49 protein-coding genes and 2 pseudogenes (2 of these 51 only partly in view) are annotated in these 57,671 nt (G+C 68.1%); 35 read left to right on the top strand and 16 right to left on the bottom strand.

Going from position 1 to position 57,671, the window contains the following annotated elements:
• The 3 genes in view from EV140_RS07785 to EV140_RS07775 are tightly spaced (each overlapping or abutting the next) and all read left to right on the top strand, a layout consistent with a single transcriptional unit that may run on beyond the window.
• Positions 1-1,054, top strand: partial view of a sugar ABC transporter substrate-binding protein gene (locus EV140_RS07785; RefSeq protein ID WP_241971365.1) — the 3' portion only. It extends 194 nt beyond the left edge of the window; only the last 1,054 of its 1,248 coding nucleotides appear in the window; its start codon lies beyond the left edge, outside the window; it ends in the stop codon at positions 1,052-1,054.
• Positions 1,054-2,154 (top strand): carbohydrate ABC transporter permease, encoded by a 1,101-nt coding sequence (locus EV140_RS07780; protein ID WP_130282709.1) that lies wholly within the window; start codon positions 1,054-1,056, stop codon positions 2,152-2,154. The genes EV140_RS07785 and EV140_RS07780 overlap by 1 nt, the downstream gene beginning before the upstream one ends.
• Positions 2,151-3,068 (top strand): carbohydrate ABC transporter permease, encoded by a 918-nt coding sequence (locus tag EV140_RS07775; protein ID WP_130282707.1) that lies wholly within the window; start codon positions 2,151-2,153, stop codon positions 3,066-3,068. The genes EV140_RS07780 and EV140_RS07775 overlap by 4 nt, the downstream gene beginning before the upstream one ends.
• A 205-nt stretch (positions 3,069-3,273) precedes the next feature.
• Here EV140_RS07775 and EV140_RS07770 read toward each other — a convergent pair whose 3' ends face one another.
• A complete protein-coding gene (locus EV140_RS07770) occupies positions 3,274-4,104 on the bottom strand; it encodes an ABC transporter permease (protein WP_130282705.1) in 831 nt (276 codons plus the stop codon).
• Complete coding sequence (locus EV140_RS07765; RefSeq protein WP_130282703.1) at positions 4,101-5,084, bottom strand: ATP-binding cassette domain-containing protein; 984 nt, start codon at positions 5,082-5,084, stop codon at positions 4,101-4,103. The genes EV140_RS07770 and EV140_RS07765 overlap by 4 nt, the downstream gene beginning before the upstream one ends.
• Before the next feature lie 242 nt (positions 5,085-5,326).
• Here EV140_RS07765 and EV140_RS07760 point away from each other — a divergent pair, with 242 nt between their 5' ends.
• The 3 genes from EV140_RS07760 (at position 5,327) to EV140_RS07750 (ending at position 8,369) form a co-directional block, all read left to right on the top strand.
• Positions 5,327-6,544, top strand: coding sequence for an acyl-CoA dehydrogenase family protein (locus EV140_RS07760; RefSeq protein ID WP_130282701.1), 1,218 nt, complete (start codon positions 5,327-5,329; stop codon positions 6,542-6,544).
• Complete coding sequence (locus EV140_RS07755; RefSeq protein WP_241971364.1) at positions 6,541-7,428, top strand: alpha/beta fold hydrolase; 888 nt, start codon at positions 6,541-6,543, stop codon at positions 7,426-7,428. The genes EV140_RS07760 and EV140_RS07755 overlap by 4 nt, the downstream gene beginning before the upstream one ends.
• Positions 7,429-7,505: 77 nt before the next feature.
• Complete coding sequence (locus EV140_RS07750) at positions 7,506-8,369, top strand: hypothetical protein (RefSeq protein WP_130282699.1); 864 nt, start codon at positions 7,506-7,508, stop codon at positions 8,367-8,369.
• Here the strand turns inward: EV140_RS07750 and EV140_RS07745 are convergent.
• The 5 genes from EV140_RS07745 to EV140_RS07725 form a co-directional block, all read right to left on the bottom strand.
• Positions 8,350-9,330 (bottom strand): serine hydrolase domain-containing protein, encoded by a 981-nt coding sequence (locus EV140_RS07745; protein WP_130282697.1) that lies wholly within the window; start codon positions 9,328-9,330, stop codon positions 8,350-8,352. The genes EV140_RS07750 and EV140_RS07745 overlap by 20 nt on opposite strands.
• A gap of 51 nt (positions 9,331-9,381) precedes the next feature.
• Positions 9,382-10,500 (bottom strand): Fic family protein, encoded by a 1,119-nt coding sequence (locus EV140_RS07740; protein WP_130282695.1) that lies wholly within the window; start codon positions 10,498-10,500, stop codon positions 9,382-9,384.
• A 91-nt stretch (positions 10,501-10,591) separates the two neighbouring features.
• Positions 10,592-11,602 carry an isopenicillin N synthase family dioxygenase gene (locus tag EV140_RS07735; RefSeq protein ID WP_130282693.1) on the bottom strand — a complete coding sequence of 337 codons (1,011 nt, stop codon included), beginning with the start codon at positions 11,600-11,602 and terminating at the stop codon, positions 10,592-10,594.
• A gap of 278 nt (positions 11,603-11,880) precedes the next feature.
• Complete coding sequence (locus EV140_RS07730) at positions 11,881-13,113, bottom strand: alpha-hydroxy acid oxidase (protein ID WP_130282691.1); 1,233 nt, start codon at positions 13,111-13,113, stop codon at positions 11,881-11,883.
• Complete coding sequence (locus EV140_RS07725; RefSeq protein WP_130282689.1) at positions 13,106-13,825, bottom strand: GntR family transcriptional regulator; 720 nt, start codon at positions 13,823-13,825, stop codon at positions 13,106-13,108. Before EV140_RS07725 ends, EV140_RS07730 begins: the two co-directional genes overlap by 8 nt.
• Positions 13,826-13,955: 130 nt before the next feature.
• On the opposite strand from EV140_RS07725, the gene EV140_RS07720 reads away from it, so the two are divergent.
• Positions 13,956-14,834, top strand: a complete 879-nt coding sequence (locus EV140_RS07720; RefSeq protein ID WP_130282687.1) for an aldo/keto reductase — start codon at positions 13,956-13,958, stop codon at positions 14,832-14,834.
• Between the two features lie 3 nt (positions 14,835-14,837).
• Here the strand turns inward: EV140_RS07720 and EV140_RS07715 are convergent, their stop codons facing one another.
• Positions 14,838-15,854 (bottom strand): LacI family DNA-binding transcriptional regulator, encoded by a 1,017-nt coding sequence (locus tag EV140_RS07715; protein ID WP_130282685.1) that lies wholly within the window; start codon positions 15,852-15,854, stop codon positions 14,838-14,840.
• Between the two features lie 116 nt (positions 15,855-15,970).
• On the opposite strand from EV140_RS07715, the gene EV140_RS07710 reads away from it, so the two are divergent.
• From EV140_RS07710 to EV140_RS07620, 19 genes are all read left to right on the top strand, one after another.
• Positions 15,971-17,491 (top strand): sugar ABC transporter ATP-binding protein, encoded by a 1,521-nt coding sequence (locus tag EV140_RS07710; protein WP_130282683.1) that lies wholly within the window; start codon positions 15,971-15,973, stop codon positions 17,489-17,491.
• Positions 17,488-18,534: an ABC transporter permease gene (locus tag EV140_RS07705; protein WP_130282681.1), complete on the top strand. Its 1,047-nt coding sequence runs from the start codon at positions 17,488-17,490 to the stop codon at positions 18,532-18,534. Before EV140_RS07710 ends, EV140_RS07705 begins: the two co-directional genes overlap by 4 nt.
• Positions 18,527-19,573 carry an ABC transporter permease gene (locus EV140_RS07700; RefSeq protein ID WP_130282679.1) on the top strand — a complete coding sequence of 349 codons (1,047 nt, stop codon included), beginning with the start codon at positions 18,527-18,529 and terminating at the stop codon, positions 19,571-19,573. The genes EV140_RS07705 and EV140_RS07700 overlap by 8 nt, the downstream gene beginning before the upstream one ends.
• Before the next feature lie 65 nt (positions 19,574-19,638).
• Entirely contained in the window at positions 19,639-20,706 is a 1,068-nt protein-coding gene (gene rhaS / locus EV140_RS07695) for a rhamnose ABC transporter substrate-binding protein (RefSeq protein ID WP_130282677.1), read from the top strand.
• Positions 20,707-20,782: 76 nt separating this feature from the next.
• Positions 20,783-21,949, top strand: a complete 1,167-nt coding sequence (rhaI, locus tag EV140_RS07690; protein ID WP_130282675.1) for an L-rhamnose isomerase — start codon at positions 20,783-20,785, stop codon at positions 21,947-21,949.
• A gap of 2 nt (positions 21,950-21,951) precedes the next feature.
• Positions 21,952-22,293, top strand: coding sequence for an L-rhamnose mutarotase (locus EV140_RS07685; RefSeq protein ID WP_130282673.1), 342 nt, complete (start codon positions 21,952-21,954; stop codon positions 22,291-22,293).
• Positions 22,290-24,323 carry a bifunctional aldolase/short-chain dehydrogenase gene (locus EV140_RS07680; protein WP_130282671.1) on the top strand — a complete coding sequence of 678 codons (2,034 nt, stop codon included), beginning with the start codon at positions 22,290-22,292 and terminating at the stop codon, positions 24,321-24,323. Before EV140_RS07685 ends, EV140_RS07680 begins: the two co-directional genes overlap by 4 nt.
• A 16-nt stretch (positions 24,324-24,339) precedes the next feature.
• A complete protein-coding gene (locus tag EV140_RS07675; protein ID WP_130282669.1) occupies positions 24,340-25,755 on the top strand; it encodes a rhamnulokinase in 1,416 nt (471 codons plus the stop codon).
• Between the two features lie 109 nt (positions 25,756-25,864).
• Entirely contained in the window at positions 25,865-27,250 is a 1,386-nt protein-coding gene (locus tag EV140_RS07670; RefSeq protein WP_130282667.1) for a Gfo/Idh/MocA family protein, read from the top strand.
• Positions 27,247-28,176 (top strand): NAD-dependent epimerase/dehydratase family protein, encoded by a 930-nt coding sequence (locus EV140_RS07665; RefSeq protein ID WP_130282665.1) that lies wholly within the window; start codon positions 27,247-27,249, stop codon positions 28,174-28,176. The genes EV140_RS07670 and EV140_RS07665 overlap by 4 nt, the downstream gene beginning before the upstream one ends.
• Positions 28,173-29,087 carry a 5-dehydro-4-deoxyglucarate dehydratase gene (locus EV140_RS07660; RefSeq protein ID WP_130282663.1) on the top strand — a complete coding sequence of 305 codons (915 nt, stop codon included), beginning with the start codon at positions 28,173-28,175 and terminating at the stop codon, positions 29,085-29,087. The genes EV140_RS07665 and EV140_RS07660 overlap by 4 nt, the downstream gene beginning before the upstream one ends.
• Positions 29,088-29,095: 8 nt before the next feature.
• Positions 29,096-30,193 carry a mandelate racemase/muconate lactonizing enzyme family protein gene (locus EV140_RS07655; protein WP_130282661.1) on the top strand — a complete coding sequence of 366 codons (1,098 nt, stop codon included), beginning with the start codon at positions 29,096-29,098 and terminating at the stop codon, positions 30,191-30,193.
• A complete protein-coding gene (locus tag EV140_RS07650) occupies positions 30,190-31,635 on the top strand; it encodes an aldehyde dehydrogenase (NADP(+)) (RefSeq protein ID WP_130282659.1) in 1,446 nt (481 codons plus the stop codon). The genes EV140_RS07655 and EV140_RS07650 overlap by 4 nt, the downstream gene beginning before the upstream one ends.
• Positions 31,636-31,688: 53 nt before the next feature.
• Entirely contained in the window at positions 31,689-32,639 is a 951-nt protein-coding gene (locus EV140_RS07645; RefSeq protein ID WP_130282657.1) for a 1-phosphofructokinase family hexose kinase, read from the top strand.
• 187 nt (positions 32,640-32,826) lie between these two features.
• Positions 32,827-34,158: an ABC transporter substrate-binding protein gene (locus EV140_RS07640; RefSeq protein WP_130282655.1), complete on the top strand. Its 1,332-nt coding sequence runs from the start codon at positions 32,827-32,829 to the stop codon at positions 34,156-34,158.
• 5 nt (positions 34,159-34,163) lie between these two features.
• Positions 34,164-35,147: a carbohydrate ABC transporter permease gene (locus EV140_RS07635; protein WP_130282653.1), complete on the top strand. Its 984-nt coding sequence runs from the start codon at positions 34,164-34,166 to the stop codon at positions 35,145-35,147.
• A 4-nt stretch (positions 35,148-35,151) separates the two neighbouring features.
• Complete coding sequence (locus tag EV140_RS07630) at positions 35,152-36,066, top strand: carbohydrate ABC transporter permease (protein WP_130282651.1); 915 nt, start codon at positions 35,152-35,154, stop codon at positions 36,064-36,066.
• On the top strand, positions 36,063-38,438 hold the full coding sequence (locus EV140_RS07625; protein WP_130282649.1) for a beta-xylosidase/alpha-l-arabinosidase: 2,376 nt from the start codon (positions 36,063-36,065) through the stop codon (positions 38,436-38,438). Before EV140_RS07630 ends, EV140_RS07625 begins: the two co-directional genes overlap by 4 nt.
• Entirely contained in the window at positions 38,435-39,691 is a 1,257-nt protein-coding gene (locus tag EV140_RS07620; protein ID WP_130282647.1) for an endo-1,4-beta-xylanase, read from the top strand. The genes EV140_RS07625 and EV140_RS07620 overlap by 4 nt, the downstream gene beginning before the upstream one ends.
• A gap of 19 nt (positions 39,692-39,710) precedes the next feature.
• Here the strand turns inward: EV140_RS07620 and EV140_RS07615 are convergent, their stop codons facing one another.
• The 3 genes from EV140_RS07615 to EV140_RS07605 are packed head-to-tail and all read right to left on the bottom strand — an operon-like array spanning position 39,711 to position 42,983.
• Positions 39,711-40,685 (bottom strand): prenyltransferase/squalene oxidase repeat-containing protein, encoded by a 975-nt coding sequence (locus tag EV140_RS07615; protein WP_096420344.1) that lies wholly within the window; start codon positions 40,683-40,685, stop codon positions 39,711-39,713.
• Between the two features lie 22 nt (positions 40,686-40,707).
• A complete protein-coding gene (locus EV140_RS07610; protein ID WP_130282645.1) occupies positions 40,708-41,745 on the bottom strand; it encodes a LacI family DNA-binding transcriptional regulator in 1,038 nt (345 codons plus the stop codon).
• Positions 41,746-41,768: 23 nt separating this feature from the next.
• Complete coding sequence (locus EV140_RS07605) at positions 41,769-42,983, bottom strand: ROK family transcriptional regulator (RefSeq protein WP_241971363.1); 1,215 nt, start codon at positions 42,981-42,983, stop codon at positions 41,769-41,771.
• A 109-nt stretch (positions 42,984-43,092) separates the two neighbouring features.
• Here EV140_RS07605 and xylA point away from each other — a divergent pair, with 109 nt between their 5' ends.
• A complete protein-coding gene (gene xylA, locus EV140_RS07600) occupies positions 43,093-44,283 on the top strand; it encodes a xylose isomerase (protein WP_130282643.1) in 1,191 nt (396 codons plus the stop codon).
• Positions 44,284-44,426: 143 nt separating this feature from the next.
• Positions 44,427-45,917: a xylulokinase gene (locus EV140_RS07595; protein WP_130282641.1), complete on the top strand. Its 1,491-nt coding sequence runs from the start codon at positions 44,427-44,429 to the stop codon at positions 45,915-45,917.
• 180 nt (positions 45,918-46,097) lie between these two features.
• Here the strand turns inward: EV140_RS07595 and EV140_RS13620 are convergent.
• Positions 46,098-46,613: pseudogene (locus EV140_RS13620) on the bottom strand (GntR family transcriptional regulator); the annotation flags it as partial.
• A gap of 254 nt (positions 46,614-46,867) precedes the next feature.
• On the opposite strand from EV140_RS13620, the pseudogene EV140_RS07580 reads away from it, so the two are divergent.
• A pseudogene (locus tag EV140_RS07580) lies at positions 46,868-47,677 on the top strand (aldo/keto reductase); the annotation flags it as partial.
• A 39-nt stretch (positions 47,678-47,716) separates the two neighbouring features.
• Here the strand turns inward: EV140_RS07580 and EV140_RS13335 are convergent.
• Positions 47,717-47,842: a substrate-binding domain-containing protein gene (locus EV140_RS13335; RefSeq protein ID WP_198674385.1), complete on the bottom strand. Its 126-nt coding sequence runs from the start codon at positions 47,840-47,842 to the stop codon at positions 47,717-47,719.
• Positions 47,843-47,857: 15 nt separating this feature from the next.
• Between EV140_RS13335 and EV140_RS07575 the strand changes: the two genes are divergently transcribed.
• Entirely contained in the window at positions 47,858-48,187 is a 330-nt protein-coding gene (locus tag EV140_RS07575; RefSeq protein WP_157985630.1) for an FGGY-family carbohydrate kinase, read from the top strand.
• Between the two features lie 30 nt (positions 48,188-48,217).
• On the opposite strand, the gene EV140_RS13550 is transcribed toward EV140_RS07575, so the two are convergent.
• Positions 48,218-48,340 (bottom strand): hypothetical protein, encoded by a 123-nt coding sequence (locus tag EV140_RS13550; RefSeq protein ID WP_277871097.1) that lies wholly within the window; start codon positions 48,338-48,340, stop codon positions 48,218-48,220.
• Positions 48,341-48,803: 463 nt separating this feature from the next.
• Here EV140_RS13550 and EV140_RS07570 point away from each other — a divergent pair, with 463 nt between their 5' ends.
• The 5 genes from EV140_RS07570 (at position 48,804) to EV140_RS07550 (ending at position 55,984) form a co-directional block, all read left to right on the top strand.
• Positions 48,804-50,276: an FGGY-family carbohydrate kinase gene (locus EV140_RS07570; RefSeq protein WP_130282635.1), complete on the top strand. Its 1,473-nt coding sequence runs from the start codon at positions 48,804-48,806 to the stop codon at positions 50,274-50,276.
• Between the two features lie 26 nt (positions 50,277-50,302).
• The gene (locus tag EV140_RS07565) at positions 50,303-51,940 is read left to right on the top strand and encodes a fucose isomerase (protein WP_130282633.1); all 1,638 of its coding nucleotides are present in this window, start codon (positions 50,303-50,305) and stop codon (positions 51,938-51,940) included.
• A gap of 354 nt (positions 51,941-52,294) precedes the next feature.
• Positions 52,295-53,812, top strand: a complete 1,518-nt coding sequence (locus EV140_RS07560; protein ID WP_130282631.1) for a sugar ABC transporter ATP-binding protein — start codon at positions 52,295-52,297, stop codon at positions 53,810-53,812.
• A complete protein-coding gene (locus EV140_RS07555) occupies positions 53,809-54,828 on the top strand; it encodes an ABC transporter permease (RefSeq protein ID WP_130282629.1) in 1,020 nt (339 codons plus the stop codon). Before EV140_RS07560 ends, EV140_RS07555 begins: the two co-directional genes overlap by 4 nt.
• 151 nt (positions 54,829-54,979) lie before the next feature.
• Entirely contained in the window at positions 54,980-55,984 is a 1,005-nt protein-coding gene (locus EV140_RS07550; RefSeq protein ID WP_130282627.1) for an ABC transporter substrate-binding protein, read from the top strand.
• Between the two features lie 67 nt (positions 55,985-56,051).
• On the opposite strand, the gene EV140_RS07545 is transcribed toward EV140_RS07550, so the two are convergent.
• Positions 56,052-57,008: a phosphotriesterase family protein gene (locus EV140_RS07545; RefSeq protein ID WP_130282625.1), complete on the bottom strand. Its 957-nt coding sequence runs from the start codon at positions 57,006-57,008 to the stop codon at positions 56,052-56,054.
• A gap of 33 nt (positions 57,009-57,041) precedes the next feature.
• A protein-coding gene (locus EV140_RS07540) for a saccharopine dehydrogenase NADP-binding domain-containing protein (RefSeq protein ID WP_130282623.1) crosses the window boundary here: on the bottom strand, positions 57,042-57,671 show its 3' portion. 282 nt of this gene lie beyond the right edge of the window; only the last 630 of its 912 coding nucleotides appear in the window; its start codon lies off the right edge, out of view; it ends in the stop codon at positions 57,042-57,044.

Below are 57,671 nucleotides of genomic sequence, written 5' to 3'. Positions count from 1 at the left end.
ATTCACGGAGGCGACCGGCACCGAGGTCGAGATCGTCGTCGCGAACGACCTCATCCAGCAGCTGGGCCAGGGCTTCGCCGGCAACAACCCGCCGGACCTCTTCTACTTGCCCTGGGACCAGTTCGAGACGTACGCCAGCCAGGGCTTCCTCGAGCCGTACGCGGGCGACCTCGCCAACGCGGGCGACTTCCTGCCCGCGCTCGTCGAACAGTTCAGCTACAACGACGAGTTCTACTGCGCGCCGAAGGACTTCTCGACCCTCGGACTGCAGATCAACACGGAGGCGTGGGAGGCCGCCGGCCTCACCGACGGCGACGTGCCGACGACGTGGGACGAGCTCGCCACGGTCGCTGAGGCGCTGACCGACGGCGACCAGGTTGGTCTGTCGATGGGTCGTGAGTACGCCCGAGTCGGCGTGTTTATGAACCAGGCCGGCGGCCAGCTGGTCGACGGCGACACCGTCACCGCCGACACCGCCGAGAACGCGGCCGGACTCGAATACCTGCAGGGCCTCATCGCTGACGGCTCGCTCGTGTTCCCGCCCGACCTCGAGGCCGGCTGGGGCGGCGAAGCGTTCGGTCTCGGCCGCGCCGCGATGGTCGTCGAGGGCCCGTGGATCAACGGCGCCATGGCGAACGACTTCCCCGACCGCGAGTTCATCTCGGTCGAACTGCCGGCAGGCCCCGGTGGCCCGTCGACCTACTCGTTCGCGACCTGCTGGGGTATGCCGATCGACAGCAACACCCGCGACTCGGCCACGGCCTTCGTCGAGTTCGTGACGACGCCCGAGGAGCAGCTGCTCGCCGCCGAGGCGTTCGGCGTCATCCCCTCGACCACGGCCGGTGCCGACACCTACGCAAGCCAGTTCCCCGAGAACGCGGCCTTCGTCGCCGGTGTCGACTACGCCGTCAGCCCCGTCGCCTTCGCAGGAGCGGCCGCCGCGGTGAGCGAGTTCAACACCGAGCTCGAGAACATCGCGAACGCCGACCCGTCGGCACTGTTGGCCGGTCTGCAGACCAACCTGCAGTCGGCTCTGGACAGCGCCCGAGGCTGATGTCCACCACCCGCGCCAGCGCGCGCCCTCGTCGCGGCGGAGGAATCCGCCGCGGCGAGGCCCGCGCGGGCTACCTCTTCGTCACCCCCGCGGTGGTCATTGCCGCGGTGTTCCTCCTGATCCCGATCGCGCTCGCGTTCTGGGTGAGCCTCAGCGACTGGAACGGTTTCCAGTCGCCCCTGAACCCGCGCGTGAACTTCGTCGGAGCCGACAACTACGCAGCCATCACCACCGAGGACGGCCTCGCCCAGCGCAACTTTGGCCGCGCCGTGCGCAACAACCTCTACTACGTGCTGCTCGTCGTGCCACTGCAGACCGCGCTGTCACTCTTCCTCGCCGTGCAGGTCAACCGGGCGGTTCTGCGTGGCCGCGGGTTCTTCCGCACCGCCTTCTACTTCCCGTCGGTGACCAGCTCGGTCGCGATCGTCATCGTCTTCCAGTTCCTGTTCCTCGGCACCGGCGCCGTGAACCAGGTGCTGCGCGCCTTCGGGGTGCAGGGCCCGAACTGGCTGAACGACTCCCGCGGCGTGCTGCACATCGTTTACGGCGCGTTCGGCGCCGACGCGGCGCCCTCCGCGCTCGCCGACGGCGGGATGCTCGGAATCAGCTGGTGGGAATGGCTCGCCGGCCCGTCGGTCGCCATGACCGTGCTCATCATCCTGGCGATCTTCACCACCTCCGGCACTTTCATGCTCTTGTTCCTCGCAGCGTTGCAGAACATCGGCTCAGAGATCGACGAGGCCGCCCTGATGGACGGTGCCAAGCCTCTGCGCAAGTTTTTCTCCATCACCCTGCCGATGTTGCGACCGACGCTGTTCACCGTGCTCACGCTCGGGCTGATCGGGTCGTGGCAGGTCTTCGACCAGATCTACGTGCTGGGTGGTGGGGCGAGCATCCTGACGCCCGCGTACCTGTCATACGAGACGTCGTTCAACGAATTCCGGTGGGGGCAGGGAGCGGCGATCGCGTTCATCCTGTTCGTCTTCATCATCGTGCTGACGCTCCTGCAACGGTGGATTCTCCGCGAGCGCTCACCGAAGAAGCGAGGCTTCGCGCAGCGGGCCGCCGCACGCAACCTCAGCGAGGGAGGAGTCCGATGAGCGCCCCCGCGCCCGAGGTGCCGAACGCACCGAAGCAGTCGCGCACCGTGTCGGCGAAGCCGCCGAAGCGCCGCAAGCGCATCGGCGCGAAGGCCCGCAGCAGCATGCTGCTCGGCTACCTGATCTTGATCGGCCTGGCGCTGATCTACATCTACCCGTTCCTGATTTCGATCTCGGGCTCGCTGAAGACGGATGCGGAGGCAACGCAGGATGCGCTCGGCCTGATTCCACAGACCATCACCTTCGCGGCCTACGAGCGCCTCTTCACGCGCGAGCCCTTCGCGCTGTGGGCGGGCAACTCGATGCTGGTCGCCGTGTGCGTGACGATCGGCCGCGTGCTGTTCGACTCGATGGCCGGATACGCGCTGTCGAGGCTGCGGTTCCGCGGACGCACGGTGATCTTCGCCGCGTTCATCGCCGTGCTGTCGGTGCCGGGCGTGGTGCTGCTGATCCCGCGCTTCCTGATCCTCAGCGAGCTGGGGCTGTACGACACGTACGGCGGCATGATCATCCCGCTGCTATCGACGGCCGCGGGCGTGTTCATCATGAAGCAGTTCTTCGACTCGATCCCCGAATCGATTGAGGAGGCCGCGAAGATCGACGGTGCTGGCACGTTCCGGCGCTTCTGGTCGGTCGTCTTGCCCATGGCGACGCCCGCGCTCGTGACGATCTTCATCCTGAGCTTCCAGGGCTCGTGGAACGAGCTCGGCCACTTCATCGTGGCGCGGCAGAGCCCCGAGCTGAACACGCTGACCGTCGGTGTCGCGCAACTCGTGTCGGGGCAGCTGGGTGCGGGCAACCAGTTCCCGCTGCAGTTGGCGGCGGCCGTGCTGATGAGCATCCCCGTCGTGGTGCTGTTCTTCATCTTCCAGCGCCGCATCATGAACACGACGGCGGGGGCCGAGAAGGGGTGACGCAGGATGCGGGGCCGCGCGCGTGGCGCGGCCCCGCCGCGATGCCTGCCTGCCCTCGCACAGCACGGTCGCGAAGGCAGGATGTCGCCTCAGCCCGGTGCGCCAATCGTTTGTCGGCGTTTCGCTCTTGCTGGTCGGCGTGTCGCGGGATGGACCGGGGTGACGCGACACACGCTGGGGCTCCTTCGAGCGGGGGTGCTTTGCCCTACCGGCTGAGGGTCTGGAAGCGCTTGATCGACAGCGGCACGAAGATCAGCAGCATGACGGCGATGCCGATGATGACGGTCGCTATCGGGTTCTGCGCGGTCCACGCGTCGCCGGGCGGCGTGCCGGGCGGCACGTTGCCGAACAGCTCGCGGGCAGACTGCACGAGCGCTGAGACGGGGTTCCACTCGGCGAAGACGCGCAGGGGCGTCGGCAGGTTCTCGCTGGGCACGAACGCGTTCGAGATGAACGTCAGCGGAAACAGCACGAGGAACGACACGTTGTTGATGATCTCGGGGCTGCGCACCGCGAGGCCGAGGAACGCCATGACCCACGAGAACGCGTAGGCGAACAACAAGAGCAGGGCGACGCCGGCGACGAACTCGAGCGGCGACGAGTTAACCCGCCAGCCGACGAGGAACCCGGTGCCCATCATGACGAGCATCGACAGACTGTTGATGACAAGGTCGCCGTTCGTGCGGCCGACCAGCACGGCGGCCCCGCTCATCGGCAGGGTGCGGAACCGGTCGATGATGCCGTCTTTCAGGTCTTGCGCCATCGCCGAGCCCGAGTAGGTCGAGCCGAACACCACCGTCTGCGCGAAGATGCCTGCCATGAGGAACGACTCGTAGCCGTCGCCCGGAATGTCGATCGCGGCACCGAACACGTAGGTGAACAGCAGCACGAACATGATCGGCTGGATGAGGCTGAACAGCAGGATCTCGGGCACCCGGATGATCTTCATCAGGTTGCGCCAGGTGGTCACCCACCCGTCGGAGAGGAACCGCGAAATGGCGCTGCCGGCAAGGGGTTGCAGGGTCGCGGACGTCATGCCGCGGTTCCTTCTGCCTCGTCGGCCTGCTCGGCCGTGTGTCCGGTGAGTTGGAGGAAGACGTCGTCCAGGGTGGGGCGGCGCATTCCGGCGTCGTGCAGGGCGATGCCCTGCTCGGCGGCGGCCCCGACGATCGCGCTCAGCGCGACGGGGCCGTTGTCGACGGGTACGACGAAGGTGCGACCGCCTCCGCCTTCGACGGGGTCTCCCGATCCGAAACGGGACATGATGTCGGTGAGGGCGCGAGCATCCGATTCGGTGACGAGCGTGACGGCGACGCGCTGACCGCCGACCGACGCCTTGAGCTCGTCGGCGGTGCCCTTGGCGATGACGCGGCCGTTGTCGATCACCGAGATGGCGTCGGCGAGGCGGTCGGCCTCTTCGAGGTACTGGGTGGTGAGCAGCACGGTCGTGCCGCCGCTGACGAGGGATTCGATGATGTCCCACAGAGCGAGGCGGCTGCGCGGGTCGAGGCCCGTGGTCGGCTCGTCGAGGAACAGCACGGGCGGGTTGATGACGAGGGCCCCGGCGAGGTCGATGCGCCGCCGCATGCCGCCCGAGAAGCCCTTCACCGGTCGGTTGGCGGCGTCGACCAGGTCGAAGAGCTCGATGAGCTCGGTCGCTCGCTGCCTGGCCACCTTCGACCCCAGGTGGTAGAGCTTGCCGACCATCATGAGGTTCTCGAAGCCGGTCAGGTTCTCGTCGACGGCCGCGTACTGCCCGCTCGCGCCGATCATGCGGCGCACGCGGTCGGGGTCGCGCATGACGTCGACGCCGTCGATCACGGCGGTTCCGCTGTCGGGTCGGATGAGGGTGGTGAGCACCTTGACGGTGGTGGTCTTGCCGGCGCCGTTCGGGCCGAGCAACGCGGTGACGGTTCCCTGCGCGACGTCGAGGTCAAGACCGTCGAGGGCGCGCACGACGGGGGCACCCTTCGGAGTGTAGGTCTTGACGAGGTCGCGGGCCTCGATGAATGCCATGAGCGCGACAGTACTCCTCAGGTACGACGCCGCGGTTATGCGTTCGCTGACAGCGGGCGGGCATCGGTGCGTACGCGGTGACGCACGGCTTGGCCAGGGAGATGCGCGTTGTGGTTGCCTCCCCGCGCATGAGACAGCCACAACACGCAACTCGCCGCGCGCACGACCGCGCCCACCCCGATGGGGGGGCGACGCGCGGGATGCTCGGGGCGCCGCCAGGCGCGCCGGGTAGCGTTACCGGCATGGCTGGCACCCAGGCCCCGGATGCTCGCGGCGGCGACCGCGCGCTCGACGCGACCCGCGATGCGGGCCTGCTCGCGCGCATCCGCGAGAGGGCGCCGCAGTACGACCGCGACAACGCATTCTTCACGGACGACCTCGCCGAGTTGCGCGCCCACGGCTACCTGAGGCCCCGCAGCCTGACCGCGGCGATGCGCGACCAGCGGCTGCTGGCCGCGCACGCTCCCGCGACGGCGCTCGGCCTGACTATGCACCTCGTCTGGATGGGCGTCGCCCGCGACCTCGCCGCCGCCGGCGACGACTCGCTCGCGTGGGTGCTCGATGACGCGGCCGCCGGCGAGGTGTTCGCCTTCGCGATCAGCGAGCGCGGCAACGACCGGGTAATGAGCGACTCGCTGACCCGGGCAGAGCGGGTCGACGCTGCGCACGGAGGGCCCGGCTGGGCCCTCACCGGCACGAAGATTTTCACCACCCTCTCGCCCGCGTGGACTCGCCTCGGCACCCTCGCCCGCCACGACCCCGACCCGGCGCGCGGCGAGAGCGGCGACCCGGTGATCGTGCACGGCTTCATCCTGCGCGACGACCCGCAGGGCGATGCGACCGCGACACCCCCCGGCGTCACCGTCACCCCCGACTGGGACACGCTCGGCATGCGCGCCACCCAGTCGCACACGACGCACCTCGATCAGGCGATCATCCGCGATGAGCGCGTGGCGCGCATCCTGCCCGCGGGGTCGCCCGGCGACCAGTACACGCTGGCGATCTTCGCCAACTTCTTGACCCTCATCGGCGCGGTCTATGCGGGCATCGCCGACCGCGCGCTCGAGCTCGCCGTCGAGTCGGCGCAGGCCCGCACGAGCATGAAGCTCGGCGGGGCGCCGTACGCGCACGACCCCGACATTCGCCGGCGCATCGCGGATGCGGCGATCGCCCTCGACGCGCTCGCCCCCCAACTCGAGGCGGTCACCGCCGACCGCGACGCCGGGGTCGATCGTGGGCTGCGGTGGTTCCGCGAGCTGACGGGGCTGAAGCAGCGCTGCGTGCAGACCGCGCGCGAGGTCGTCGATCAGTGCATGCACGCCGTCGGGGGAGCGGGCTACCGCAGCGTGGCCGAGCTGAGCCGCCTGCAACGCGACGTGCTCGCCGGCATCTACCACCCGAGCGACCCCGAGAGCGTGCAGGCAACCGTCGCCGCCGACCTGCTGGGTCCGCTGCCGTGACTCGGGTGCGCGAGCGCGACATCACGCTTATCGACGGGCGCACGCTTCACGTCTACGAATCCGGCAAGCGATCGTCGAGGTTCCCGATCATCTGGCACCACGGCACACCGAACACGGGGCCGCCGCCCGAGCCGCTGATGCGCGCGGCGAAGAAGGCGGGGCTTCGCTGGGTGGCGTTCGACCGCCCCGGCTACGGCGGGTCGAGCCGGCACGAGGGGCGCACGGTGGGGTCGATCGCCTCCGACGTCGAGCAGCTGGCCGACGCGCTCGGCCTTGAGCGCTTCGCCGTCTTCGGTCACTCGGGCGGCGGCCCCCACGCCCTCGCCTGCGCCGCGTCCATGCCGGGCCGGGTCGCGGCGGTCGCGATCAGTGGCGGGCTGGCACCGCTCGCCCTCGCCGACGGTGACGCCGGTCTCGACCGCGAGCGCTGGTTCGACGGCATGGGGCCGGTGGGCTCGGCTTCGTTGGGCGCAGCGCTCGACGGAGCCGACGCCAAGCGCGCCCACGAAGACGCCGCCGACGACGGCATCGACTTCACCGGCCGTGACTGGGCGGCGCTCGCCGGTGCGTGGGGCTGGCTCGGCACGGTCGCGGCGGCCGGCGTGGCCGGCGGGCTCGACGGGCTCATCGACGACGACCTCGCTTACGTAACGCCCTGGGGCGTCGATCTCTCGCGCATCACGGCCCCTACGCTGCTCGCCCACGGCGTGAACGACCGCGTCGTGCCCATCGCGCATGCGCGCTGGCTCGTCGACGCCCTGCCGAACGCGACACTGTGGGAGGTAGCTGGCGAGGGGCACATCTCGGCGCTCGCCGATGACGACCGCGGCGCCGCAGCGGCGGTGCGCTGGCTCGCCGACGCGGTCGAGGCCGACGACGCCTGAGTCTCTGCTGTTCGTGCCCTCGCCGCACGCTGGCAGTTCGGTGAGCGACGAGCCCGCACCCCCTACCCTCGGGGGCTATGGCCTCGCCGACGACCACCACCGCTGCCGCCCCGCCCTCAACGCCGACGCGCACCGACCCCGCGCTCACCCGCCATCGAGCGTGGCGCTACGTCGTACTCATCCTCGCCCTCGGGCAGCCGGTGTCGTCGCTGCTGTTCGACGTGCTCTCCGACGAGATGATGGAGTCCGGGGCGGAGTTCTCGCCGCTGATCCCGCCGGGGCCGTGGTTCGCGATCTGGGGCCTCATCATTGTGGCGAGCATCGCGTGGGCGATCGCGCTGGTGCGTCCGTCGACGATTCGGCCGGCCACGAGCATCCGCGACCGCCTCGCCGCCCCGCTGGCCGTCGTGTTCGCCGGTTTCGCGCTGTGGCTCGCGACCGCCGCGTTTGGTCAAGACAACCCGCTCGGCCTCGTCGTCTTCGTCGTCTACCTCGTGGCGTTCGTCGTCGCGTGGCGGCGAGTGGTCGCCGCCCGCGACGAGATCGCGAGCTGGAACGTCGTCGAGCGCGGCCTGCTGTACCTCACGATGGGCGTGTATTCCGGCTGGGTGTCGATGGCATTCTTCGTGCAGATCGGCACGGTCGTGCAGGGCGCGGGCGCCCCGTACGACACCGAGTGGGGCATCACCTGGCAGGCGCTGGTTCTCGCCGCGGCCGCTGGCCTCGCCGTGCTCTTCGCCGTGGTGTCGCGCGGCTCGATCGTCTACGCGCTCACGGTCACGTACGCACTGATTGGCGTGGGCATCAGCACGGCGGATGCTGGGCTCACCCTGCTCTGGATTCTCGCGATCGTCGCCGTCAGCGTTCTGTGGGCCTCGACGCTCATCATCCGCGTCGTCGATGCGCGCCGCCGAATGGGGCTCAGCCGAACGCGGTCGTGACGACGTTGCGCAGCTGATCGAAGTCGACCCCGACATCGGGGCGCCACGACCAGAAGCGATTCGACAGCAACACGACAGCGACGCCGGCGGCGGGCGAGACCCAGAACTGCGTCGACGTCCAGCCCTCGTGCCCGTACCAGCTGTGGTCGATGAGGCCCGGGCGCTTCGGCAGGGTGAACGCGAGGCCGAAGTCTTCGTGCACCTTGATGGGGTCGGGGTCGATGACGTAGAGCCCGCGCGTGCGCGGTCGGCGCATCGCCTCGATCGTGGCCGGCCGCACCACCGCGCCGTCGCCACGCAGTAGCGACTGACCGATCGCGAGCAGGTCGAGCACGGTCGCGACCGCCCCGGCTGCTGGGTGCTTCAGCGTCATCAGGCTTTCGTGGTCGTGCTGCACCACGTCAGCATCGTGCACGGGCCGGGCGCCCTCGTCGTCGAACGACAGCGTCGTCGCGCCGGCGTCGCGCGCGAGCCGCTCGATCTGCGCGGTGAAGGGCTCGTCGGTGACGGCCTCGACCATCGCGGCGATGCCGTCCCACGCGATGTTGTTGTAGCGGCGGGCGGTGCCGGGCACGAACTCGAGGCCCGCGCGCATCAGCGCCTCGCGCAACGACGACGGGTTGCCGAGCACGACGTCGCTGAGCCCGGAGGTGTGGCTGAGCAGCTGTCCGAGCGTGACCTGGGGCGTCGCCACGCCCGGCACGAGCGAGCCGAGCGTCTGGTCGACCGTCAGCAGCCCCCGCTCGACGGCGCGCATCGCGGCAAGCCCGCTGAGCGGCTTCGTCACCGAATACAGGCAGTACCGCGAATCGGGATGCGCGTCACCAGCCAAATCCGAGCCCGCCGCCGCAACGTCGACGACCCCGTCGGCGGTCGCGATGCCGATGACCGCGGTCGGAAGCTGGCCGGTGGAAACGCGGGCGCGCATCCATTCGATGGCGGGCGTGGCGAGGTCAGACACGGGAGCTCCTTCGAAGCCGGTGGATGTAGTTCCAGCCTAAATACCGGCGCGCTAGAAGAGAGTCGCGTCCTGAGGTGCGGGGGGCACGTCGTCCCGTGTCAGAAGCTCGAAGAGCCGATGATTGATGAAAATCCGGTGTTTCCCGAGCTTCACGCTGATGAGAACCTGCGCGTCCACCAAGATCTGTAGCCACTTCGTTGCCGTTGGGCGTGAGACATTGCATCGGGTCACGACATCCTGGATTCGACAGTAGGGCTGTTCGAATAGGACATCGAGAAGGTCCGCGTTCGCACCCGAAGACAGTGCGCCGCGCATCGTCTCTTGCGTAGCCGCCTGCAGCGTCCGGATTCCATCAATCTTGTGGATCGTGGACTCCGCCATTTCTCGGATGCCTCGCAGAAAGAAGACTACCCAGTCTTCCCATAGAGCCGAGGCCGTCACCTCCTTGAGGAGCCGGTAGTACTCGTCCTTTTCGCGAATGATGTACCGAGAGAGGTAAAGGATCGGCGAGGACAGCAGGCCTCGATCGATGAGTTGCAGAATGGCAATAACACGACCTGTGCGCCCGTTCCCATCGGCGAACGGGTGGATCGCCTCGAACTGATAGTGGCTAAGGGCAATGTTGACGAGCGGGTCAAGAACGCGCTCACTACTGGCGAACCTTTCCCAGTCACTGAGCTTGTCAAGAATTGTGAGCCGCCCGTCAGGCGGCGTGTACACCGCGGTCCGGGTGGATGGATTCCCGATGAAGGTTCCAGGCAGAGATCGAATCGCCATCTCCTTGCCCTGGATTATCGAGCAGACCTGCGTCACGGTGGCGATGGACAGGCCTCGGGCACGAACCAGATCAACGCCGCCGGTCAGCGCTTCCCGATAGCGCAACGTTTCCTTTGTCTCGGGCCGCGTGGCAAGGCCCTCGTGAGCTGCCGCCGCGAACAGCTCGTCCGCGGTCGTAACGATGTTCTCGATCTCCGAGCTGGCCTGCGCCTCGAGGAGAGGCAGGGCGTTGAGAAGGACAGCGGGGTTCGGGATCCGCTGGGCCGCCTGATTCAGGGCGGCAAGCGCGGCGCGGGCTTCAATCGTGCTCTTGAGAACCCGTTTCGTCTCGACATCCAGTGGCGGGGGGAGTGGAGCAAGGGCGTTGTACGGAACGTTTGGATCCCACGTCATGTGCAAAAACTACACGACGACCGAGGGGTCATGTAAAAAAAAGAGCAGATTCTTTACACGAAACGAGAACGTGTAAATCTCGTTGACGTACCTACTTCGCGGCGAGGTGCGGGTGGTGGGCTTCGACCACGTTCGGGTGCGCCCGCACGCGGCTCTTCAGCCAGTTGCGGCCGAACACGGCGTGGATGGGGTTCTTCGGGTCGAGCGTGACGCCGCGCGCCTCGGCGGCGAGCTCGGCGGGCAGCTCGATGTGGGGGATCTCGGCGTCGAGCGCCGGTCCGTGGAAGTAGGGGATCGAGATGCGCTCGTCGCCCTCGGCCGGCGAGATGACGCGGTGCAGGGTGGCCTTGAGGTAGCCGTCCGTGGCGACCTCGAGCAGCTCGCCGATGTTGACGACGAACGCGCCCTCGACGGGCGGGGCGTCAATCCACTCGCCATCCTTCTCAACCTGCAGGCCGCCCTTGCCCTCTTCGACGTAGAGGAGGGTGAGCACGCCGAGGTCTTTGTGCGCGCCGACGCCCTGCTCGGGGGTCGGGCCCGACTTGCCGGGGTAGCGCACGATCTTCATGTTGGGGCTGGGGCGCTCGCCGAAGGCGGCGTCGAAGTGGTCGGCCGGGGCGCCGAGAGCTTCCGCCCAGGCGCTGAGCAGGCGCGCGCCGATGCCGTTGAGCCGGTCGATCCAGGCGAGGGAGGCGGTCTTCAGCTCGGGCAGTGCGTCAGGCCAGAGGTTCGGGCCGTCGAGCACCCAGTAGTCCTCGACTCCCTCGCCCGCCGGAACCGCCTCGCGCTCGGCGCCGATGTCGATCTGCTCGCGCCAGTCTTGCTTGCCGAGGGTGAGCTCGCCGCCGACGCGGGTGTAGCCCCGGAAGTGCGGGCTGAGCGTGTTCTCGATCGCGAGCTTCTCGACCTCCGGCAGCGCGAAGAAGCGCTTCGACAGCTCGATCATCTCGGCGAACTGCGCGTCGGTGACGCCGTGGCCGACGAGGTAGAAGAAGCCCACCTCGTGGGTGGCGCGGCGCAGTTCGTCGCGGAAGCGCTGCTGGTCGGCGGCGTCGCCGTCGAGCAGCGACATGTCAACGATGGGGAGGCTGGCGGAGGTCATGAGTTCAATCCTTATGCATGAAGTTGGGGGTTGTCGACGCGGGCACAGCCGCGGGTGCGCAGAGCGCGCGAGAGAGAGCTAACGAGGAGGAAGCGTTAGCGACAACAACAACGACAGAGTCGGATGCTCATGATGCGATCACCGTATCCGTGCCGTTTTCGGGCCGGCCACGTTTGTTACGCCGTATGACGGGATGCCCGGGACGGCCCCGCCGCGGCGACCACCACAGCGCCGCGACGGGGCCTCGTGAACCGGGCACGAGCATCCCGGTGGTGTGATCAGCGGAGCGGCACCAGCCGCTGCAGCTGGGTGACGTGGTCGGGCGTGAGCTCCTCGAGCGAGGTCACCCCCAGCAGCTTCATGGTGCGGACGATCTCACCGCGCAGGATCTCGATGGCCCGGTCGACACCCGCTCGGCCACCGGCCATGAGCCCGTAGAGGTAGGCGCGACCGATCAACGTGAAGCGCGCCCCAAGCGCAACCGACGCGACGATGTCGGCGCCCGACATGATGCCCGTGTCGATGTGCACCTCGGTGTGGTGTCCGACCTGGCGGGCGACTTCGGGCAACAGGTGGAAGGGAATCGGGGCGCGGTCGAGCTGGCGGCCGCCGTGGTTCGACAGCGTGATGCCGTCAACGCCGAGATCGGTGAGCTTCTTCGCATCGTCGAGGGTCTGCACGCCCTTGACGACGAGCTTGCCGGGCCACTGCTCCTTGATCCAGGCGAGGTCGTCGTACGTGACGGTGGGGTCGAACATGAAGTCGAGCAGCTCGGCGACTGTCCCATCCCAGCTCGACAGGCTCGCGAAGTCGAGCGGCTCGGTCGTCAGGAAGTCCCACCACCACCAGGGGCGGGGGATCGCGTTGACGATCGTGCCGACCGTGAGGGCCGGCGGAATCGAGAAGCCGTTGCGCTTGTCGCGCAGCCGCGCGCCGGCGACGGGAACGTCGACCGTGACGAGCAGGGTGTCGAAGCCCGCGGCGGCCGCGCGGTCGACGAGCTGCATCGACTTCTCGCGGTCCTTCCACATGTAGAGCTGGAACCAGTTGCGGCCGTCGGGCGCCGCGTCGCGCACGCCTTCGATGCTCGTGGTGCCCATCGTCGACAGCGAGAACGGGATGCCCGCGGCGGCGGCGGCGGACGCCCCCGCGACCTCGCCCTCGGTCTGCATCATGCGGGTGAAGCCCGTCGGGGCGATGCCGAACGGCAGCTCGGCGCGCTTGCCGAGTACGTCCCACCCCGTGTCGACGGTGGAGACATCACGCAGGATCGCCGGGTTGAATTGGATGTCACGGAACGCCTCGCGCGCCCGCGCCAGTGACAGCTCGGCTTCGGCGGCACCCTCCGTGTAGTCGAAGGGGGCCTTCGGGGTGCGGCGCTGCGCGATCGCGCGCAGGTCGGCGATGGTGAGCGCAGCATCCAGTCGGCGCTTCTTGGCGTTCAGCGTCGGGGTTTTGAACTTCATGAGCGGCGCGAGCTCGCTCGGCCGGGGGAAGCGGCGCTTAACCATGGGTCGATCCTTCGGTGGGGTGAGTCGTGGCGGAATGGGTCGCGTCGTAGTGCGCGAGGAGGCGGTCGCGGGCGCCCTCGATGTGGGCGCGGGTGAGGGAAGCGGCGCGCTCGGCGTCACCGGCGGCAACCGCATCGAGGATGCTCTGGTGCTGGTCGACGACGTCGGCGAGCGCAAGCAGGCGGTGCGATTGCACCTGGCCCGTGCACAGTTCGATCTCGCCCATCAGCAGCGCGTGCAGGCGGGCGAGTCGGGGCGAGGGCTGTGCTTCGACGAGCGCGCGGTGGAAGGCGATGTCGGCGCGCGCCAGCGGCGCCGACGGGGCGGTGCGGGAGTCGAGCGCGTCGGTGAGGGTGCGCTGGGCGGCGAGGGCAGCAGCCGGAACCGGCGTCGTGCCGGCCGCGACAGCGCCGGCGAGCCCCGCGAGCGCTGCGACCTCGAGGGTCGCGCGGTTGGCGTAGAGGTCGACGATGTCGGCGCGGTCGAGTTCGGGCACCCGGGCCGACTTGTGGGCGGTGCGGCGCAGCAGGCCTTCGGCGACGAGGCGCTCTAGCGCCGCCTTCGCGGTGGGGCGGGCCACACCGAAACGGTCGGCAATTGCCTGCTCGGTGACGGGCGAGCCGGGGGCGTCGCGGCCATCGACGATGCTCTCGCGGAGCGCGTCATAGACCGCGTCGGGCAGCCGCGTCACGGCGAGGGCGTCGATGCTCATGGAGTGACGCTAGCAGATTGTTATACAAGTACACATTAGCGGTCGCAGGTGGCCCCGGATGCGCGTGGCAACGCCATATGCGCACGCATGAATACGTGCGCCTCAACACCATTACCCCTAGGCTCGCCCCATGGATGCCGTGACGCAGGTCCTCGGCGAGCGCGGCGTAGTGCTGGGCGTCGCCTCCCTCGTTCTGAAAGAGGGGATGACCGCCGAGCGCGCCGAAGACGTCGTGCGTGCGGGCGTCGCGGCCGGTGCAGTCGCGATCGACACCGCGCGGGCCTACGCAACCGTCGATGATGAAGCGGTCGGGGAGCGGTTGGCGAAGGTCGCCCGCGACGCACGACCGGGCCTTCCGATCATTACGAAGGCCGGGCACTTCCGCATCGCCACCTCTGCATGGGATGCCGACGGCAGCGCCGAACGGTTGCGTCACGACGCGGAAGTCAGTCGCGACGTCTTCGGCGCCCCGCCGTCGTTGCTGCTGCTGCATCGCGCCGACCGCGTGCGCGACATCGAGGAGTCGGTGCGTACCCTCGCCGAGCTGCGTGACGAGGGCGTCGTGGAGACGATCGGCCTGTCGAACGCCACGGTCGAGATGCTCGACCAGGTGAGGGGCGTCACCCACATCAATGCCGTCGAGAACCGGCTGGGCCTCGGCGTCGACGCGTTCACCGAGTATCGGTACTGCTTCGAGAACGGGATCGCCTTCCTCGCGTATGCGCCATTCGGAGGCCCGCAGGCTGCACCGCTCGCCACGCGCGTGCCGCGTGTCGCCGCTCTGTCAATGGCGCGCGGAGTGTCGGTGCACCGCCTGACGCTCGCCGCGATGATCGACGCGCTTCCCGGCTGCTGGCCCGTCGTTGGCCCCACCCGGGTTGAGAGCGCCGCCGATGCGGCGGCCGCCGGCCGCGACGAGGTCGACGATGAGCTGCGCAGCGCATTCGCTGAAGACATGCGCAGCCGCGATGTGCCGCTGCCCGGGCCCAGCGGGGTCGGGGCCGAGTAGCCGTCACGCAGTCGTGCTCGCTCGCACGACCAGCTCTGGCTGAAACACCACCGAGCGCCCCGGCGTCGCGTCGTTGAGCGCCTCGTCGAGCAAGATCTCGACGGCAGTGCTGCCAATGAGTCCGGCGGGCTGCCGGACGGAGGTGAGGGGCACGACAGCGCCGCTGGCGAACTCGATGTCGTCGTAGCCGACGAGGGCGATGTCGTCGGGAACGCGGATCGAGCCCAGCATGACGAGTGCCTGCAGGACGCCGATGGCCATGAGGTCGTTCGCGGCAAAAATGGCGTCGGGGCGCTGCGCTACCGGCCGGGCGGCAAGTTCATCTCCCAATCGGCGGCCCTCGATGATGCTCAGGGAGTCCCCGAGCAGAACCTCGATTTCCGCGTCGGGAACAGAAGACGCGGCCTCCTGCAGCCCGGTGAGGCGGTCGTGCACCTGCCGAATGTCGATCGGCCCGCCAACGAATGCGATCCTCCGGCGGCCAGTATCGAGCAAGTGGCGACCCGCCAACACTCCGCCTGCAACATCGTCAACCGCAACCGAGCTGAAACCTGCGCTTGCGGTGCTTCGGTCGACGAGAACGGCGGGAGTCCCTCGTTCACGCAGTCGAACCAGACGATCGTCCACGTCGCCGAAGGGGCTGATGAGCACCCCGGCCATTCGTTGCTCCTCGAAAAGGTCAAGGTATGCCGATTCGCGCTCGACCTTCTCGTCGCTGTTGCCGAGGATGATCGAATACCCCGCCTCGCGGGCCCGATCTTCCGCCCCGAGAGCGAGCGAACTGAAGAACGGATTTCTGACGTCCAGGACGATCAGTCCGAGCGCTCGTGACTTCCCTGCACGAAGTTGGCGCGCGGCGTCATTCCTGATGAATCCGAGCTCACTAATGGCATGTTGTACGCGGGCCACGGTCGCAGGCGCGACCTTCTCGGGTCGGTTGAGCACGTTTGACACCGTGCCCACCGACACCCGTGCGCGCCCCGCGACATCTTTGACGCTCACCGCGCGCGAGGTTGCCATGGCCTCAGTGTACGGGCCGGTGATCAAAATGTGATTCGTTTCACTTGCACTCCTCAGACGTACGTGCGTATTCTTTGGTCACGCATTAAATCGTTTCATCGAAAGCGAGATCGTCAATGACGACGCCCGAACGGGATCACCCGAGCATGCTCGAGCTGCGCAACGTGTCGAAGACATTTGGCTCGGTTGTAGCCCTCAGCGACGGCAATCTTGTACTCGAGTCGGGCTCCATTCACGCTCTCGTCGGCGAGAACGGGGCGGGCAAATCCACGCTCGTCAAGATCATCGCCGGCCTCTACCGTCGCGATCAGGGCGATTACCTCCTCCGTGGCGAATCCGTGGACTTCACCTCCACCGCGCAGGCGAAGAACGCGGGCATCGCCGTCATCTATCAGGAGCCGACGCTCTTTCCTGACCTTTCTGTCGCCGAGAACATCTACATGGGGCGACAGCCGACGAACCGATTCGGCCGTATTGATCGAAAGGCGATGCGTGCTGAGGCGCGCGCAATCTTTGAGCGCCTCGGGGTGCGGATCGATCCCGATCGTGTGACCGAGGGCCTCTCAATCGCTGACCAGCAGCTCATCGAAATCGCGAAGGCGATCTCGCTGGATGCGCGAGTGCTCATCATGGACGAGCCAACTGCCGCGCTCTCGGGCAACGAAGTTGCGCGTCTTTTCGCTGTTGCGCGAAGTCTTCGTGATGAGGGTCGCGCGATCATGTTTATCTCGCACCGCTTCGACGAAGTGTTCGAGTTGTGCGACACCATCACAGTCATGCGTGATGGCGCGTACATCGCCACGACCCCCGCTCACGAGACCACCATCGAAGAGATGGTCCGCATGATGGTTGGGCGCGACGTCGCGACGCTCTTCCCGAAGGTCGACGCATCAATCGGTGACGTCGTTCTGCACGTTGATGGCCTCAATCGCGCTGGAGTCTTCCACGACATTTCCTTCTCTGTGCGAGCAGGTGAAATCGTCGGACTTGCCGGGCTGGTGGGTGCGGGCCGGAGCGAAGTGGCTCGAGCTGTTTTCGGCGTCGACTCCTATGACAGCGGCAGCGTCACGCTCCTGGGTAGGGCTTTGCCGGCTGGCCGGCCCGCTGAAGCCGTGCGCAGAGGCCTGGCCTTTGTTCCGGAGGATCGTCGTAAACAGGGACTCGTGCTCGACTCTGGCGTAGCACGGAATCTCACGCTCGCCGTTCGGGACTCGCTTCGGCGTTTTGGCCTGATTCGCACTCGTGATGAGAACCGACTCACGGGAATCTGGGCGACTCGACTCGAGGTCAAGGCATCCGCGATGGACACCGTCGTGGGAACCCTCTCTGGTGGAAACCAGCAGAAGGTAGTGCTCGGCAAGTGGCTGTCGACGGAACCTAAAGTGCTGATCATCGACGAGCCAACGCGTGGCATCGATGTGGGAACGAAAGCCGAGGTGCATCGGCTTCTTTCTGACCTCGCGGGGCAAGGTCTCGCCGTCCTCATGATCTCGTCGGAGCTGCCCGAAGTACTGGGAATGGCAGACCGGGTGCTCGTAATGCGCGAGGGCCGGATTACCGCGGAAATCGATCGCGTAGATGCCACACCCGAGAACGTCATGTTCGCAGCTACACAGCAGAAGGAGGGCGCCCGATGACCGTGCCCACGACTGCCGCGGGAAGCGTTGCTGCTCGTCGCACTGTCATGTCGAAGGTCGGCGCCCGGTTGCTGTCACGGGAAGCGGGCGTCGCTGCAACACTCATTCTTGTCGTGGTCTTCACCACGCTCCAGAACCCTAATTTCGTTTTCTCTCCGGACGGATATCGCGACCTCCTCCTGACCCCGTCGATCCTCATGCTTGTTGCGGTTGGTCAGGCGTTTGTCATCATCACGAGAAACGTTGACCTTTCCGTTGGCTCAATCGTCGGTATTACCGCGTACCTCACCGGACGCCTCTTCATCGACATCCCGGGCATTCCAGTCCTCGCCGTATTCCTCGCTGGCGCGATTGTCGGTGGCGCGCTTGGCCTCATCAATGGCGCCCTTGTCGCCGTCGCCCGCGTGCCCGCCCTCGTCATCACCTTGGGAACGCTTTACATCTACCGTGGCCTGAACGTGGCGTGGGTCGGCAGCGACCGCATTAACGCCTCCGACTTGCCTCGTGAATTCCGCAGTCTCGGCACAGACCAGATTCTGTCGATACCCGTGCTCACGATTGTCGCCGTTCTCGTCCTCATCGCGGCAGCCTGGTACCTCCGAAACACTCGAGGTGGTCGGGAGTTCTACGCGATTGGTTCTGATCCCGACGCTGCAGACCTCTACGGACTGAAGGTGAATCGCCGAATCATTACGGCGTTTGTTATGTCCGGCGCGCTGTCCGGCCTTGCTGGGGTGATGTTCGCCGCACGCTACGGGACGGTGAGTTCCCAAGCGGGGACGGGCTGGGAGCTACAGGCGATCGGCGCCGCTGTCATTGGCGGCGTCGCAATCTCTGGCGGCGTCGGCACGGTCTGGGGCGCCGCGATTGGCGCGTTCCTCCTGCTCACTATCAACCGTGCGTTGCCCGTGATCGGCATTCAGGACTTCTGGCAACGTGCCGTCGTCGGAGCGCTGATCATCGGCGCCATCGTTCTCGATCGTGTGCTCGCCGTTCGGCAGGCCCGCAAGTTGCGCGAAATGAGGGATACCGACAATGACTGACCTCTTCACGGCTTCCGCTCCCGCCCGCGAAATGGTCGCGCACGCTCGACCCCCCTGGCGGCGCGCGGTGTTGACGCGGGAGGGCGCCGTCATCGGGATGCTCGCCCTCGTCATCGTCGTCGCTCTCACGACGGTGCCCAATTTCGACAGCCCGCTTACGGTCACGTTCTTGCTCCGGGATGTCGCGCCCATCCTGCTCATCGCTCTCCCCATGACGCTGATCATCATTACGGAGGAGATTGACCTCTCCGTCGCCAGTGTCGTTGCACTCTCCAGCGTGACGGTCGGGATTCTGACGCGAGACGGAGCACCTTTTGAGCTCGCCATGATCGCAGGGGTTCTCGTCGGAGCGATTGCCGGCGTGATCAACGGATTCCTCGTCACCGTCGTGGGGTTGCCCTCTCTCGCTGTGACTATTGGATCCCTCGCGATGTTCCGCGGAATTTCAGTTGGCTTGCTCGGCACGCAGGCGGTCACCGACTTCCCCGAGGAATGGACCTCGCTCGCGCGGGCCAACATTCCGGGCACACCCATCCCCATGATCATGATCGCCTTTGCCCTTCTCGCGATCATCTTCGGTGTGGTGCTGCACGCAACGCCTTTCGGCCGAAGCCTCTACGCGATCGGCTTGAACAAAGAAGCGGCGCACTTCTCGGGGATCAACGTCGGACGAACGAAATTCATCCTCTTCGTCGCGAGCGGCACGGTCTCTGGCTTCGCGGGCGTGTACTTCACCCTGCTGTACGGAAACGCCCGGGGCGAAAACGCCACGGGCATGGAGCTCGCCGTGATTGCCGCGGTGTTGCTGGGCGGCGTCTCCATCTTTGGCGGACGGGGTGCCCTGCACGGTGTGATCGCTGGAGTTCTGCTCATCGGCACTATCGGCAGCGCGCTCCGCCTTGCGGGTGTGACCGCCGACATCATCAACGTCATCACAGGAGTTGTTCTCGTCCTCTCCGTGGTGAGCGCAAGCTTCCTCGCCTGGTTCCATCGCACCCGCGCGACAGCCAGAGCGAGAGGAGGGAAACAGGACGGATGAGGCAGCGGTCACCCCGATCGCGCCAGTCCTGCAATCACGCACCACTCGACGGAAAGGAAACAACGATGTTTAGTCGACACACTGGTCGGCGCGGGCGTCTCTTCGGAGCCGCGGCGCTGACGATGGCTGCTGGCCTCGTGCTCGCTGGCTGTGCCGGAGGCGAGACGGAAACCCCCGGCGACAATGGCGCTGCCCCCGCCCCTGACAACGGAGGCGACAGCAACTTCTCCATTACATTCCTGCCCAAGAACCTCGGCAACCCCTACTTCGACACCTCCAACGCCGGTGGCGCAGAGGCCATCGCGGAGTTCGGCGGCAGCTTCCAGGAGGTTGGCCCGACCGAAGCCAGCCCCACGTCTCAGGTATCGTTCATCCAGACTGCCGCCCAGCAGGGCGTCGACGCGCTCGTCGTGTCGGCCAACGACCCCGCGGCGATCTGTGATGCGCTCGACGAGGCGCGTAGCGTCGACGTCAAGGTCGTCACCTTCGACTCTGACACGAACGCCGAGTGCCGCGACCTATTCATCAACCAGGCCGAGGCCGAGGGCATCGCCCGCGTCCAGGTTGAAATGATCGCTGACCAAATCGGTGGCGAGGGCCAGATCGCGATCTTGTCGGCCGCGGCCAACGCGACGAACCAGAACGCATGGATCGAGCTCATGCAGGAGGAGCTCGCCGCGAACTGGCCCGACATCGAACTTGTCGATGTCGTTTACGGTGACGACGATGACCAGACGTCGTTTGACCGCACCGCAGCCCTTCTGCAGACCTACCCTGAGCTGAAGGGCATCGTCTCGCCGACCACCGTGGGTATCGCTGCGGCTGCGCGTTACATCCAGACCTCGCAGTTCCAGGGTCAGGTGGCGGTTACCGGTCTCGGAACACCGAACCAGATGCGCGAGTACGTCGAAGACGGCACCGTTGGCGCGTTCGCGCTGTGGAACCCGGCTGACCTGGGCTACCTCGCCGCCTACGCCGCGAAGGCACTTGTCGAGGGCACCATCACGGGCGCTGAAGGCGACACCTTCGACGCTGGCCGACTCGGCAGTTACACCGTCGGCGCGAACGGCACGGTGCTGCTTGGCGACCCGTTCGTATTCAACGCTGACAACATCGCCGACTTCAACTTCTAGTCGGCAGTGGGGCCCGGGTTCACAGCCCGGGCCCCACACGCCACCCCAACGTTTTCTGCTGCCAGGAGCCATGACAATGACGACCTTTGCCGACATCGCCCCCGCCCTCGAGCGCCAGGCCATCGAGCTGCCCAGCTGGGCGTTCGGCAACTCCGGCACCCGCTTCCGCGTTTTCGGTACGCCTGGTACACCTCGAGACCCCTTCGAGAAGGTCGCTGACGCCGCCCAGGTGCACAAGCACACCGGCCTCGCACCCAGCGTCGCCCTGCACATTCCGTGGGACAGGGTCGACGACTACTCAGCCCTGCGCACCCACGCCGAGGAGCACGGCGTCGCGCTCGGCACGATCAACTCCAACACCTTCCAGGACGAGGAGTACAAGTTCGGTTCGCTCGCCGCGACCGACCCGAAGGCCCGCCAGCGGGCGATCGACCACCACTTCGACTGCATCGACGTCATGCACGCGACCGGCTCGCGCGACCTGAAGATCTGGCTGGCCGACGGCACGAACTATGCCGGGCAAGACGACATGCGTCGCCGCCAGGACAACCTGGCCGAGAGCCTCGCGACGATCTACGAGCGCATCGGCGCGAACCAGCGGCTCGTGCTCGAGTACAAGTTCTTCGAGCCCGCGTTCTACCACACGGACGTTCCCGACTGGGGAACCGCGTACGCCCAGGTGGCGGCCCTCGGCGACCGCGCCGTCGTCTGCCTCGACACGGGGCACCACGCGCCCGGAACCAACATCGAGTTCATCGTTATGCAGCTGCTGCGCCTCGGAAAGCTCGGCTCGTTCGACTTCAACTCGCGCAACTACGCCGACGACGACCTCATCGTTGGGGCGGCCGACCCGTTCCAGCTGTTCCGCATCATGGTCGAGGTCGTGCGCGGCGGTGGCTACGACGAGGGCACCGACGTGGCGTTCATGCTCGATCAGTGCCACAACATCGAAGAGAAGATTCCCGGGCAGATCCGCAGTGTGCTGAACGTGCAAGAGATGACCGCGCGCGCTCTGCTCATCGACCACGACGCGCTCGACGCGGCCCAGCGCGCCAACGACGTTCTCGGCGCGAACGGCATTCTCATGGACGCCTTTTACACGGATGTTCGGGCCGACCTGGCAGCGTGGCGCGAGTCACGGGGGCTGCCGGCCGACCCGATGGCCGCGTTCGCCGCGAGCGGCTATCGCGAGCGCATCGTCTCCGAGCGCGTCGGGGGAACCCAGGCCGGCTGGGGCGCCTGAGTATGCGCGTCGGCTTCCGCCTGCAGGTGCGCCCCGAACTGCTCGACGAGTATCGCCGGGTGCACTCACCGGTGCGCCGCGAGATGCTCGAAACGATCGCCGCAAGCGGTCGGCGCAACTACACCCTGTTCCTCGACGAGTCGGACGGCACGCTGTTCGGCTACTACGAGGTCGACGACGATGACGCCGCGCAGAGCTACCTCGCCGACAGCCCCGTCGCCGCCCGCTGGGAGGCCGAGATGGGCCGCTTCTTCGTCACGCTCGATGGCCGCGCCGACCAGGCCGCCCGTCGCCTCACCGATGTCTTCAACCTCGCCGACCAACTGGAGGCCACCGCACCATGACCGCCAAACACGACCTCATCGCCCGCTCGAACCGCCTCGGCGCTGAGCCGCACATCACCAACTACGCCGGGGGCAACACATCGGCGAAGGACACCGAGACTGACCCCGTGACGGGTGAACCCGTCGAGCTGCTGTGGGTCAAAGGCTCGGGCGGCGACCTCGGCACGCTGACCGAGCAGGGTCTCGCGGTGCTGCGGCTCGACCGCATGCGCGCGCTGGTCGATGTCTACCCCGGCATCGAGCGCGAAGACGAGATGGTCGCGGCCTTCGACTTCTGCTTACACGGCAAGGGCGGGGCCGCCCCGAGCATCGACACGGCCATGCACGGCCTGGTCGACGCCCCCCACGTCGACCACCTGCACCCCGACGCCGGCATCGCGATCGCGACGGCCGCCGACGGCGAGCAGCTCACCGCGCGCGTTTTCGGCGAGAAGGTCGTCTGGGTGCCGTGGCGCCGCCCCGGTTTCCAGCTCGGACTCGACATCGCCGAGATCAAGGCACAGAACCCCCAGGCGATCGGCTGCATCCTCGGCGGCCACGGCATCACCGCGTGGGGCGACACCTCTGACGAGTGCGAGGCGAACTCGCGCTGGATCATCGACACCGCCCAGGCCTACATCGACGAGCACGGTGCCGCCGAGCCGTTCGGCGCCGTACGGCCCGGTTTCGAGGCGATTGGTGACCAGGATGCGCGCCGCGAGAAGGCGGCGGCGCTCGCCCCGAGCATCCGTGGCATCGCCAGCCACGACAAGCCCATGGTCGGCCACTTCAGCGACGACCCGCGCGTGCTCGACTTCCTCGCCAGGGACAAGGCGCCGGCGCTCGCCGAGCTCGGCACCAGCTGCCCCGACCACTTCCTGCGCACCAAGGTCAAGCCGATGCTGCTCGACCTGCCCGCCGACGCGAGCGTCGAGGACGCGATCGCGCGCCTGCACGAGCTGCACGAGGTGTACCGCGCCGACTACACGGCCTACTACAACGCCCACGCGACTCCCGAGTCGCCAGCCATCCGCGGTGCCGATCCGCTCATTGTGCTCGTGCCCGGCGTCGGCATGTTCAGCTTCGGCGCGAACAAGCAGACCGCTCGTGTCGCCGGAGAGTTCTATCTGAATGCGATCAACGTCATGCGTGGTGCCGAGGCGCTGAGCACGTACACGCCGATCAGTGACGCTGAGAAGTTCCGCATCGAATACTGGGCGCTGGAAGAGGCGAAGCTGCAGCGCATGCCAAAGCCGAAGAGCCACGCCACGCGGGTGGCCTTCGTGACCGGCGCGGCGAGCGGCATCGGCAAGGCGATCGCCACCCGGCTCGCCGCCGAGGGCGCCTGCGTCGTCATCGCCGACCTCGACCTCGAGAAGGCCCAGGCGGCCGCCGCCGAGCTCGGCTCGACGGACGTCGCGATCGGCGTGCAGGCGAACGTGACGGATGCGGCGCAGATCGACACGGCGCTTCGCGAGGCGGTGCTCGCCTTCGGCGGCGTCGACATCGTCGTGAACAATGCCGGGCTGTCGCTGTCGAAGCCGCTGCTCGAGACCACCGAGGGTGACTGGGACCTGCAGCACGACGTCATGGCAAAGGGGTCGTTCCTGGTGTCGAAAGCGGCCGCGCGCATCCTCATTGACCAGGGCATGGGCGGCGACGTGATCTACATCTCGAGCAAGAACTCGGTGTTCGCCGGGCCCAACAACATCGCCTACTCGGCGACGAAGGCCGACCAGGCGCACCAAGTACGACTGCTCGCCGTCGAGCTCGGCGAGCACGGCGTCAAGGTCAACGGCATCAACCCCGACGGGGTTGTGCGCGGCTCGGGCATCTTCGCCTCCGGCTGGGGGGCCAACCGTGCCGCGACGTACGGCGTCGACGAGCAAGACCTCGGCACGTTCTACGCGCAGCGCACGATCTTGAAGCGTGAGGTGTTGCCCGACCACGTGGCAAACGCCGTCGCCGTCTTGACCGGCCCAGACCTGACGCACACCACCGGGCTGCACGTGCCCGTCGATGCGGGGGTCGCCGCCGCTTTCCTGCGGTAGCGGGGCGAGCATCCCGATGGTCGACAAATTTCACGTCGCCGCCGTCGACCTGGGCGCCACCAGCGGGCGGGTTATGGTGGCCACGATCGGGCCCGAGCGGCTCGATATGACGGAGGTCGCGCGGTTTCCGAACGGGCCGGTGCGCGCGGGGGACGCGCTGCACTGGGACATCGAGGCACTGCGCGGCCACGTCATGGCGGGCCTTCGGGCGGCGCTCGCCGAGCATCCCGATATCGCGAGCATCGGCATCGACTCGTGGGCCGTCGACTACGGGCTCGTCGCGGGCGGCGAGCTGCTGAGGGCGCCGTTCCACTACCGCGATGAGCGGTGCGCCGGCGGGGTCGAAGCGGTACACGCCACGGTGGCGCCCGCCGAGTTGTATGCCGCGACCGGGCTGCAGCACCTGCCGTTCAACACCGTGTTTCAGCTCGCCGCCGAGGGCGAAAGCCTTGCCGACGCCGAGCAGCTGCTGCTGATTCCCGATCTGTTCGCGTGGTGGCTTACCGGCCGCGCGGTTGCCGAACGCACCAACGCGTCGACGACGGCGCTGCTCGACCCGCGCACCGGTCAGTGGCACGAGGGCCTCATCGAGCAGCTCGGATTCCCGCGGTCGCTCTTCCCGCCGCTCGTCGCCCCGGGCGACGAGATCGGCACGCTGACATCGGATGCGCGGGGCGAGCTCGCCACGACGGCTACGGTACGCGTCACCGCCGTCGGCTCGCACGACACGGCATCCGCCGTTCTCGCCGTGCCGATGACGAGGCCTGACGCCGCCTACGTCAGTTGTGGTACCTGGGGCCTGGTGGGCCTCGAACTCGACGAGCCGGTCATGACGGAGGCGGCGCGCGAGGCGAACTTCACGAACGAGGGCGGCGTCGACGGCACCGTGCGCTTCCTGCACAACGTGACCGGGCTGTGGCTGCTGTCCGAGTCGATTCGCTCGTGGGAGGCCGAGGGCGGCCCCGTCGATCTGTCGACGCTGCTCGCGCACGCGGCGCGCGTCAGCGAACCGGTGCCGGTCTTCGACGCCAACGACCCGCGGCTCGCGGCGCCGGGCGACATGCCCCGCCGCATCGCCGGCGTGATCGCCGAGTCGGGCGACGACGTGCCCGTGACCCGCGCCGCCTTCGCGCGCTCCATTCTCGAGAGCCTGGCGGCGGCGTTCGCCGAGGCCGTGCACACGGCCGCTCGGCTCGCCGGCCGCGACGTCGGCGTGATTCACGTCGTCGGCGGCGGAGCGCTCAACGCGTTGCTGTGTCAGCTGACCGCCGACCGTGCCGGAATGCCGGTGCTCGCCGGGCCGGTCGAGGCAACGGCCCTCGGCAACGTGCTCGTGCAGGCGCGCTCTCTCGGGCTGGCGGGTTCTCGTGCCGAGCTGCGCGAACTCGTCGCGCGCTCCCATCCTCCGCAGCGATACGAGCCGCGGCGCTGATTGAGAGGTAGCAGGGTGAGGGGCACTACTTGCTAGACTGGGGAAGCGTTTTCCCATTCGTGTGCGCCGCCTGATGCGCCACTCCGCCACCCACCTGCAATGAGGCAGCATGACCGATCACTCAACCGCCCGTCCCCGCTACGCGCTCGTCGGCACCGGCTCACGGGCGCAGATGTACATCAGCGCTCTCGCCGGACTGCACTCCGACCGAGGCGAGCTCGTCGCTTGGGCCGATACGAACTCGGGGCGTCTCGACGTGGCGTTCGACCGGTCGATGTCCCCGCACGGCGCAGTTGAGCCGCACCGCTTCGATCCGGCCGCGCTCGCCGACGCCGTCGCGGAACACAGCATCGATCGGGTGATCATCACCACGCCGGACGTCACCCACGCTGACTACATCTGCACGGCGCTCGAGGCCGGCGCCGACGTGATCGTCGAGAAGCCGCTGACCATCGACGAGGCGGGACTCGCCGCGATCTCCTCCGCCGTGGAGCGAACCGGCCGCGAGGTTGTGGTGACCTTCAACTACCGCTACGCCCCCCGCAACGGGGAGTTGCGTCGGCTGATCGCCTCCGGAGAGATCGGCGATGTCACCAGCGTGCACTTCGAGTGGGTGCTCGACACGGCCCACGGCGCCGACTACTTCCGCCGCTGGCACCGTCAGAAGCAGAACTCCGGCGGGCTGCTCATCCACAAGGCCTCGCACCACTTTGACCTCGTGAACTGGTGGATCGACGACACGCCCACTCGTGTCTACGCCAGTGGCGGCCTGCGCTTCTACGGCGCCGACAACGCCCGTCAGCGCGGCGTCGGTCCGCGGCCCGAGCGCGGCTCAGTCGACTCGCCCCTGCGCGACGGCTTCAGTCTCGACCTGAGGGCCGACTCGCAGTTGAAGGCGATGTACTTCGACCAGGAGCAGCACGACGGCTACAGGCGCGATCAGGACGTCTTCGACGAGGGCATCACGATCGAAGACAACCTTGCCGTCATTGTCGACTACGCCGGTGGGTCGACCCTGAGTTACGCCCTTAACGCCCACGCTCCGTGGGAGGGATACACGGTCGCCGTCAACGGCACGAAGGGCCGCGCCGAGCTCACCGTCGTCGAGCGCGGGTCGGTCATCATCGACGACGCCGGACGCGTCGTGATCGACCCGAGCGCGCGCCCCGACATCGTCGTCGACGACGGCTCTCGCCCGGTCGCCGAGCGCCTCGTGCTGCAGCACCACTTCGCGCCGGCGCGCGAGGTCGAGATTCCCGAGGCCGAAGGTGGCCACGGAGGGGGAGACGCACCGCTCTTGCGCGACCTGTTCATCGGCGTCACCGACGACCCGCTCGGACTCGTCGCCACGTGGGCCGATGGGGCACGCGCCGTCGGCGTCGGCATCGCCGGCAACCGCTCTCTCGAGACCGGCATGCCCGTCACCATCACCGAGCTCCCCATCGGCGCCGCGTCGACGGCGTTTACGGGGGATGCGCGGGAGGGCACAGCGTGACCGTCACCCTCGTCACCGGGGCTGCCGGTCGCCTCGGCCGCAGCGTCGTCCGGGTGCTCGCCGAGCGGGGCCACCGGGTGGTGGCTGTGGACCGCGTGACTGACCCGGACAGCCCAGCCGAGCAGCGCATCCTGGATCTCGGCGATCGCGACGCGACCGCGGCGCTTGTCGCCGACGTGCGCCCCGATACGATCGTGCATCTCGCCGCGATTGCCGTGCCGTTCAGCGCACCCGATCACGAGACCTACGCGGTCAATACAGGGCTCTTCTTCTCGGTTCTTGATGCGGCGCTCGCAGCCGGCACGGCGCGCGTGCTCGTCGCCAGTAGCCCGACCGTGCTCGGCTACGGGGCGCCCGGAGGCTGGGCGCCGCAGTACCTGCCCCTCGATGATGAGCATCCGCGCGCGCCGTGGAACGGCTACGCGCAATCGAAGGCCGCCGTTGAGGATCTCGTCGCGATGGCCGCGCGGCAGCACGGCGACCGCATCACTGTCGGTGCCTTCCGACCCTGCTACGTCGTGGCCCCTGAAGAGTGGCGCGGGGCGCCCACGCAGCAGGGGCACACCATCCGAGAGCGGCTCGACGACCCGGCACTCTCGGCCGTGGCCCTGTTTAACTACGTGGATGCGCGGGACGCGGGCGCATTCGTCGCGTCGTGGGCGGCGGCGCCCCCGTCGGCGACCAACGGCCTGACCTTCTTCGTCGGCGCCGGCGACTCGCTCGTTCGCGAGCCGGTAGCAGAAGCGCTCGCCCGACTGGTGCCGAGTACGGCACCGCACATCGCCGCTCTCGCCCCGAGCGACCCCGTCTTCACGAGTGCGCGGGCCGCGGAACTGATCGGCTGGCGTCCCGAGCGGTCGTGGCGTACCGAACTCGTCGATACCGACGCGCCCACCACCGACGCCGCCGAGGAGGCACACCGATGACCGCTCTCACCTTTCGGCCCGGCGTGATGTTCTTCCCCGTCACGGCGTTCGACCCGTCGGGCGCCGTCGATGCCGCGGTCACCGCGCGCCACATCCGGGCGGGCATCGAGGCGGGCGCCGCGGCCGTGTTTGCGGCGTGCGGCACCGGAGAGTTTCATGCGCTCGGCACCGATGAGTACGCGACGGTGCTGACGGCAGCGTCGGCCGCCGTCGCCGGCGAGGTGCCCCTCATCGGCGGCGCGGGCGGACCGCTCGGCCACGCGATGGCCGTGGGCCGCGCTGCCCGCGAGGCGGGAGCGGACGCGCTGCTCGTGCTTCCGCCGTACCTCGTTGGCGGCACCCAGGCCGGGCTCGTCGCCTACGTCGAGCAGATCGCCGAGGCCTCGGGGCTGCCCGTCGTGATCTACCACCGGGGAGCCGCGCAGTTCACGGTTGACAGCATCCGGCACCTCGTTCGCGACCCGCGCGTGATCGGCATCAAAGACGGCGTCGGCGACGTCGCCCTGATGCAACAGTTCGTGCTGACCGCCGCCGAGGAGGGGCGTGGCGAACTGCTGTTCTTCAACGGCCTGCTCACGGCCGAAGCGAGCCAGGCGGCCTACACAGCGATCGGCGTTCCGCGCTACTCGTCGGCCGTGTTCGCCATGGCGCCCGCCATCTCGGCGGCGTTCCTTCGCGCCCACGAGGCGCACGACACCGCGACCCAGGATCGGCTGCTCACCGAGTTCTTCTTCCCGCTCGTGAAGTTGCGCGACACCACCCCCGGCTACGCCGTGTCGCTCATCAAGGCGGGCCTGCGCATCGCGGGCGAGCCGGTGGGCTCGGTGCGCGCACCTCTCGTTGACCCGTCGCCCGAGCACCTCGACCGCCTGACCGCCCTGCTCGCCCACGGCGACCGCCTCGTGAGCTGAGCCCCGTCGTGGCGCGCATCGACAGCATCCGATTGCGGTGGCTTCGTGGTGAGCTCGGCCGGCCGTGGGCCACCGACGTCACGGGAAATCACGTCATCGTGGTCGACGTGTTGCTCGACGACGGCACTGCCGGCACGGGCTTCAGCTGGACCCCCCATATCGGCGCGAGCGCCGTGCACGCGTTTCTGCGCGACGAGCTCGTTCCCCGCGCGCTCGGGCGGCCCGCCGAGCCCGAGTCGCTGTGGATCGCCCTGTGGGAGGAGGTGCACGAAGCCGGGGGAGGGGGCATCACCTCGATCGCCCTGGCAGGCATCGACATCGCCCTGTGGGATGCGCGTGCCCGCTCCGCAGGGCGCCCGCTCGCCGACGAGATCGGTCGCCACCGCGACGAGGTCGTGGCCTACGGCTCGGGAATCAACCTGCACTACTCGACCGACGAGCTGGTCGCGCAGTCGCGGCGATTTGTGGACGCGGGCAATCGCGCGGTCAAGATCAAGGTCGGCTTACCGTCCCTCGACGATGACGTGGCCCGTGTCGCCGCCGTGCGCGAGGCGATCGGCCCGGACGTTGCCCTTCGTGTTGACGCGAACCAGCGCTGGCGGCTCGAGCAGGCCATCATCGCGGCTCACGCGCTCGCCGAGTACGACATTGACTGGCTGGAGGAGCCGCTGCGGGCCGACGATTCGCTTGGCCACCGCGAGCTTGCGCGCCACAGCCCGATTCCGCTCGCGGTCGGCGAAAACCTGCACACCGTGCACCGCTTCGCTGATCTCATCGCCTCCGGCACCGTCGGCGTCGCCCAGCCGAACGTCGTGCGCATCGGCGGCATCACGCCGTTTCTGCAGATTGCACGCATCGCCTCCGACGCGGGCGTGCGACTGGCGCCCCATCTGCTGCCCGAGCTCAGCGTGCCGCTCGCGCTCGCGGTGCCCGCCGTCGAGTGCGTGGAAGCCGTCGAGGGTGCGTCGCTCGCCGAGCTCGGGGTACTCGACGCCGACTCTCCGGTGTCGATCGCCACGGGCGTTGCCCGCAGCACCGCGCGCACCGGTCTCGGCCTCGCCTTCCGCCCCGCCACCGACCGTGATCCCCGGGAGGGACTCGCATGACCGCCTCCGCATACCTGACCGCCGTGATGACGAACGCCGTCGCGGCCTTCCGCGAGCTGCGACGCAGCGACCGCGCCTCCCGCGCCGCCTGGCTTGCCGCGGCCGCCGACGCACTCGACGCCGACGCCGAGGCGCTCGTCGAGATCGCCGGGCGCGAGACGCGGCTGCCCGAGCAGCGCCTGCGCGGTGAGTTGGCCCGCACGAGCAGCCAGCTGCGGTTCTTTGGCGAGGTGATCACCGACGGTGCGTACCTCGAGGCGACCATCGATCATCCGGACCCGTCCGCAACCCCGCCGATTCCGGATCTGCGGCGCATGCTCGTGCCGATCGGACCGGTCGCGGTGTTCGCCGCCTCAAACTTTCCGTTCGCCTTCTCGGTCGCGGGCGGCGACACGGCCTCTGCTCTCGCCGCAGGCAACCCGGTGATCGTCAAGATCCACCCGGGGCACCCCGAGCTCTCGCACCGCGTCGCTGACCGGATGCGCACGGCGGTCATCGAGGCCGGCGCACCCTCCGGGATCCTCGCCACCGTTGAGGGTCGGGAGGACGCGACAGCGCTCGTGCTGCACCCCGAGACACGTGCGGTGGGCTTCACGGGGTCGATTCCTGGCGGTCGCGCGCTCTTCGACCTGGCCAGCTCACGCCCCACTCCGATTCCGTTCTACGGGGAGCTCGGCAGCCTGAACCCTGTCGTCATCACGGCCGATGCGCTCGCGGAGCGGCGAGCCGAGCTCGTTGACGGTCTCGTGCAGTCGTTCACGCTAGGCGCCGGCCAGTTCTGCACGAAGCCGGGTCTCGTTTTTGTGCCACGCGGCTCGGGTTTCGCCGGTGACGTCGCCGCCGCGGCGGACGCTGTCGCCCCTCAACGGATGCTCATGGACCGTATTCAGGACGGCTTCCGCTCCGGCGCCGCGGCCATCGCTGAACAGCCCGGTGTTGTTCGTGTGAGTGACCCGGAGTCCGACGTGGGTGACGGTCAGGCGCCCCTCGTCTTCAATACCGACACGGCCGCCCTACGCGCCGACGATTCGGCCGTCCGTGAGGAGTGCTTCGGCCCTGCCGTCGTTGTGGTCGAGCACGACGGCGACGCCGACCTGGCCGATGCAATCACGCGGTTGCCCGGCGGGCTCACCGCAACGCTGCACGCCGCAGACGGCGAGGCGGCGCACCTTGGCGCTCTGATCGCTGAGCTGGAAGAATCCGCAGGCCGCGTGCTGTTCGGCGGCTGGCCCACCGGCGTCGCCGTTGCGTGGTCGCAGCAGCACGGCGGGCCCTACCCGGCGACGACCTCGCTGTTCACCTCGGTCGGGGCGACCGCAATTCGCCGCTTCCTGCGACCGCTGGCATTTCAGACGGCACCGGAGGCGGTCCTTCCCGCTGAGCTGCGGGATGCGCCCGCTGGCATTCCCCGCCGGATCGACGGCGTCCTCCGCGTCGACTGAGCGCTCGCGTTGGGGCCTGCCGCGCGACACCCGCCTTCACTAGCCTGGAGAGCATGTCCGAGCATCCCGCCCCGCCGCTGCCGATCACGACGCTGACGATCAATCCGGCGCTCGACGTGAGCACGTCGACCGCGTCGGTCATGCCCGAGCACAAGATGCGCTGCGGCCCGAGCCGGCTCGACCCGGGCGGCGGGGGAGTCAACGTCAGCCGCGTCATCGCGCGACTCGGAGGCCAGTCGACGGCGATCTACGCGGTGGGCGGCCCGACCGGGCAGGCGTACCGGCAACTGCTCGAGGCCGAGGGCATCGTCGGACGGGCAGTGCCGATCGCCGGGTCCACCCGCGAGAACATCACGATCGACGAGACGTCGACGGGCAAGCAGTTCCGCTTCGTATTGCAGGGCCCCGAGCTGATCGAGGCCGAGTGGCAGGCCGCGCTCGATGCCACCGTTTCGGCGGCACGGCACGGCGGGTATGTCGTGCCGAGCGGGTCACTGCCTCCCGGCGTTCCCGACGACTACTACGCGCGGGTGACGCACGCGGCCCACGGCTCCGGCGCACGCGTGGTTGTCGACGCCTCGGGAGAGGCGCTCGCCGCGGCGCTCGACGAGGGCGTGTACCTGATCAAGCCGAGCGGGCGCGAGTTGGGCGAACTCGTCGGCGCGACGCTCGCGACCATCGACGAGCGCATTGCCGCGGCCGAGGAGCTCGTCCGGCGCGGCCGCGTCGAGGTGGTGGCGCTGACCCTGGGCGGCGCGGGCGCGGTGCTCGCGACGCGCGACGAAACGCTGCGGCTCAGCCCGCCCTCGATCGAGGTGCGCTCGACGGTGGGGGCGGGCGACTCGTTCCTCGCCGGCATGGTGCTGCGCCTGGCCGAGGGACGCTCGCTCGCCGATGCCTTCCGAGCGGGCGTCGCCTGCGGTGCGGCGACCGCGATGACCGAGGCGACCGAGCTGTGTCACGCCGACGACGTGCTGCGGCTGGAAGCGAGCCTCGCCGCCTGACGAGCCCCGCGCATCCCGATCGCGTCTCTTTCGCGAGGATGCTCGCAACCTTTCGCGCCGGAATGCCGCGACCCAGCCGTTACCGCTTTGAAATATGTTGTGCTTGACCACAAACGAACGCCGACCTATAGTCGAACCGTCCCCATCACTTTCGGCACTGAAGCCGAAACTTTCGAGAGGTTCAAAGATGAACAGACGAGCACCGAGGCGCTGGGCGGCAATTGCCCTCTCCGGCCTCACCATCGGCGCCCTCGCCGCGTGCTCCCCGAGTGCCGACCCCGGCACCGGTGGCAACGGCGGTTCGGGCAGCGGCGACGAGGTCGTTCTGACCTGGTGGCACAACGGAACGGGTGAGCCCCTGCTGGGCTTCTGGGAAGACGTTGCCGCCGAGTTCGAAGAGGCCAACCCCGGCGTTCGCGTCGACGTAACCGCCTACCAGAACGAGGAGCTGCAGCGCACCCTCATTCCGAACCAGCTGCGCACCGGCGGCGGGCTCGACCTCTACCAGCAGTGGGGTGCCGGCGAGCTGGCCGCCCAGGTCGAGGCCGGCTTCGTCAAGGACATCAGCGCTGAGGTGAGCGAGCGGGTCGACCAGATGGGCGGCGTCGTCGCCCCCTGGCAGTTCGACGGCGCGACCTACGGCCTGCCCTTCAACTTCGGCATCTCGGGCTTCTGGTACAACACCGAGCTCTTCGCCGAGGCAGGCATTGAGGGCACGCCCGAAACCCTCGACGAGCTCTACGACGCCATCGAGGCGCTCAAGGCTGCCGGCATCGTGCCGATCGCCGTCGGCGCCGGCGACGGCTGGCCCGCCGCGCACTACTGGTACCACTTCGTACTGAAGTCGTGCTCGCCGGAGATCCTGCAGGAGGCCCAGGTTTCCTACACCTTCGACGACCCGTGCTTCGAAGAGGCTGGCGCTCTGCTCGAGGAGTTCATCGCCTCCGAGCCGTTCAACCCCGGCTTCCTCGCCACCAGCGCCCAGCAGGGTGCGGGTAGCTCGGCCGGCCAGGTTGCCACCGGCGCCGCCGCCATGGAGCTCATGGGCCACTGGAACCCGGGCGTCATGGGCGGCATCCTCCAGGAGGAGACCGGCGACGAGAACGCCACCCCGCCGGAGTTCCTCGGCTGGTTCAACTTCCCGGCCATCCCCGGTGCCGCGGGCGACGCCACCGCTGCCCTCGGTGGCGGCGACGGCTTCTCGTGCACCGCGTGGTCGCCGCCGGAGTGCACCGACCTGCTGAACTACATCACGAGCGTCGAGGTGCAGACCCGCTTCGGTGAGATCGGCGCCGGTATCCCGGTGACGCCGGGCTCCGAGGCTGGCATCTCCGACGTCAACCTGCTGCAGGTGCTCGAAGGCCTCCAGGCCTCGACCTACGTGCAGCTGTGGCTCGACACGGCCTACGGCCCGACGGTCGGCGGCGCCATGAACGAGGGCATCGTCAACCTGTTCGGCGGCCAGGGCTCGCCCACGGCGATCGTCGACAACATGAGGAACGCCGCGGCGACGCTGTAACCCTCATGAGCCTCACCACCACGAGCACCGGGTCCGCGGCCACCGCCGCGGGCCCGGTGCCCCCCTCACCTGCCCTGCCCCGTGCATCCCGGTCGCGACAGAAGTCGCGCGGGCTCCTGCTGATCTGGATTTTCGTCGCCCCGGCACTGATCGTCTACGTGACGTTCGTGCTCGTGCCGGTCGCGCTCGCCGCCGTCTACAGCTTCTTCAACTGGAACGGTCTCGGCGCCCTCGACCGCTTCATCGGCTTCGACAACTACATTCGCGCACTGAGCGATCCCATCTTCCTCGGCGCCATGACGAACAACTTCCTGATCGTCGTGCTGTCGCTGCTCATCCAGGGGCCGCTCGCCATCGGCATCGCGCTGCTGCTCAACCGCCCCCTGCGCGGTCGAGCACTAATCCGCACCCTCGTCTTCGTTCCCTACGTGCTCAGCGAGGTCGTCGCGGGTCTTGCGTTCCGCCTCATGCTTCCGCCGGGCGGACCGCTCGACACCATGCTGACCTCGATCGGCTGGACGGGCGACAAGCCACTCTGGCTCGCCGACCCCGACGTCGCCTTCTGGACGCTCTTCGCCGTCATCACCTGGAAGTACCTGGGCTTCGCGATCATCCTCATGCTCGCCGGCCTCCAGGGTGTGCCGGAAGAGCTCAGCGAGGCGGCCGCGATCGACGGCGCCAGCTGGTGGCAGACGCAGCGGCACATCACCCTGCCGCTGCTCGGGCCGACCATTCGCATCTGGGCGTTCCTGTCGATGATCGGGTCCCTCCAGCTCTTCGACATGGTGTGGATCCTCACCGGCGGCGGTCCGCTGAACGCCACCGAAACGATGGCGACCTACATGGTCGAGTACGGCAACGGCCGCTCGCAGATCGGCTACGGCAGCGCCGTCGCCGTCATCCTGTTCGTCGTCTCTCTAGTCATCGCGCTGCTCTACCAGCGCTACGTCCTGCGTCGCGACATGCGCGGCGCGATCACGAGGGGCTAACCCCATGACCGCCACACTCACTCCCGGGGCGGCGCCCAACGCGCCCACACCGGGATCCCCCCGCGTCTCGCTCGAGGATCCGCCGCCCTCGCGGCGCAAGAAGCGCGACCTTGCCACGCCGTTCGCGTACATCGTCGCTCTCGTCATCTGCGGCATCACGGTCGCGCCGGTCATCTACGTCATCCTGGGCGGGTTCCGCACGACCGCGCAAATCAACCGAGACCCCGCCGGGCTTCCCGACCCGTGGGTGGTCGACAAGTACCTGGGGGTGTTCCAAGACCCGAACTTCTGGACCCAGTTCACGAACTCGACGATCGTCGCGGTGGCGACGACCGGGGGTGTCGTGATCCTCGGCGTGATGGCCGCGTTCGTGATCGCGCGCTACGACTTCTACGGGCGCACGTTCCTGTTCTCGGTGTTCGTGGCGGGCCTCCTGTTCCCGCTGACGGTTGCGGTGCTCCCGCTGTTCACGATGCTCCGCTCGTTCGGCCTGCTCGGCAATCTGCTCGCGGTGATCGCCCCGCAGATCGCGTTCGCCCTCCCGGTGACGATCATCATCCTCGTCCCCTTCCTGCGCGCGATTCCCGCCGAGTTGGAGGACGCGGCGCTGATCGACGGCGCCGGTCGCTTCACGTTCTTCTGGCGCGTGCTGCTGCCGCTGTCGTGGCCGGGCCTCATCACGGTCGGCGTGCTCGCCTTCGTCGCCAGCTGGAATGCCTACCTGCTCCCGCTGCTGCTCTTGGGCAATCCAGCGACCGCGACGCTGCCGGTCGGCGTGCAGTACTTCTCGACCGCGTACTCGCAAGACACCGCGGGGGTGCTCGCCTTCACGTCGATCGCGATGCTGCCCGCCCTGCTGTTCTTCACCCTCGCCCAGCGCCGCATCGTTGGCGGGCTGACAGGAGCAGTGAAGGGATGACCATTCACACCCCGTCCGCCGTCACCGTCGACGGCGGAGCACCCTGGCACGATCGCGCTCTCGAGCCTCAGGCTCGCGTCGAGGCGCTCATCGCCGCCATGACTCTGCGCGAGAAGATCGCCCAGCTCTACGGCGTGTGGGTCGGTGCCGGCGCGGACGGTGGCGACGTCGCCCCGCACCAGCACGACCTCGATGACGAGATCGACCTCGACGAGGTACTGCCCGACGGGCTCGGGCAGCTGACGCGCCCGTTCGGCACAGCACCGGTGGATGCGGGGGTCGGCGCGCTGAGCCTCCTCACGACCCAGCGCCGCATCGTCGCCGAGAACCGCTTCGGCATTCCCGCGCTCGCGCACGAGGAGTGCCTTGCGGGCTTCGCCGCCTGGGGCGCCACCGCCTACCCGGTTCCGCTCTCGTGGGGCGCCACGTTCAACCCCGAGCTGGTCGAGCAGATGGCGACGCGGATCGGCGCCGACATGCGCTCGGTCGGCGTGCACCAGGGCCTCGCGCCCGTGCTCGACGTCGTGCGCGACGCCCGCTGGGGCCGCGTCGAAGAGACGATCGGCGAGGACCCGTACCTGGTCGCCACGGTCGGCAGCGCGTACGTGCGGGGCCTCGAGACCGCCGGCATCGTCGCCACGCTGAAGCACTTCGTCGGGTACTCGGCGTCGCGCGCCGGCCGCAACCTCGCCCCCGTGTCGGTCGGGCCGCGCGAACTCGCCGACGTGCTGCTGCCGCCGTTCGAGATGGCCGTGCGCGAGGGTGGGGCGCGCAGCGTCATGAACTCGTACACCGACCTCGACGGCGTGCCCTCGGCGTCTGACCGTCGCCTCCTCACCGAGCTGCTGCGCGACGAGTGGGGCTTCACCGGCACGGTCGTCGCCGACTACTTCGCGATCGCGTTCCTCAAGTTGCTGCACGGCACCGCCGACTCGTGGGCCGAGGCCGCCGGCGCCGCGCTCGAGGCCGGAATCGACGTCGAACTGCCCACGGTGAAGACCTTCGGCGAGCCGTTGCGTCGGGCCATCGACGAGGGGGTCGTCGACGAGGCCCTCGTCGACACCGCGCTGCGCCGCGTGCTCGCCCAGAAGCTCGAGCTCGGCCTGCTCGAGGCCGACTACGATCCCGTGCCCGAGGCGCTGCGCGACGTCGCGTTCACCGACGCCGACAGCGTGCGGGGCTCGATCGACCTCGACAGCCCCGAGAACCGGGCGCTCGCGCGCACCCTGGCCGAGCAGTCCATCGTCCTCGTGAAGAACGATGGGCTGCTGCCGCTCGCAGCTCCCCAGCGGGTCGCCGTCATCGGGCCCAACGCCGACGAGCGGTACGCGATGCTCGGGTGCTATTCGTTCCCGACGCACGTCGTGAGCCAGCATCCGGGGGTCGAGATGGGCATCCACATCGACACCGTGCTGGATGCTGTGCGCACCGAATTCGCGGACGCCCGCGTCACGCACCTGGCCGGCACCGGCATCGATGACGGCGCCACCGCCGCCATCGGCACCGCCGCCGAGACGGCGAAAAACGCCGACGTGGCGATCCTCGTGCTCGGCGACCGTGCCGGTCTGTTCGGTCGTGGAACGAGCGGCGAAGGCTGCGACGCGGGAGACCTGTCCCTCCCGGGGGCGCAACAGCAGCTGCTCGACGCGGTGCTCGCCACCGGCACGCCGACCGTGGTCGTGCTGCTGACCGGCCGCCCGTACGCGCTCGGCGACGCTCCCCAGAAGGCCGCCGCGATCATCCAGGCGTTCTTCCCCGGCGAAGAAGGGGCCGCCGCCATCACGGGCGTCATCAGCGGCCGCGTCGAGCCGGCGGGGCGCTTGCCGGTGAGCATCCCCGCCCACCCGGGCGTTCAGCCGTCGACGTACCTCGCGGCGCCGCTGGCGCGGAAGACCGACGTGTCGAACGTCGACCCGACCGCCGCCTACCCGTTCGGCCACGGCCTCGGCTACGCCGACGTGGTGTGGACCGACCTCGAGAGCCCCGACCACCAGGTCACGACCGACGGCGAGGCCGTGCTGTCGATGCGGCTCGTCAACGGCGGCGACCGCGACGCTCACGAGGTCGTGCAGCTGTACGTGCACGACCCCGTCGCGAGCGTCGTGCGGCCCGTGCAGCGACTGATCGGCTACCAGCGCGTCACGGTGCCCGCCGGTTCTACCGTGCGGGTCGCCGTCACCGTGCCGATGGACCTCCTCGGGTTCACCGGTCGCGACGGTCGCCGCATCGTTGAGCCGGGTGCCATCGAGCTGGGCTTCGGGCGGTCGAGCGGCGACATTCCGCTCGTGCACCGCCTGCAGGTGACCGGCGGCGTGCGTGAACTCGGCGCCGACCGCGCCGTGCACGCCCGTTTCCAGGTGATCGGAGCGTGACCCCGACCGACCCGGCGAGCCCCGTCGCGCACCGTCGCGGCGAGGCCGACGTCACCGTGCTCGGTACCGACGGCGAACCGCTCGCGAACACCGAGGTCGTGATCGAGCAAACCCGGCACGAGTTCGCGTTCGGGTGCATCGGCTTCGACCTGATCGACCACGCGAACGGCACGGCCGACGAACGGCACCTTGCTGCCGACTGGCTGGGGCTGTTCAACCTCGCGGTGCTGCCCTTCTACTGGGGCATGTTCGAGCCCGAGCGCGGCCGCCCCGACACGGCGCGACTGCAGCAGGCGGCGCGCTGGTTCGGTGAGCGCGGCGTACGAGTGAAGGGCCACCCGCTCGTCTGGCACACAGTCAAGGCTGGCTGGCTTGATCAGCTGCCGACCGACGAGGTCGAGCGGCTCGTGCGCGAGCGCGTGCGCCGCGAGGTGCACAACTTCGCCGGCCTCATCGACGAGTGGGACGCGATCAACGAGGTCGTCATCATGCCCGACTTCGTCAACGAGCCGGACGGCGTTCCGAACTCTGTCTCGCGGCTCGCGCGCGAGCTGGGCCGCGTCGAGATGGTGCGCCTCGCCGTCGACGAAGCCCGCGCATCCGACCCGGGGGTGCGGCTGCTGCTCAACGACTTCGACCTCAGCGTCGACTACGAGCGCCTCATCGAGCAGGTGCTCGAGGCGGGCGTGCGGCTCGACGGGGTCGGCGTGCAGACCCACATGCACCAGGGGTTCCGCGGGGCGCAGCTGCTCGAGCTGGCCGACCGCTTCGGCCGCTTCGGCCTGCCCGTGCACTTCACCGAGACGACGATCCTGTCGGGCAACCTGATGCCGGCCGACATCGTCGACCTGAACGACTACGTCGTCGACGCGTGGCCGTCGACCCCCGAGGGGGAGGCGCGGCAGGCTCGCGAGCTCGAGCAGCACTACCGCATGCTCGTCGGCCACCCGAACGTCGCCTCGATCACCTACTGGGGCATCACCGACCGCGGAGCCTGGCTCGGCGCCCCCGTCGGCCTCGTGCGCGCCGACGGCCGCCGCAAGCCCGGCTACGACGCCCTGAAGAAGCTCATCAAGGGCGAGTGGTGGGTCGCGCCGACTGCGGTGCGCACTGACGACGCGGGCCGGGTGCGCGTCGCCGGCTTCGCGGGCGACTACGCCATCACGGCTCGGGATGCTCGGGCTGAGCTCACGCTCACCACCGGCTCATCGCCGGCCCGCGTCGCGCTCACCCCGGCCGAGGCCGCGCGGTAGTCACGCCGCGCAGGTCACGTCAGCTGTCGTCGCCGTCGCGGCCGGCCCACCGCAGGATGCGCAACGCCCGGAGGGTGATCACCGGACTGTCGTCGCCGACGGCCTCGCCGACGCCGGGCGCGAGGGTTGCCCAGTGCTCGCGCTCTCGCTCGCCGTCGAGCCCGGGATGCAGCGCGCCCTGAGCCCAGCGACCCTCCGGCGTACGCAGCGACTCGAGGTGGTCGATTGCGGCGTCGAGGCGTTCGTCGGCTTCGACGCCGGCGTCACGAAGGAAGTCGAGTGCGCGCACGATGTCGTAGTGCCAGCCGGGTGGTGAGGCGGGTTGTAAGAACGCCTCGTCGACAATCTCGCCGGTCGACAGCCGGTGCATGGCGCCGCGGTCCATGAGGTAGCTGATGCCGGTGTCGAGGGCTTCGCGCAGGCGCGGATCGGGGCGCCACCGGTTCCATTCGAGCAGGCCCTCGAGAACGCACAGGGTCGAGTGGAACGAGCCGCGGCGACTACCGGGGGCGTCGCAGTTCCAGCCGCCGTCGGGTTGCTGCTGGCCGAGTAGCCGGTCGGCGATGCGCGCTGGCCCGTCGTCGTCGACGGTGAAGTAGCCGGCGTTGGCGAGCACCATGCCGTTGACACACACCTCGGTCTCGCCGCCGAAGTAGGGGATGCGGTCTTGGTAGATGTAGGTGACCTTCTCGCGCACGCGGTCGATGGCGTCGCGCACCGCCGAGTCGGCGGGGTCGATCTGGAACAGGCGCAGGATGGCGAGCGCGTACGTGGCTGACCCGTCGGGCGAATCGGCCCAGCCGGTCGGCTCGTCTGCGGCCCACGAGCCGTCAGGCCGTTGCGCCTTCAGCAGCGCCTCGCCCCAGCCTGAGTGGGGGATGCGCGCCCGCGCGATCAGGTACCGCTCTTTCGGCTCGCCGTCGAGGTCGCGCAGCACCTGCCACTCCATCGACGGGTCGACCTTGATGAGCCAATCGTGCGCGTCGCGGGCCATCGCCCCACCGTAGTGGCTGCGCTCAGCGCGCGGGAGGGGCTGTTGAATCGCGCACCACGAGGCTTGTCGCGAGGTCCATGCGGGGGGTGCCAGGAGCATCCTCGCCGCGCGCCGCCGCGAGCACGAGCTTCGCCGCCTCGACGCCCATCTGGCGTAGCGGCTGGTGCACGGTCGTCAGCCGCGGGCTCACCCAGCGGCTCACGGGAATGTCGTCGTAGCCGACGATCGACAGGTCGCGGGGCACGGTCAAGCCGAGCGAGCGTGCCGCCTCCAACGTGCCGAGCGCCTGCAGGTCGCTGCCCGCGAAGATCGCGGTCGGCCGCTCGTGCTCGGGTCGGTCGAGCAGCGCCATCGCCTGCGCTCGGCCGCCCTCGACGTGGAAGTCGCCGAAACGCACCCACTCGTTCGCGATCTCGAGCCCCGCCGAGTTCATGGCCGAGCGGTAGCCGTCGAGGCGGGCGAGTGAGCACATCATGTCGGCGGGGCCGGTGATGGCGGCGATGCGTCGGTGACCGAGTTCGATGAGGTGGCGGGTGGCGGCGAGGCCGCCCGACCAGTTCGCCGACCCGACCGAGGGCACGTCGGGCGAGGGGTCGCCGGCGGGGTCGACGATCACGAACGGGATGGCGCGCGAGCGCAGGCGTTCGCGCAGTTCGGGCGGAAGGTCGCTGAAGACCAGAACAACTCCGGCCGGGCGGCGGCGCAGCACGCCCTCGAGCCACTCGCTGCCGGGGGAGTGGCGGTCGCCCGTGACCGTGAGCACGACGCTCAGCCCCTGCTCTTTCGCGACCGACTCGACGCCGTCGATGAGTTCCATCGACCAAATGCGGTCGAGTTCGTGGAACACGAGTTCCACCAGCTCGGCCTTCGTCGTCGTCGCGCCGGTGCGCCTCTGGTAGCCGTGCTCGGCGAGCAGAACCTCGACGCGGGCGCGCGTCGACGGCGAGACGTCAGGCCGCCCGTTGAGCACCTTGGAGATGGTGGCGAGCGACACCCCGGCTTCCGCCGCGACGTCGGACAGCGTGACGCGCGGTGCGGCGGATTCGGCAGTGGTCGACATGTTTCGAAGCGTACTCCCGAAAGTTACGCAGTCGCGACGGCGGCGCCCTGCACGGCGTCGATCGGAGCGGCGATGAGGCCATCCCATGCGAGCTCGGCGGCCCCGATCAACAGCCGCTGCGAGCCGAGCGCGGCCGGCTCGATCGTGACCTCCGCGGCCGACGCGGGCAAAGCATCCGCGATCAGGGATGCGCGCTGAGACTCGTCGGCACAGCGCCACAACGCGGCGAGGTGGCCGCCGAGCACAATCCGTTCGGGGTTCAGCAGGTTAATGGCGCCCCGCAACGCAATGCCGAGCCAGCGCAGTTGCCGCGCGACCTCGGCGCGGGCCGCGTCGCCGCCGACCTCGTCCGCGACGGCCGCCACCAGCGCCGCCTCGAGGGCGTCGTCATCGGGATGCTCGAGGCCGACCGCCTGCACGAGCGCGTCGCGAGGCGCGAGCGCTTCGAGGCAGCCGCGCGCACCGCAGGCGCACGCGGGCCCCTCCGGGTCGAGCCCAAGGTGTCCGAGTTCCCCGGCGTAGCCGGCCGTGCCGTCCATCGGACGGCCGTCGACGACGAGGCCGCCACCGATGCCGGAGGGGCCGCCGTTCAGGTACAACATCGTGCCGGTGCCCACCCCGGCGCCGAACGTCTGCTCGGCCCGGCAGCCGAGGTGGGCGTCGTTGGATGCGGCCACGGGCATCCCGAGGGCGACGGAGAGCGGGGCGGCGAGCGGTTCCTCGCGCCACCCGAGGTGCGGGGCGAGGCGCACGTGGCCGTCGCGGCCGCGCACGAGGCCGGGCACGGCGACGCCGGCGGCGAGCACCTCGACGCCGGGGTTGTCGGCCGCGAGTTCGCGCACGGTGTGAGAAGTCAGGGTGACGGTCTCGGCGACGGTCGGCACGTGGTCGAGGTCGACGCGGCGCCGGGCGACGATCTGTCCGCCCAGCGAGACGAGCGCCACGTCGACGACGTCGAGCTCGGGGTTGACGGCCGCGACGACGCGGGTGTCGCTCGGGGCGACGCGGGGGCTCGGGCGACCAACACCCGAGCGGGGAGCGTCGTCGCGCTCGTCGACCCAGCCGTGCTCGACGAGCACCGCGACGAGGTCTCCGATGGTGGAGCGGTTGAGCCCGAGTGCCCGGGTGAGGTCGGCGCGGGTAACGCCGCCGTGGCGGTGCACGAGGTCGAGCACGGCCGACAGATTGCGGCGGCGCAGCGCTCCAGCATCCATGGTGGTCGGCTTCCTCGGGGTCATGCGTTCCAGTCTGGCGGTAATCGTCTCGCGCGTGATACGTTGTGTCAACCAACAAATACATCCCGCGGTGTCGCAGTGACGCGCCCGCGCACTGGAGGACAACGCCACCATGGCCCCGACGCCCACCCCCGCAGACAAGTTCACCTTCGGCCTCTGGACCGTCGGCTACAACGGTGCCGACCCCTTCGGCGGCCCCACCCGCGCACCGCTCGACGTCGTACACGTCGTCGAGAAGCTCGCCGAGCTCGGCGCGTACGGCCTCACGCTGCACGACGACGACCTGTTCGCGTTCGGCTCGTCCGACGCCGACCGGCGGAAGCAGATCGACCGCCTGATCGAAGCGAAAGCCGCTACGGGCATCCAGGTGCCGATGATCACCACGAACCTGTTCAGCGCGCCCGTCTTCAAGGACGGTGGATTCACGTCCAACGACCGCGCCGTGCGTCGCTTCGCGCTGCGTAAGGTGCTGCGCAACATCGACCTCGCCGCGGAGCTCGGCGCGCACACCTTCGTCATGTGGGGTGGCCGTGAGGGCGCCGAATACGACAGCGCCAAGAACGTCGGCGCCGCGATCGAGCGCTACCGCGAGGCCGTCAACATCCTTACGCAGTACGTCACCGATAAGGGGTACGGCATTCGCTTCGCGATCGAGCCGAAGCCGAACGAACCGCGCGGCGACATCCTGCTGCCAACCGTCGGGCACGCCATGGCGTTCATCGAAACGCTCGAGCACCCCGAGCTCGTGGGCCTCAACCCCGAGGTCGGGCACGAGCAGATGGCGGGCCTCAACTTCACGGCCGGCATCGCGCAGGCGCTCGAGGCGGGCAAGCTCTTCCACATCGACCTGAACGGCCAGCGCGGCATCAAGTACGACCAAGACCTCGTCTTCGGACACGGCGACCTGCACAACGCGTTCTCGCTCGTCGACCTGCTCGAAAACGGCGGGCCCAACGGCGGATCGGCCTACGACGGCCCCCGCCACTTCGACTACAAGCCGTCGCGCACCGAAGACGAGACCGGCGTGTGGGAGTCGGCCAAGGCCAACATGCGCACCTACCTCCTTCTGAAGGAGCGCGCCGCCGCTTTCCGTGCCGACCCGGAGGTGCAGGAGGCGCTCGCCGCCGCCCGCGTCGCCGAGCTGTCGCAGCCGACCCTCGGCGAGGGCGAGTCGATCGACGCCCTGCTCGCCGACACCTCGGCCTACGAAGAGTTCGACCCGAGCGCCTACTTCAACGGCCGCGGATTCGGGTTTGTGCGCCTGCAGCAGCTCGCCACCGAGCACCTCATGGGTGCCCGCTAGGGCAGGCTCGACACCACCGCCACCACGACCCCGGGTGGGCCGGCCGCGCGACAGCACCGTTCAGCCGACCGTAGCCGGCCTTCCCGGCCCACTCCGCGCATCCCGCCTCGAACCGTGCACCGCCGCACCTCCAGGAGAACCGCATGACCCTCGTCGCCGGCGTCGACTCCTCGACGCAGAGCTGCAAGATCCTGATTGTCGACGCCGAGACGGGCGCGACGGTTCGCGAGGGCCGCGCCGCGCATCCGGAGGGCACTGAAGTCGACCCCGCCGCCTGGTGGGCTGCCCTGCGCGCGGCAGCCAGTGACGCGGGCGGCCTGGCCGACGTGGCCGCGATCGCGATCGGCGGCCAGCAGCACGGCATGGTGGTGCTGGATGCGCAGGGTCGCGTCATCCGCGACGCCCTGCTCTGGAACGACACGCGCTCCGCCGCTGCCGCCACCGACCTGATCGAGGAGGTCGGGGCCGAGGAGTACGCCCGCCGCGTCGGCGTCGTGCCCGTTGCCTCCTTCACGGCGACGAAACTGCGCTGGCTGCGCGACGCCGAGCCGGACCACGCCGCACGCGTCGCCGCGGTCGCCCTGCCGCACGACTGGCTGACCTGGCGACTGCGCGGTTACGGCCCCGAGGGCGAGAGCCCGCTCGGCCCCGCCCTCGACGAGCTCGTCACCGACCGGTCGGATGCGAGCGGCACCGCCTACTTCTCGGCCGCAACCGATGAGTACGACCTCGACCTCTTTGAGCGCGCGCTCGGCCGCCCCGCTCGCGTCGCCGACCCTGCGCGTGTCCACACCTCGGAGCGCGTCAACAACTCAGGACAATCCGATGCCGTGGTGCTGCCGCGGGTACTCGGGCCGGGCGACTCGGTCGCGGTCGACGCCAGTAGTCCTGAGTTGTTGACCGTTCCCGTCGGCACGGTCGTCGGAGCGGGCGCGGGCGACAACGCCGCCGCGGCCCTGGGCCTCGGCGCGGGCCAGGGCGATGTGGTCGTCTCGATCGGCACGAGCGGCACCGTCTTCGCTGTGAGCGCCGAACCGGTGGCGGATGCGTCGGGCACCGTCGCTGGGTTCGCCGACGCGGGCGGCGCCCACCTTCCGCTGGTCGCGACGCTCAACGCCGCGCGCGTGCTCGACGTCATCGCCCGCCTGTTGGGCGTGGATCACGACGGCCTGGCTGAGCTGGCCCTCGCCGCTGAGCCTGGCGCCGACGGCCTCGTCCTGCAGCCCTACTTCGAGGGCGAGCGCACCCCCAACCTGCCCGACGCCACGGCAACGCTGTTCGGCCTGACTCTCGCTTCCACCACGCGTGAGAGCCTCGCCCGGGCGGCCATCGAGGGCATGCTGTGCGGTCTGGCCGACGGCCTCGATGCGATCACCGGTCTCGGGGTGCCGGCCACGAGCACCCACCTTGTTGGCGGAGCCGCGCGCAGCCGCGCGGTCGGCGCGATCGCCGCTCAGGTGCTCGGGCTGCCGATCACGATCCCCGAGCCGGGGGAGTACGTCGCCCGAGGTGCGGCCGTGCAGGCGGCGTGGGCGCTCAGCGGCACGCGACCGCTGTGGCCCATCGCGACCTTCGCCGAGCTGCCCGCCGACCCGTACCCGGTGATCCGCGAGCAGTACGCGGCGCAGGGCTAGCCTGGGCCCATGGCCGAGACCACCTCCGCGCCACCCCAGCCGATCGTCACCTTGACGATCAATCCCGCGCTCGACGTGAGCACCTCGACCGAGCGCGTGCGACCTCAACACAAGATGCGGTGCGGCCCGAGCCGCCTCGACGTCACCGCGCGCGATGGCGTCGAGGATACCCTGGTGCTGGTCGACCACATCGCCGAGTGCGAGCAGCCGATGCGACTGCACCTGCCCGGTGCACAGTTCGATCTCGCCCATGAGCAGCCCGAGCAGGCGCGCCAGTCGTGGGGACCGCTGAGCTTCGACGAGCGCGCGGTGAAAGGCAATGTCGGCGCGGGCGAGGGGCGCGGTGTCCTGCTCGGCCGAGCCGAGCGCGTCGGCGAGCTTGCGCTGCGCAGTGAGCACGCCCGGCGACATGGGCGCCGCGCCGGTGGCGACCGCCGTGGCGAGGTTGGTGAGTGCGGCGACCTCGAGCGTGGCGCGGTTGGCGTAGAGGTCTACGATGTCGTCGCGCGTGAGCGAGGGCACGCGCGCGGTCTTGTGCGCGGTCCGGCGTGGGAGCCCTTCGGCGACGAGTCTTTCGAGTGCGGCCTTCGCGGTGGGGCGCGCGACCCCGAAGCGATCGGCGATCGCCTGCTCGGTGACGGGGGCGCCGGGCTCCTCGCGCTGGGTCAGGATGCTCTTGCGCAGCGCCTCGTACACGGAGTCGGGTAGCCGCGTCACGTAAGGGCTTCACTGCTCACGAAGGCGACACCAGCGGGCTGTTATACAAGTGCACGAGCGCGAATTCTTTCGCTCGCTCGCGCATGGAGGGTGCCCAACTGCCTGCGACGCCACGCACCCCTCACGCTCGAGTAATAGGCGCGTCCACCGTTGAATGATGCAGCATCAGTCGCGGGCAGAACGTGCGGCCATGAGCCCAATCCTCTCTCGTCCTCAGAGACGCCGTCACCGAGGAACAGGCGCGGCATGTGGTGGCTGCGGCCGTCGAGGCCGGTGCGGTCGCGCTCGACACGGCTCGCGCCTACGCCAGCGTCGAGGACGATGCCGTCGGCGAACGGCTGACCGCCGATGCACGTTCGCTGCGCGACGTCCTTCCGGTCGTTACCGAGGCGGGCCAATACCGCGTCTCGACCTCCAGCCGGTTTACCGACGGCAGCGCGAGCCGGCTACGCGCCGACGCGCTACGCAGCGCACAAATCTTGGGCGCGCCTCCCGAGCTCCTGCTGCTGCACCGAGCCGACCGTATTGACGACCTCGACGAGTCCGTGCGCACGCTCGCGGCTCTCCGTGACGAGGGAGTAGTGCGCGCGATTGGCCTTTCTAATACGTCTGTTGAGCTCATCGATCAGACGGCAGCCGTCACACGGATCGACACGGTGCAGAACCGGCTCGGCCTCGGCGTCAACTCGTTCGCCGAGTGCCACCGCTGTCCGGCGATCGGCATCGACTTCTTCGCCTACGCGCCCTTCGGTGGCCCCGTGCAGCGCCGCTCCAGTCGGGCGTGCTTCGCCTCGCAGCCCTCGCCATCGCACGGGGCGAGTCGGTGCACCGACTCAGGCTCGCGTGCATGCTCGATACCATGCCGAACCTGTGGTCGGTCACCGGCGCGACGCCTTCCTCGGCGACTTGGCTTCGCGCGACGTGCCCCTGACACTGTCGAGCTAGCCGGTTCGAGCTGCTCGTGCGCGGCTTACGTGGCACCGATCGAACTCGCGGGCGTGAGTGAGGGCGGCCTGCGGCTCGCCATGCGGTGCTCGTGCTGAAGCGCGCGGTCGGGGTTCTTCCCACAGCACGTCCAGGGCTTAGGCGCCCATCTCAATACCCGCCTGCGCGACGGTGCTGACGGGGATCGCCGCAACTCGGGCCGCTGCCTGGTTGTCGTAGCCAATGACCGCGAGGTGATTTGGCACGCTCAGCGAGATGACCATGGAAACAGCGAGGCTGTGTCCACCACGATCGCGGGTCGTGCCCGATTCATCATGGAGAGCCTCGCGGTCGCCTTCGCCGAGACAGTACACGCCGCGGCGCGGCTCGCGTCGCGCCATGCCGGAGGGATTCACACGGTGGGCGGTGGTTCGCTGAACGCTCTGCTGCGCCAGCTCTCTCCTGATGGTGCAGGGCTGCCTGTGCTGGCCGGGCCCGTCGAGGCGACGGAACTCTGCAACGTCCCGATGGGGGCGTACAAGCTGGGGCTACGTGGCACGTTAGAAGAATTGCGCGAACTCGTCGTCCGCGCCCACGCACCGGTTTGCTACGACCGGCGTCGATCATAGGCACACCCGGCCGCGCGGCACACAACGTCACTAGCCTGGGGCTATGTTTACGCATCCCGCAATGCCGTTGCCGATCACGACATTGCCGATCAATCCGACGCTCGATGGAAGCCCGTCGCCGGCGAGCGTGATGGGCTGGAGGGTTCGCACCATACGCACCGCCGCCGCCTCCTCTTCTTCCGGAGAACACCAACGTGCAGTCGGCGCCCTGTATCTCCTAGATTCGACACCACCCCTCCGGCCTCGGCTTTCAGTCCAGGGGTCCCCAACAAACCCTGGGCTCTGCCATTGACCGTCGCACCGAGGCTGGGCTTTCGACTCGGCCTCTTGGTTCCACGCCCGGTCTACGGCCGCTCCCCTGGCGGCAACCTCGAGTACGCAAATGACGTAACTCTCGACGGCGCCTTCGGGGGCCGTTGGGTAGGCGACCCTTGAAGAGGGCTTTAATCAACCAAGTTCCCACCCGATGATCGAACTGGCTGGTTGGTCAAATTGTCGGATCTCTAACGTTGCGAGGGGCACCGGACCGGCGTAAAAGCAAGGGAACTGCGGACCTGATGTGCATTAACATCGGATCTCTGGCAATATTCGCGACGAGCCCAATGGAGGTGTTGTCATGAACTCAGCCACGATCGGTGTCGACATCGGCACATCCAGTACCAAGGGTGTTTTGGTCGATCGCGACGGAGTGATTCTCGCTCAAGCGACTCGTGAGCATCGCGTTGACCGACCCAGCGCCGACCGAGTTGAGATGGACCCGGAGATCTGGTGGAGCGAATTCGTCGCCATCGCTCGCGAACTGCAGGCGGCCATTCCCGACGTCACTCCTGTAGCGGTCGGGGTCAGCGGCATGGGCCCGTGCGTTGCGTTGCTCGATGATGACGGCCGGGCCGTTCGGCCGGCCATTCTATACGGCGTCGATACCCGTGCCAGCGAGCAGATTGAGCGACTGACGGCAGAGCTCGGCGCCGACGCGATCGTCGAATCGGGCGGTTCGGCGCTGACCTCCCAAGCAGCGGGGCCCAAGATCGCGTGGATTCGCGAGCACGAACCCGAGGCGTACGAGCGCGCATCCGGGCTGGCGATGCCGGCGTCTTTCCTGGGGCGTCGACTCACCGGCAACCTCGTGCTCGATCACCACTCGGCGAGTCAGTGCTGGCCCCTGTACGACATTGACAGGGCACAGTGGCGCGACGACTGGTGGGATCACATCGCGCCGGGCATCACCCGCCCCGAGCTGGTCTCCCCGGCGAGCAGTATTGGCGCGGTCACCGCTGAGGCCGCAGCCGAGACGGGTCTGCCGGAAGGCATCCCAGTCGCGTGCGGCACGATCGACGCCTGGACCGAAGCCGTCAGCGCCGGCGCCACCCGCGCCAACGACCTCGTGCTGATGTACGGCACGACGATGTTCCTCATCGCAACGACCGACCATCGCCCGAGCGCGCCTGGCATGTGGACCACCCGAGGAGTCGCCGACGGATCGTTTTCGCTCGCCGGCGGCATGGCCACCTCCGGCGCGATCACCGGGTGGATTCGCGAGCTGGTCGACGGTGACTTCGCGACGCTCACACAGCTGGCCGCCGAGAGCGGTGTCGGCGCCCAGGGGGTGCTGATGCTTCCGTACTTCGCCGGGGAGCGCACTCCGATTCAAGATCCGGATGCGCGCGGCGTTTTGGTCGGGATGACCCTTGAGACGAGCGTGGGTGACCTCTACCGCGCGGCGCTGGAGGCGGTCGCGTTCGGCGTGCGTCACAACATCGAGGTGATGAGAGATTCCGGCGCCTCCGTCGATCGGGTTGTCGCCGTGGGTGGAGGCACGTCCGGGGGAGTCTGGACCCAGATCGTGTCTGACGTCACGGGATTACCGCAGGTGCTGCCAAGCGTGACGGTCGGTGCAAGCTACGGCGCAGCGTTCCTCGCCGCAGGGCTGCTGGGCGTGCCCGACATCGATCTCTGGAACCCGCCGGCCGACATTGTGCAGCCGGATCCGCAGCGCCACGCCCGCTACGACGCGCTGTATCGCCTCTACCGAGACCTCTACCCAGCCACGCGCGACATCGCGCATGAACTCGCTCGCACTGAGCGCTAGCTCCATCACCACGAAGGGAAATTCTTATGTCGACCTCCTACGTCATTCCGCAGCGCCGCGTGTGGCCCGAAGCAGCCCCCCGCACGGCCTACTCTGTGGCCTCCGGCGACCTGCGACTGTCGGCCAACACGACGTGCTGGCCAGCACAGCGCGCCTTTGAGGAGCGCGTGAGCGAGACCCTGGCGTCGCGCGGGTGGTCTCTGCACCGCGCCCACGATGTCGATGCCGAGAAGGGCCACGGATTCATTGACTCGCAGGCTCGCGGAATCGAGGTGTTCCGCTCGGTGCCTAAGACGGCGCCGCTGATCGTGATCGAGGCCGTGTGGCAGTACAGCCACCACGTTCTCGCGGGGCTGCGCGCCCACGAGGGGCCGATCCTGCTCATCGCGAACTGGGAGGGCCGTTTCCCTGGCCTCGTCGGTCTGCTGAACCTCACGGCGAGCCTCACGAAGGCGAACATCGAGCACTCGGTGCTGTGGAGCCAGGACCTCACCGATGAGTGGGCGCTGGCGAAGCTCGACGAGTGGCTCGAGACCGGCCGCATCGAGCACGACACCTCGCACGTGCGCGAGCTCGGCCAGCTGGCCGACTCCGACGAAGTCGCGCTCGGCACCGCTCTCGCGCATCAGTTGCGCGACGAAAAGGCCGTGATCGGTGTCTTCGATGAGGGCTGCATGGGCATGTACAACGCCATCATCGATGACGAGATGCTCAACGCCACGGGCATCTACAAGGAGCGCCTGTCGCAGAGCGCACTCCTGGCGGAGATGGATCAGGTGTCGGCGGCTGAGGCCGAGCAGGCTCTGCAGTGGCTCGAGAACGCCGGGCTGACGTTCCACTGGGGCACGGAAGACGCCACCGAGCTCACCCGCGCACAGGTGCTGAGCCAGATGCGTATGTACATCGCGGCCCTCCGCATCGGCGACGACTACGGCGTTGACGCGATCGGCATCCAGTACCAGCAGGGGCTCAAGGATCAGTGCGCCGCCTCCGACCTTGCCGAGGGGCTCCTAAACAATGTGGCGCGTCCGCCGGTGTCGTCGCGCGACGGAAAGCGCGAGCTCTGGAAGGGTGCACCGCTGCCTCACTTCAACGAGGTGGATGAGGGAGTTGCGGTGGATGCGCTCGTCACGAACCGCATTTGGACGGCGATGGGATTCGACCCGGCGACGACGCTGCACGACATTCGCTGGGGTGAGGACTTCGGCGACGACTTCGTGTGGGTGTTCGAGATCTCAGGTTCGGTGCCTGCCAGCCACAACGGTGGCTATGACAAGTCGTATTCGATGCGCCAGGTGCCCATGTTCTTCCCGAAGGGCGGCGGCACGCTGTCGGGCATTTCGAAGCCCGGTGAGATCGTGTGGTCGCGCGTGTTCGTCATGGACGACGCTCTGCACGCCGACGTGGGCCGGGCTCACGTCGTCGAGCTGCCGAGTGAGGAGACTCAGCGGCGCCTGCATGCGACCGACCACCAGTGGCCGATCATGCACGCTGTGTTGCACGGCGTGACTCGGGACCAGTTGATGGCCCGTCACAAGTCGAATCACATCCAGGTCGCCTACGCGCCGAGCGCGGATGCGGCTGATCGCGCCCTCGAGGCGAAGGCCGCGATGTTCGCGGGAATGGGTATTCAGGTTCACCTGTGTGGCGAGACCAGCATCTGATGTTTGCCGATAGATGGTGGCGGTCACAGTCGGGAGAACATTCCGCACACCTGGTGATCGGATGTATGCGCGGTGAGTGCACAACGGGTACTCGGCGCGATACCCGCAGTGATGTCCGGCTGCGATTCGGGGGCGTTGCCCCTGCCTCACCCCTGTTTTTCCTGCATCTACGCGGGATGCACGCGATCGGGCCACATGGTTACGGTCTTGTTATGCGCGAGGGATGCGGACCAGCGGGCATTTAGTTACATTAAGTAACAACTTGCATAGATGCCAGGGTTGTGCGCAGAATATGTCGGATGTTTCCGGCGGCTATCGACGAAACACGGTTCCTTCAATGAAGTGGGAGATGATGTGACGGCAGCACTGCTCGAGGTCGAGGGGATTAGCAAGAGCTTCCCCGGAGTGCGCGCCCTCCATAAGGTTCAGTTCCGGCTGTCCGCGGGAGAAGTAATCGTTCTCGTGGGTGAGAACGGTGCGGGCAAGTCAACGCTGATGAAGATCCTCTCGGGGATCTACCAGCGCGACGAGGGAACCATTCGCATGGATGGCAACGACGTGGAGATCCCGGGGCCCGCCGTGGCCCAAGAACTGGGTATCTGCATCATCCACCAGGAGATGAACCTCATGCCCGACCTCACGGTCGCGCAGAACATCTACATCGGGCGAGAGCCTCGTCGCGGCATCATGCTCGACGAGCGGCGCCTCAACGAGAACGCCCAGCAGCTGCTCGATGACCTCGGAATCGCCCTCAACGCCCGAGACCTCGTGGGCGATCTGACGGTCGCGAAGCAGCAGATGGTCGAAATCGCGAAAGCGCTCTCGTTCAACTCCCGCGTGTTGATCATGGACGAGCCGACGAGTGCACTGACCGATGCCGAGGTCGAGACGCTGTTCGGACTGATCGACAGTCTGCGCGAGCGGGGCACCGGCATCGTCTACATCTCGCACCGCATGGAGGAGTTAAAGAGGCTCGCCGACCGCGTCACCGTCTTGCGGGATGGGGAACACATCGGAGACCTTGAAGGCGATGAGATCCATGTGCCGACGATCATCGAGATGATGGTGGGCAGGCAGGTCGACTCGAGCGCTCGCCCGACTGCGTCGGCGCACTCCGCGGACGACATCGTTCTTCGCGTTACTGGCTTATCGACGCGCACGCTGTTGCGCGACGTGTCGTTCGACCTGCGGCGCGGTGAAATCCTGGGTTTCGCGGGGCTGATGGGCGCGGGCCGCACCGAGACTGCCCGTGCGATCATCGGCGCCGACCCGCGCACCAGCGGCAAGATCGAGGTCAACGGCGCGCCCGTTGCGATTCGACAGCCCTCCGATGGCGTTCGGCACGGTATTGGCTACCTCTCGGAAGACCGGAAGCAGTTTGGTCTCATGCTCGAACAGAGTGTGACGTTCAACACGATCCTCGCGTCGTTGCCCGACTTCACCGGTCCGATCGGGGTGGTTCAGGAGGGCAAAGCGCGCGAGGTCACGACCAAGTATGTGGACGACCTCGGCACGAAGACGCCGTCGACGGAGCAGTTCGTAAAGCTACTGTCGGGCGGTAACCAGCAAAAAGTCGTCATTGCCAAATGGCTGACTCGTGACTGCGAAATTCTGATCTTCGATGAGCCCACTCGAGGCATTGACGTCGGCGCGAAAGAGGAGATCTACCGCCTCTTGCACGAGTTGGCTGAGGCAGGCAAGTCGATCATCGTGATCTCGAGCGAGCTGCCCGAAATCCTCCGCCTCGCACACCGCATCGTCGTGATGGCGAATGGTCGCGTGACGGGCACGCTCGCCAACGAAGAGGCGAGCCAAGAAAAAATTATGGAATACGCGACGCACGCGATCGCGGATACGAAGGGAGCGGCATGACTGCCGACCAGACCACGCGAGTGGCCAGTCCGAGCGACGAACCCAAGCAGGCACCGCAGAAATCCAACGCTAATCTTTGGCGCAAGGGCCTACAGCAAGGTTTGGCGTTCGGAACCCTGGTTGTTTTGTTGCTGTTCTTCTCGATCGCGAGTGACCGATTCTTCACTTGGTCGAACCTTTCGGGAATCCTGCTCGCCACGGCGGTGATCGGCATCCTGGCCCTCGGCACGACCTTCGTCATCACGACCGGGGGTATCGACCTCTCCCTCGGCACCGGAATGACGCTGTCTGCAGTTATGACGGGAATCGTGGCGGTCAACTTCGGCATGCCACTCGTTGTCGGCGTGTTAGCGGGGATCGCGACGGGAGCCCTAATCGGCCTCGTCAACGGCCTCAACGTGGCCTTTTTGAATCTGCCACCCTTCATTGCAACACTCGCGATGATGATGGTCGCGCAGGGCCTCGCCCTCGTGATTTCGGGAGTCAGCCCGATCTACTTCTCGGGCGTTCCCGGCTTCAGGGACATCGCGCTCGGCAACCTGATTCCGGGGTTACCCAACGCAGTTCTGATCATGTTCATGCTGGCGGCCCTCGCTTATTTCATGCTCGCGAAGACGGTGTTCGGTCGGTTTACCGTCGCCATCGGCTCGAACGAGGAAGCGACGCGCCTATCCGGTGTCAACACCAGACGATGGAAGGTCATCGTGTACACGGTATCTGGTGTGTTCACGGGCATCGCAGGTGTGATCATTGCCTCACGACTCGATTCCGCGCAACCGCAGATCGGCGTCGGTTACGAGCTTCAGGCCATCGCCGCGGTCATCATCGGCGGTACGTCGCTCTTGGGTGGCCGTGGCTCGATCGTCGGCACCCTGATTGGTGCGCTCATCATGAGCGTGCTGATCAACGGGCTGCGAATCCTGTCAATTCAGACGGAGTGGCAGAACGTGGTAGTCGGTGTGGTTATCGCGATCGCTGTGTTTGCCGACGCGTTGCGAAATCGCAAGGGGTTATAACCCCAACTCAGACCCGCGCGAGACGGTTGTGCCAGTTCGTCTCGCGTCGTCGGATTCGTCCGGCAAGCCCTCTGCACCCAGAGGGACAGCACCAGAGGCACAGAATGCACCACCAAACGCCGCTTGTCGGCAACGAATTAGAGGAGTTTCAATGAAGATTAGGAAGAGTGCTGCGATTATTGCAAGCGCCGCCACCCTGGCGCTTGTGCTCGCAGGGTGCGCCGGAGATGCCGCACCCACTGATCCCGGCGCCGGCGCCGGCGGCGGTGAAAGCGAAGGCGAGCGCCTGCAGATCGCGCTGATTTCGAAGGGCTTCCAGCACCAATTCTGGCAGGCAGTTCGCCAGGGGGCCGAAGAGGCAGCGGCCGAGCTCGGCGTCGACGTGACGTTCGAAGGCCCCGCTTCGGAAACCGAAATCGACGCTCAGTTGCAGATGTTCCAGGCTGCGATCGACCGTGCCCCCGACGCGATCGGCTACGCCGCTCTCGACCCCGAGGCCTGCGTTTCGCTGTACGAAGCAGCAGCCGAAGCGAACATCCCGATCGTCGAATTCGACGCGGGCTGTGCGAGCGACTACGGCCAGAACCTGGCCGCCACTGACGGTGTCGCAGCGGGCGCCATTGCAGCTCAGAACATGGCAGAGCTCATCGGCGGAGAAGGACAGGTCGGCATTGTCGGGCACAGCCAGATCAACTCGACCGGTATCGAGCGTCGCGACGGCTTCGTGACCGAGATCGAGGCCAACTGGCCCGGTATTGAGATTGTCGACATTCAGTACGGCGACGGCGACCACCTGCGCTCGGCTGACATCGCGAAGGCAATGCTCGCGGCGTACCCCGACATGGTTGGCCTTTACGGCACCAACGAGGGTTCAGCCATCGGTATCGTCAACGCGGTGACCGAGCTCGGCCTGCCCAACGGACAGGTCACGGTCGTCGGATTTGACTCGGGCGCCGCTCAGATTGACGCGATCAGGAACGGTGTGATGGCCGGCGCCATCACGCAGGACCCGATCGGCATCGGCCGCACCGTGGTTGAGAACGCTGTTGCTGCGATCAATGGCGAGTCGCTCCCGGAGTTCACCGACACCGGTTCATTCTGGTACGACGCCACCAACATGGACGAGCCGAACATCGCTGCAGTTCTTTACCAGTAACAACTCCGTCGCGTTCGCGTGACAACGCGGGAAGCCCCCGGCCACTCGGCCGGGGGCTTCCTCGCGTCTACGCGGTGGGTGCGATGAGCTTGAGCAGGTGTCGCGGGTTCGCCGTGAGCATCCGCTCCACCGCGTCGCTGCCTAGCCGGTATCGCAGTCGTGGCACGTACCGGTCGCCGAGATAGGCGAGACCCGGCATGCCACCGTAGGCGACGTAGCGCGAGGATCGTGCAACGTCACCGCCAAGCACGATCCGGTCTTCGCCCCGCTCGATCACCGCGGCGGTGAGTTCGATGAGCGAGTGGTCGCTGTGATCGCGCCAGCGGGCGGCACCGTCGTAGCCGAGCGTGCAGCCGCGAGCCAGCAGTTCGACGTGGTGCCCCGGGTCGTTGAGCCGGTCGGCATGAGCTAGCATGACGCGGGACGGCAGGACCCCAAGGCTGCTCAGTAGGTCGAGCACTTCGTGCCCGGCTGTGCAGTGCTCGAGGTGCACCATGATGGCGGCCCCGGTCTGCGCGTGCGCGATGGCCGCCGCCTCCAAGGTCATCCGCTCGAATGCACTGATCGACCAGTAGCCGATGCCGGTCTTGATGATGCCCGCGCGCACGGGCTCGCCTTCAACCTCCTCTGCGGGCGCGCCATCCGGATCTGAGATCGGCATTCCGCTGACGATGTCGCGAACGAACGCGGCGGCTCGACGGTCGACACTCCACTGCCGCAGGGGGTGGTCGTCACCGTAGTGCGCCTCGCGGTGCATGCCCGTGCTCGCGACGATCGTGAGACCGGTTGAGCCGCTAATGTCTGCCAGCCCGACGGGGTTTCTGCCCAGGCCGATCGGCGTCGCGTCAATCATGCTGGCGAACCCGCTGTCACGCAGGCTGGCCGCTTCGCTGCGAGAGCGTTCGAGGTCGGTGAGCTCGTCTGCTGGTAGCAGGGGCGAGACCTGGAACAGGTGCTCGTGCGTGTTGACCGCGCGAAGCGTCGACGCGTCGATGTCGCCCCGTACCGTGCGTATGGTTCCCACCGTCCGCCTCCTCACTCGAGCCCGCGGCTGCGGTTAGCGCCGAAACGGCTCCGCGAGCTGCGCGAGTCGCTCGACGGTCTTGGGTGTCATGTCTACCTCGAACACCTCGCCGATCACCTGGGTCCAACCGTGGATGAAATAGCGCCACCCGTCAACAACCGTCAGCCCGTTTCGTTCCGCTTGGTCGCGGGCGTGAGCGAGAAATTCGAGACTGCCGCGGTAGTTGAATTCCCACACGACGGCCGAGGGGGGGAAGTCGATGTCGTCGGGCAGCGGAGATCCCGGCCGGTCTTTACCGAGACCGGATGCGTTGACTACGAGGCTACCGTGAGCAAGCGTCGCGAACAGCGTACGCATCGATTCGTCGCTGGCGTCCACGAGGTGCAGTAGCCCCGCATCCGTGCCGAGGATGGCGTGCACGTCGGCCAGGTGGTCGAGGCGTGAGCGGTCGGTGTCAGAAACCACGATGCGGCGCGGCACGTCGTTGCGCTGCGCCAGGTGCCACGACAGCGCGAGACCGGCGCCGCCGGCTCCGAGGATCACCGCGTCGCGTTCCGAAACGAAGGCGTCGGCCGCCACGAACTCGTCGAGCGCGAGCCCGACCGTGAGCGGGTCTTTGGCGTGGCCGAGCAGGCGTCCATCGCGTTTGGCGATGCTCGAGAC

It is taken from the genome of Microcella alkaliphila, assembly GCF_004216855.1.
In the GTDB taxonomy this organism is placed as follows: Bacteria; Actinomycetota; Actinomycetes; order Actinomycetales; family Microbacteriaceae; genus Microcella; species Microcella alkaliphila.
This window is presented reverse-complemented; position numbering and strand designations above follow the sequence as displayed.

What these genes read in the sequence shown, in the direction of transcription:
- EV140_RS07610 (WP_130282645.1), bottom strand. Translation starts at nt 41,745, where the DNA reads ATGTCGACCACTGCCGAATCCGCCGCACCGCGCGTCACGCTGTCCGAC.
- EV140_RS07555 (WP_130282629.1), top strand. Translation starts at nt 53,809, where the DNA reads ATGACTGCCGACCAGACCACGCGAGTGGCCAGTCCGAGCGACGAACCC.
- EV140_RS07780 (WP_130282709.1), top strand. Translation starts at nt 1,054, where the DNA reads ATGTCCACCACCCGCGCCAGCGCGCGCCCTCGTCGCGGCGGAGGAATC.
- rhaS (WP_130282677.1), top strand. Translation starts at nt 19,639, where the DNA reads ATGTTTAGTCGACACACTGGTCGGCGCGGGCGTCTCTTCGGAGCCGCG.
- EV140_RS07630 (WP_130282651.1), top strand. Translation starts at nt 35,152, where the DNA reads ATGACCGCCACACTCACTCCCGGGGCGGCGCCCAACGCGCCCACACCG.
- EV140_RS07760 (WP_130282701.1), top strand. Translation starts at nt 5,327, where the DNA reads ATGGCTGGCACCCAGGCCCCGGATGCTCGCGGCGGCGACCGCGCGCTC.
- EV140_RS07775 (WP_130282707.1), top strand. Translation starts at nt 2,151, where the DNA reads ATGAGCGCCCCCGCGCCCGAGGTGCCGAACGCACCGAAGCAGTCGCGC.
- EV140_RS07710 (WP_130282683.1), top strand. Translation starts at nt 15,971, where the DNA reads ATGACGACGCCCGAACGGGATCACCCGAGCATGCTCGAGCTGCGCAAC.
- xylA (WP_130282643.1), top strand. Translation starts at nt 43,093, where the DNA reads ATGGCCCCGACGCCCACCCCCGCAGACAAGTTCACCTTCGGCCTCTGG.
- EV140_RS07645 (WP_130282657.1), top strand. Translation starts at nt 31,689, where the DNA reads ATGTCCGAGCATCCCGCCCCGCCGCTGCCGATCACGACGCTGACGATC.
- EV140_RS07740 (WP_130282695.1), bottom strand. Translation starts at nt 10,500, where the DNA reads ATGACGTGGGATCCAAACGTTCCGTACAACGCCCTTGCTCCACTCCCC.
- EV140_RS07750 (WP_130282699.1), top strand. Translation starts at nt 7,506, where the DNA reads ATGGCCTCGCCGACGACCACCACCGCTGCCGCCCCGCCCTCAACGCCG.
- EV140_RS07700 (WP_130282679.1), top strand. Translation starts at nt 18,527, where the DNA reads ATGACTGACCTCTTCACGGCTTCCGCTCCCGCCCGCGAAATGGTCGCG.
- EV140_RS07605 (WP_241971363.1), bottom strand. Translation starts at nt 42,983, where the DNA reads ATGACCCCGAGGAAGCCGACCACCATGGATGCTGGAGCGCTGCGCCGC.
- EV140_RS07685 (WP_130282673.1), top strand. Translation starts at nt 21,952, where the DNA reads ATGCGCGTCGGCTTCCGCCTGCAGGTGCGCCCCGAACTGCTCGACGAG.
- EV140_RS07735 (WP_130282693.1), bottom strand. Translation starts at nt 11,602, where the DNA reads ATGACCTCCGCCAGCCTCCCCATCGTTGACATGTCGCTGCTCGACGGC.
- EV140_RS07680 (WP_130282671.1), top strand. Translation starts at nt 22,290, where the DNA reads ATGACCGCCAAACACGACCTCATCGCCCGCTCGAACCGCCTCGGCGCT.
- EV140_RS07565 (WP_130282633.1), top strand. Translation starts at nt 50,303, where the DNA reads ATGTCGACCTCCTACGTCATTCCGCAGCGCCGCGTGTGGCCCGAAGCA.
- EV140_RS07770 (WP_130282705.1), bottom strand. Translation starts at nt 4,104, where the DNA reads ATGACGTCCGCGACCCTGCAACCCCTTGCCGGCAGCGCCATTTCGCGG.
- EV140_RS07650 (WP_130282659.1), top strand. Translation starts at nt 30,190, where the DNA reads ATGACCGCCTCCGCATACCTGACCGCCGTGATGACGAACGCCGTCGCG.
- EV140_RS13550 (WP_277871097.1), bottom strand. Translation starts at nt 48,340, where the DNA reads ATGGTGCGAACCCTCCAGCCCATCACGCTCGCCGGCGACGGGCTTCCA.
- EV140_RS07715 (WP_130282685.1), bottom strand. Translation starts at nt 15,854, where the DNA reads ATGGCAACCTCGCGCGCGGTGAGCGTCAAAGATGTCGCGGGGCGCGCA.
- EV140_RS07765 (WP_130282703.1), bottom strand. Translation starts at nt 5,084, where the DNA reads ATGGCATTCATCGAGGCCCGCGACCTCGTCAAGACCTACACTCCGAAG.
- EV140_RS07675 (WP_130282669.1), top strand. Translation starts at nt 24,340, where the DNA reads ATGGTCGACAAATTTCACGTCGCCGCCGTCGACCTGGGCGCCACCAGC.
- EV140_RS07705 (WP_130282681.1), top strand. Translation starts at nt 17,488, where the DNA reads ATGACCGTGCCCACGACTGCCGCGGGAAGCGTTGCTGCTCGTCGCACT.
- EV140_RS07720 (WP_130282687.1), top strand. Translation starts at nt 13,956, where the DNA reads ATGGATGCCGTGACGCAGGTCCTCGGCGAGCGCGGCGTAGTGCTGGGC.
- EV140_RS07660 (WP_130282663.1), top strand. Translation starts at nt 28,173, where the DNA reads ATGACCGCTCTCACCTTTCGGCCCGGCGTGATGTTCTTCCCCGTCACG.
- EV140_RS07615 (WP_096420344.1), bottom strand. Translation starts at nt 40,685, where the DNA reads ATGGCCCGCGACGCGCACGATTGGCTCATCAAGGTCGACCCGTCGATG.
- EV140_RS07635 (WP_130282653.1), top strand. Translation starts at nt 34,164, where the DNA reads ATGAGCCTCACCACCACGAGCACCGGGTCCGCGGCCACCGCCGCGGGC.
- EV140_RS07725 (WP_130282689.1), bottom strand. Translation starts at nt 13,825, where the DNA reads ATGAGCATCGACGCCCTCGCCGTGACGCGGCTGCCCGACGCGGTCTAT.
- EV140_RS07730 (WP_130282691.1), bottom strand. Translation starts at nt 13,113, where the DNA reads ATGGTTAAGCGCCGCTTCCCCCGGCCGAGCGAGCTCGCGCCGCTCATG.
- EV140_RS13335 (WP_198674385.1), bottom strand. Translation starts at nt 47,842, where the DNA reads ATGGTCATCTCGCTGAGCGTGCCAAATCACCTCGCGGTCATTGGCTAC.
- EV140_RS07640 (WP_130282655.1), top strand. Translation starts at nt 32,827, where the DNA reads ATGAACAGACGAGCACCGAGGCGCTGGGCGGCAATTGCCCTCTCCGGC.
- EV140_RS07670 (WP_130282667.1), top strand. Translation starts at nt 25,865, where the DNA reads ATGACCGATCACTCAACCGCCCGTCCCCGCTACGCGCTCGTCGGCACC.
- EV140_RS07570 (WP_130282635.1), top strand. Translation starts at nt 48,804, where the DNA reads ATGAACTCAGCCACGATCGGTGTCGACATCGGCACATCCAGTACCAAG.
- EV140_RS07625 (WP_130282649.1), top strand. Translation starts at nt 36,063, where the DNA reads ATGACCATTCACACCCCGTCCGCCGTCACCGTCGACGGCGGAGCACCC.
- EV140_RS07550 (WP_130282627.1), top strand. Translation starts at nt 54,980, where the DNA reads ATGAAGATTAGGAAGAGTGCTGCGATTATTGCAAGCGCCGCCACCCTG.
- EV140_RS07595 (WP_130282641.1), top strand. Translation starts at nt 44,427, where the DNA reads ATGACCCTCGTCGCCGGCGTCGACTCCTCGACGCAGAGCTGCAAGATC.
- rhaI (WP_130282675.1), top strand. Translation starts at nt 20,783, where the DNA reads ATGACGACCTTTGCCGACATCGCCCCCGCCCTCGAGCGCCAGGCCATC.